Below are 47,117 nucleotides of genomic sequence, written 5' to 3' on the forward strand. Positions count from 1 at the left end.
AACTCCTTCTGGCAGAACGTCGCCCAAGGCGCCCTCCTCGTCGCCGCCGTCGTCATCCAGCAACGCCAGAGCGGCGAACGCGCCATCGGCCTCCCCGCCTGAGGCCTGCCACCCTCCAATCCCCTGATCCTCCGCCCCCTCGCGGAGCCGGACAGCGGCCGCCCCATGGCTGTGGCGTCCGCGGCTCCCCGGGAGGGCGGACCGGCGGCGCGCCGCTGAGGGTCGGCCGCGCCGCCACCGGCTGCCGGCCCCACCTGCCTCCTTACGGGCGGGCGGGGCCGGCAGCCTCCTTTTCTCAGCGCATTCCCAGGACCTGCGCCGGTGGCCCCGGGCGGCGCACCGTCTACGATGTTCACGCAGACACGAGAGAACGGACCGGTATGGACCACAGCGTGACGCCCGGCAGCACCACCCGCGGCAAGCCGCGCCCGCCGTCCCAGGCGGACGTCGCCGCGCTCGCGGGCGTCTCCTCCCAAACGGTCTCCCGCGTGGCCAACCACCGCCCCAACGTGGAGCCCGAGACGCGTGACCGGGTCCTGTCCGCCATGCGGATGCTGGGCTACCAGCGCAACAGCGCCGCCCGGGCCCTCACCCTCGGGCGCTTCCACGTCCTCGGTGTGGTCACCTTCGACATCGCCGCCCAGGGCAACGCCCGCACCCTGGCCGCCATCTCCCGCGCCGCCCAGGCGGCCGGGTACTCGGTGAACGTGGTCTGCGCCGAGGCCCAGACCGAGGACGCCGTGCAGCAGGCCGTCCGCCAGCTCACCGACCAGGCCGTGGACGGCCTGATCGTCATCGAGGCGCAGATCCTCGACCGGCGTGGCTTCGACATCTCCTCCGGCGTCCCGGTGGTCGTCGCCGACGGCGACCCCGAACGCCGCTTCCCCTCGGTGGACACCGACCAGGCCGCCGGCGCGATCGCGGCCACCCGCCACCTCCTCGACCTCGGCCACCGCACCGTCTGGCACATCGGCGGCCCGCAGGACTCCTACGCCGCGCGCCGGCGCGCCGCCGCCTGGCACAGCACGCTCAAGGAGGTCGGCGCCCCCGTCCCGCCCCTCGCCCTGGGCGACTGGACCGCCGCCTCGGGGTACGAGCTCGGCCGGGAGCTGGCCGCCCGCCCCGAGGTCACCGCCGTCTTCGCCGCCAACGACCACATGGCCCTGGGCCTGTCGCTGGCCCTGCGCGAGGCGGGCCGCCGGGTCCCGGAGGACGTCAGCGTGGTGGGATTCGACGACGTCCCGGAATCGGCGTACTTCGCGCCCCCGCTGACCACCGTCCGCCAGGACTTCGAGGAGGTCGGCCGCCAGTGCGTCGCCCTCCTCCTCGGCCGGATCGACCCGCCGGGCGGACAGCGCGCCGGGACGGAGCCCGTCTCCGTCACACCTCACCTGATCGTCCGGTCCAGCTCGACCCGCCCCCCGGCCGCCGGCCGGGCCTGAGCACCGCAGGCTCCCCGGCACCCGGTCGTCAGCTCAGCTTGATCTGCTGACTGCGGCCGCCGCCACAGGTGTTCTGCACCAGCGGGGCGCCGTCGGCGGTCGAGGCCCCCGAGATGTCCAGGCACTTCCCGCTGTGCCGCGCCAGCAGGGTGAGGTAGCCGCTGCCCGTGCTGCGCACCGACCACTCCTGGTTGGCGCCGCCGTTGCAGGTGTACTGCACCAGCGGGGCGCCGTCGGCAGTCGAGGCCTCGGTGACGTCCAGGCACTGCCCGCTGCCCCGCGCGACCACGTTCACGTAGCCGGGGCTGCTCGCCCGCAGCGACCACTGCTGGCCGGTGGCGCCGTTGCAGGTGGACTGCACGGCGGGCGCGCCGGCCGTGCCGGGGGCGCCGGGGACGTCGGCGCACTTGCCGCTGCTCCGCAGCTGGAGCGCCTTCCAGCTGTCGGGTGCCGCGCTGCGCAGGTTCCAGGACTGGTTGCTCCCGGTCGTGGGCCGGTAGACCCCCACCGGAGCCCCGTCACCCGTGGCCGAGCCCGTGACGTCGAGCAGGTCGCCCGTCGCCCTGTTGACCAGGGTGCCGTGGCCGTCGCCGCTGGTGGAGAGCATCCACAGCTGCTGCGCGGACGAGTTGGCCGCCGCGAAGCCGAGCGTGCCCGGGGTGGCGGTGGCGGTCAGGGCCTTGCCGTTCGCCGTGTTGGTCAGGCGGTAGGCGGCCGTGTTGTCGGAGCCGCCGGAGACCTTGGTGAACTTCCACTGCTGCGCCGGGTCGGCCGGGTTGGCGGGGTGCTGGACGGGGCCGCTCTGCGCGCTCGCGCCTGCGGACAGGGCCAGGCCGCTGTTGTCGTTGACGAGCTGCCGCACCTGCCCGGTGGGGGCGGCGGCGGTCACCGCGGCGTCGGTGCCGGTGGCGCCGGGGATGACGAAGGTGGTCACCGAGCCCGGGCCCACCGTGGTGGTGAGCGTCTTGGCGGCGGTGGCCAGCAGGTCGCCGTCGCGCTGCAGGTTCTTTCCGGTGTCGGTGGTGTAGCGCTCCACGGGGGTGGTGGTGCTGACGCTCTGGAAGGCCGCCAGGTCGAGGGTGACGCTCTGCGGTGCGCCGGTGGGGTTGGTGTAGACCGCCACCGTGCCCGTGCCGCCGGGGCGCAGGGCGGCGAGGGTGTTCGCGGAGTCGGTGGTGATCACCCGGGCCCCGGGCCGGATGAAGCGGCTGTAGTTGGCCATGGCCCAGTACTTCTTGTTCTTGCGGATCGGCTCGGCGCCCGGGTTCGTGGAGCTGAAGTCCACCTGGACGAGGCCCCAGTTGGCGTTCTCGTGGGCGGGCGTCATGTTGGCGTAGTCCTCGACGGCCTGCCACATCACCCAGGCGCTCGGCTCCAGCTCCCGGATGTCGTCGGTGACGTGCTGGGCGAAGTCGAGGGCGGGCGACATGTCGGTGAAGCTCTGCGGGACGGTGCCCCCGAGGTCGACCTCGGACATCCAGAGCGGCTTGCCGGCGCCCTTGGCGATGTCGCGCGCCCCGGTGCGGCCGCCGGTCTCGTACGTGTGGGTGTTGAGCTTGCCCACGGTCGAGCGCACCGCCGGTGCGTAGGAGTCCCAGTCGGAGCGGAACAGGTCGGGCCTGGTCTCGTCCATCGCCGAGACCGGGGTGCTCACGCCGGCCGCGTCCAGTGCGCCGCGCAGCGCGGTGACCAGGTGGGCCTGCGAGGCGACGTCCCAGTGGGAGCCCTCCTGCCTGCCGCCGGCGCCCCAGTAGGAGGTGCTCGGCTCGTTCATCGGGGAGAGGGCGCCGAAGGTCACGCCGGTGGCGGTCTGGGCCCGCTGCAGGGACCCGGCCAGGTAGGCGGCGAAGCGGTCGTACTGGTCGGGGCGGAGGTTGTCCTCCCAGCTGTTGGCCGCGCCGGAGACCAGCCCGCTCCTGGTCATGAAGTAGGGCGCGGAGTTGGAGAAGGCCTCGAAGGTGTCCGCGCCGCGGGTCTTCGCGGCCTTGAGCCACCATTGCTGGTTGGCGTCGGCGGCGGCGTTCCAGTGCGTGGGGTCGGCCGGGTTCCACCAGTCGGCGGGCTCGGTCCAGCCGGTGGTGCCGGAGGCCGGCGGGCCGAACGCCGCGGGGCGGTTCCAGTACCCCGGCACTGCGGCGCCCGGGCGCAGGTAGGGCGTCGTCTCGGGGCTGTCGCCGCCGCCGATGTTGTAGCGGGCGACGGTGAAGCCGAGGCCGTTCGGGCCGAAGAGGTCGTCGGCGAGCTGGGAGCGCTCGGCCTCCGGCCACCCGCCGGTGACGTTGGCGAACCAGGCGAGGGAGGTTCCCCAGCCCTGGAACGGCTGCTGCTGGTAGCCGGGGTCGAGTCGGACGGTGACGTGCGCGGCGGCTTCGTCGGCGAAGGCCGGCGGGGCGCTCAGCGTGCCGGCCGCCAGGGCCGCGGCGGCGGTGACGGCGGCACCGAGGCCGGTGCGGGCCCGGCGGGTGCGGGCTCTGCCGGCGCGGTCGGTGGGTTGCTTGCGCAGGGACACGGGTCCTCCTGGGCTGATGGTGGTCGGGCAGGACGAAGCCCCTCCGCCGGACACGGTGGTGGTGGAGGGGCTTCGTCGGGGGCTCGGGTCAGACGGTGGTGCGCTTCCACTGCTGGTTGGTGCCGCTGCCGCAGGTCCACTGCTCCAGGGCGGTGCCGTCGGCGGTGGACTGGTTGGTCACGTCCAGGCACTTGCCGCTGTGCCGGGCGATCAGGCGGACGTAGCCCGTGGCACCGGTGACCTTCTGGACCTGCCACTGCTGGGACGGCCGGCCGTCGCAGGGGTTCTGGACGGCGAGCGCGCCGTCGGCGGTCGACGCGTCGGCGATGTCGAGGCACTGTCCGCTGTGGCGGGCCATGACCTGCGCGTAGCCGGTGCCGAGGTTCTTGATCCAGAAGTTCTGGTTGGCGCCGTTGCCGCAGCCCCACTGGATGAGCTGGGCCGACTGGGCGGAGGAGTAGTCCCGCACGTCGACGCACTTGCCGCTCTGGCGGCCCGTCAGGCTCTCCCAGGTGGCCTTCATGCCGGCGACGACGCCGGTGGCGGCGTTCACGGTGATCTGCGGGGAGTAGCCCATGGTCATGGTGGTGGCGGTCGGGAACGTCAGCGGCAGCCAGACGTACTGGGAGTCGTTGACCGTCCCGCCGTTGGCGTTGCCCCAGCGGTCGCCCATGTACAGGTAGCCGGTGCCGCCGCTGCCCTGGACGGGCAGCACGAAGGCGGTCTGGCTGGAGTAGGTGACGGAGTCGCCGATGTCCTGGAGGTCGCTCCAGGAGCCGGTGACGCTGGTGGCGGTGCCGTACTTCTGCTGGTTGGGCGCCCAGCCGGTGGCGTGGGAGGAGAGCAGGAAGTAGACGCCGTCGCGCTTGAACATCGCCGGCGCCTCGCGGGACTGGCCGTTCCACAGGCTCTGCACCTGGGCGTCGATCCCGGTGTAGTCGGCGGTGAGGCGGTAGACGTGCAGGTCCCGGTTCTCGTTGGCGGCGGAGATCATGTACCCCGTGCCGTCGTCGTCCACGAAGGTGGTGATGTCACGGGACATCTCGCCCAGCGGCCGGAAGCTGCCGCGCCAGGTGTAGCTGCCATCGACGGTGGAGGAGACGGCCACCGCGGCCCGGGCCTCGCCGTAGTCCGCGCCGTTCTCCTTGTGCATCCACATGACGAACTGGCCGGTGGCGGCGTTGTACATCACCTTGGGCCGCTCGATCACGGCGTACTGCAGCTCCGGGGCGGTGGCCTGGCTCAGCACGTGGCCGCGGAACTCCCAGGTCCGGAGGTCGCTGGAGCGGTAGCTGGAGACGTAGCGGAAGGTGTTGTCGGCGTTGCGGTCCTCGCCGAACCAGTAGTAGTACTTGCCGACCTTGATGACGCCGCCGCCGTGCGCGTGCACCGGGTTCCCGGCGGTGTCGGCGAACTGGGTGCCGTTGGTGATCGTCACCGTGGCCGCCTGGGCGGTGCCGACGCCCTGGAAGAGGGGGAGGAGCAGCGCCAGCAGGGCACCGAACAGGATCGTTCTCAATCGCGGCATGACTTCATACCTCTGGGTCTCGCAGATGCGCGCGTGACGGCCGCGTCCGGTCCTGGTGGCGCGGAACTGCCAGGGCCGACGTGCTGTCAGGCACCCTGTTTCAGGGCATGCCTGACGTCGAACTCCCGCGCACGGCGAATGCGGTGGGGGCGGGCTTGTCGTGCGGGCATCTTGGGTGGGGGTGGAATTCGTCGTGCGGGGTCGAGGACGGCGGGCCGGTGGAGCGGCGCGGCGCAGGGGCAATCATTTCCGGTGAAGGAGCTTGCGCGCCGGATCGACAGGCCGGGGGCGGCCTTGTGGGCAGTCCCCGTCGTCCCGTCCGCGGCGTCCGGAGGATGACCGGGGAGTAACCGTCTGTCGGCGCCCCCAGCGCGTCCGTCGCGGGGATGTTGGCGCAAACAAGCGGTCGACGGAGAGTCTCGGAGCGCCGTCCGGCAGTGTCAAGGGTTTCGTCCAAGTTGCGCCCGGACGGGACGAATCGGCCCGCCCGGTGAACTCCGCGTTACCGAGCCATCACTTCTCCGTGACGGAATCGGCGGCACCGGCTGCGGAAGTGACAGGAGCCCCCGGGTGTGCCGGGGGCTCCTGGTGTGTGCTGTGGTCCGAACGTGTGGGTTTCCGGGGGGTTCCCCCTCGGGGTCGGCGGGCCGCGGCCCGCCGGTGGGCTCAGCGGCCGTCGAAGAGGTGGGCCAGCCGGGTGGGTGTCAGGCGGATGTCGTCGAAGTCGACGCGGCAGCCCTCGCCGACCGGCGACTGGACTTCGATGCCGACCCGGACGGGAGCCGGCCCGTCCAGGGCGAACTGCCTGATCAGGCGCCAGGTACGGCCGTCGGAGGAGACGTGGAAGGCGAACGCCGGCGCGAACCGGCTGATCCGCAGCCACAGGGCGTCGCCCTCGACCGGTCCCGCGACCGCGTCGTCCGAGCGCCCGCGGGTGACCACCGAGTAGACGCTCGGCGCTCCGTCCGGTGACTGCTCGAAGTTGAGCTTCGCCCAGTGGTCGGCGTCCGACCGGACGATGAGGGCGCCCGCGTCCCACGGGGCCCGGAACCCGACCCGGAGCCGGGCGGAGAACTGCCAGTCCCCGTCCGGCGGGTCGACCAGCGCCGTCGCGGCGTTGCGCCTGGCCTCGCCGGTGAGCGGGTCGGTGAAGACGTCGGTGCGGGCGGCGGCGGTGACGGACAGGACGTGGCCGGCCAGGGAGCAGGCGGCCGGGGCGGGCGCCCAGCGGAGGGGGGAGGCGAATGCGTCGTCGAGGCTCATGGCGTCATTGTTGACACTGGGCGAGGGGGATCCACCAAAGATCCACAGACTCAGCCAGATCCGATCGTTGAGCCGTGATCTGACGAGTCGCCCGAGGAAAGATTGTTGCATTGTGGTGACTTCAGTTTAATGCTGTGCGTTAATGGGGAGGAGATTCCTGTGGGAGGCGCATCATGAGCAAGTGCACCGGCGACGCCGGCCGCCCGGGCGGCGCGGTCGGGGCCCACCTGCCGTCGGCCGCCCACCGTCCCACCGCGCCGCGCGTCCCGACAGAACCGTCCGCGAGGGGTGCCGGCGTACACAGGACAGTCACCGGGCTCGTGGACCGCCGCGAGCTCCTCCACTACGACGTCGAGGCCGGGACCGGCCGCGACACCTCCTTCGCCGCCGTCCCCGAGGTGCGGGCCCGCCTCGTCCTGGACGCCTGGACCGACCGCACCGCCGAACTGTCCGCCCTGCCGGACGTCCAGCAGGTCCACTGCTTCGAGAACCGGGGCGTGTTCGGCGGCGAGCATGTCCTCGAAGTGGTTGCGTCCGGTGCCTTCCCGGTGGGCCTCGGCGCGGGCGATCATCCTGGCGGTGCGCGCCGCGGTGAAGGGGAGGGCGTAGACCGCCGTCACCCGCCGCCCGGTCGCCAACGGCGAACACTGGAGCGCCTTCGTCCCGTTCGCCGCCCGCCGGTCCTACGAAGTCCACCTCCATCCCAAGCACCGGGTGCCCGACCTCACCTGCCTCGACCCGCACGAGAGGGCCGAACTCCCCACCGCCTACCAGGACTTGCTGCGCCGCTTCGACCTCCTCCTCCACAGCGGAGCGGGCCGGCCGGGCGCCGCTCCCTACGGCGGCGCCTGGCACCAGGCCCCCAAGCGGGGCGGGGCGGAGCCGGCCCTGCACCTCGAACTGTTCACCGTCCGCCGGACGGCGGACCGGCTCACGTGCCGGGCCGGCGTCGAGCCGGGGGCCGACGCCTTCGTCAACGACGCGTGCCCCGAGGACGCCGCCCGCCGGCTGCGCGAACTCGCCGGGTGAGCACGGGCGCCGCAGGTCACGGCCGGATCGGGAGGTCCCGGGTCCGGCCCGGCGGCCCGCCGCCGCAGGGCGCCCCGAGCCCTCCCGAGCCCCCTGCACCCGGCCCCGGGAGGCCGGGGGCGGCCCCCGGGGGCCCGGCTGTCGGTTTCTGATCGTTCCGGCGGTAGCCTGCCCTCTGGACGTAGCGGGACATCGATGCCCGCCCAGGTCGTCAGGGGAGCTCGTGACCGATCAAGGGATGCTGGCACCACAGCGTCAGGCACTGATCCTGGAGGCCGTGCGCCGTCGTGGCGCGATGCGGGTCGCCGAGCTGGTCGAACAGCTCGGGGTGTCGGACATGACCATCCGCCGCGACCTGGACACCCTGGCCCGCCGGGGCACGGTGCAGAAGGTGCACGGCGGCGCCGTGGCGATCGGCGCCTCCAGCACCGACGAGCCGGGCTTCGAGGCGAAGTCCTCGCTGGAGGAGGCCGCCAAGGCCGCCATCGCGGACGCCGCCGCCGCACGGGTGGAACCCGGCAACGTCGTCGCGCTCTCCGCCGGCACCACGACCTTCGCGGTGGCGTCCAGGCTGCTCAAGGTGCCGCAGCTGACCATCGTCACCAACTCGCTCGCGATCGCCGACCTGGTGTGGGCGGCCGGCCGCGACGCCGGGGCGAGCACCCCCTCGCTGCTGCTGACCGGTGGATCGCCCACCCGCTCGGCCGCCCTGGTCGGCGCCCTCGCCGAGCAGACGATCCGCTCGCTCCACGTGGACCTGCTGATCCTGGGCGCGCACGGCGTCTCGGAACGGGCGGGCCTGACCACGCCCAACCTGGCCGAGGCGCAGGCCAACCGCGCCATGATCGGCTCCGCCCGCCGGACCGTGGTGGTCGCGGACCACACCAAGTGGGGGGTGATCGGCCTGAGCAGCTTCGCGGAACTCGCCGAGATCGACTGCTTCATCACCGACGACCCGCTGCCGGCGCAGGCCCGGGGCACGCTCGAAGAGGCGGTCGGCGAGCTCGTGGTGGTCTCCACCGCCGCCGGCTGACCCGCGCGAGCAGGCGCGGGCGGGGCCGAATGCCCCCGCCCGCGCGGCCGGTCTCAGGCCGCCCGCGCCCCGGACCCCGACCCCGACCGGGGGCGGGGTATCGACACGAAGCGGTCCGGCAGTTTGACCGTGCGACAGTTCGCACCCGCGAGCGCGGACGTGATCAGCCGCGCCAGTCGCTCGTCGGTGGAGAACACCCACATGCCCGGGACGAGCACGATCCGGTGCTGCCCGTCGAGGACGGACCTGGTCAGCAGCTCCAACTGCGGGCGCACGCCCGCGGACGGGGCGCCGTTGTCGAAGTAGAGGACGGGGGCGAGCAGGCCGAGGCGGTTGGCGAAGCGCCGCAGGGCCTCGCGGTGGGCGGCCATGCCCCGGGGGTCGAGGGGGAAGCAGCGCAGATAGGCCGCGGGGGCCAGACGGGCGGTCGGAGCGGTCACGGAAAGCCTCCTCTTCGCAAGCCCCCCAGAACCTCGCCGGAACACCGGCGGCCCACCCTCCGTACGGACGGCCGGGGTGGCGCCGGGCGGACTCTCCCACCCGCCGGTAGCGTCCGGACCGCGTCCTTGGGTTGCATCATCGGGTCCGCCGCCTGCCGAGTCAATGCCCAACCGCATCCTGGGCGGCTCGGGCGTGCGGTCGGCGGCAGCGCGCTCCGCGCGCCGACGCGGCCGCGGCCGTCGGGCAGGGGAGCCGGTGCCGGTCAGGTCGCGGACGGCCGCCGGTGGTGTGATCCACCCCGGGACGGAGCGGTCCTCCGGACGGATAGCCTGAGGGAGTCGCTCGCGTCCGGAGCGTCACGATGTGAGGAGTCCCGACATGGCCGACGCCAAGAACGCTGTGATCCACACCAGCCGCGGTGCCATCACCGTGGAGCTGTTCCCGAATCAGGCGCCGAAGACGGTGCGCAACTTCGTGGAGCTCGCCGAGGGCACCCGGGAGGGGGCGACCGACCCGCGTACCGGCGAGCCGATCAGCGGCCCGTACTACGACGGCACCCCCGTCCACCGGATCATCGACGGGTTCATGATCCAGGCGGGCGACCCGACCGGAACCGGTCGCGGCGGCCCCGGGTACACCTTCGGCGACGAGCGCTACCCGGACCTCGTCTTCGACAAGCCCTACCTGCTCGCCATGGCCAACTCCGGCCCCGGCACCAACGGCTCCCAGTTCTTCATCACCCTGGGGCCGGCCGCCTGGCTGAACTTCAAGCACACGATCTTCGGCAAGGTCGCGGACGCCGCCTCCGAGAAGGTCGTGGCCGAACTCGGCTCGGTGGCCACCGACGCGAACGACCGGCCGCTTGAGGCGGTCACCATCGACCGGATCGAGATCAAGCGCTGAGACCCCTCGGTGAGCACGAACCGGCCGCCGCCCCGTCACGGTGACGGGGCGGCGGCCGGTTCGCCTCGTTCCGGCCGGACCACCGGCCCCGGGGCCGGTGGTTCAGGGGGACGGGACCGGCGCCGGCGCGGGTCGGCCGTCGCCGTACACGCTCGCCATCGAGGAGGTGCCGGTGGTGAGGAAGTCCCGGATGGCCGCCAGGTAGGTGTCGCGGTCGACGGTGCCGCCGCCGTCGGGGTCGAGGGCGTCGAAGGCCGCGTCGACGTCGCCCTCCGCGTTCCCGGTCGCGGTGCGCAGCCGGCTGAACTCCTCGCGGGTGAGGCGGCCGTCGGCGTCGGCGTCGGCGAGGTCGAACAGCGAGCCGAGGGCGGGCCGGCAGGTCGCCTCGAACGCGTCGTGTCCCGCCCAGGAGCGGTACTCCTCGAAGGTGACGCGGGAATCGTGGTCGGCGTCCATCTGGCGCCAGACCTCCTCGTGGGCGGTCCGGGCCGCGACGACGAGCGGGTCCCGGGCGTCGCGCCCCATGGCCGCGGCCGCCCGGTCGACCCGGGCGACGTACTCCGCCCGCGAGATGACGCCGTCGCCGTCCGTGTCCAGCATGGAGAAGATGCGGCGCTTCGCCGGATCTGACATTGCGTGTCCTCCTGGTGGCTGTCCGTGGTTCTCGCCGGTCACGCTATCCAGTGGGACCGCCCTGGCGGCGCAGGCGCGTCGACGCCCGGCCCGGCTCCGGCTCCGGGCCCGCCCCGGGTTCACAGCCAGCCGCGCTCCTTGGCGCGCAGGGCGGCCTGGAAGCGGGTGGTGGCGCCGAGGCGGGTCATCAGGTCGGCGACGTGGGTGCGGTACTTGCGCAGGGAGATGTTCAGCTCGCGGGCCGCGTTCTCGTCCTTGCTGTGCTCGCTCAGGGTGCGCAGGACCTGGGCCTCGACGGTGGTGAGGTCGAGGTGGTCGAGGTCGGTGGCGCGGGTCCAGAGCCCTTCGAACAGGTCGACCAGCGCGGCGACGATCCCGGGTTGGCCGATCTGCAGGGTGTCCGACTCCCGCCGGGCGGGGTCGAGGCGGACGAAGGCGACCCGCCGGTCGACGATGAGCAGCCGGCGGAACGGTTCGGGCGTCACGCGGTGGACGTCGCCCAGGTCGTGCCAGTGCCGGGCGTAGGCCATCTGCTCGGGCCGGTCGAGAGCCGCCGTGCCGACGAGGGTGCGGCAGGCCATCCCGTCGGCGAGCGCCCGCCGGAACCGGAGGGCCGTTTCGTCGCGGAGCGGAACCCCGCTGCGGGGCAGCGGTTTGGCGTTCAGCGTCTCGACGCGTCCCGGCATCGTGCGGATCCGGTGGGTGACCTGCGCGGTGTCCCTGATGCGCTCGACGAGCTCGACGCGGCGACCGTGGCGGGCCTCCTCGGCGAGCTCCCACACCACGTCGAACGCGGAGTCGAGCCGGGCCAGTTCGCGGGAGGTGTGCTCCACGCGGCGGCGGACGAGCAGGTCGACGGCGGCCGCGGGGGGCAGCGGGGCCAGCGTCGCGTCGAGCAGCCCCAGGGCCCGCAACTCCCCGAGGACCGCCCGCACATCGGGCAGGCCCAGGTCCGCGCCCGCGGTGTCGGGATCGCTCGGCCGGGTACGCAACACGTAGCGGTAGACGCGCTCCTGGTCGTCCGTCAGACCCAAGCTCTGCAAACTCATGGCCGCCCCCGGGTCCGTGCAGTTTCCTGCATCAAGTCTTGCATCATCTGCCCGTTCCGCCGAGAGCGGGTGCTTGACAGGCTGAGGGATTGCCGGGGCGGAGCGACCGCCCGCGGCGCCGATCGACAGCGGATCGCACGATGGACACCGCGTCGCACGCTCGACACCGGATCGCACGTTCAACAGGGGAGACATCGTCATGGGCCACCTCCGCAGTTTTGCCCCGTGGATCGCCGTCGCGGTCCTCACCGGCACCGTCGACCTCCGCTGGGCCGCGCTCACCGGCCTCCTCCTGGCCCTCGCACTCGTGGTCACCCAGCGCCGCGCCGGCCGGGGCTGGGACGCCCTGGTGATCGAGGCCAGTGCCGTCGTCTTCCTGGCCGGCTACACCTGCGCCGCCTTCGCCGCGCCCGACTCCACCGCCGTCGCCCACTACGGCCCGCCGCTGTCCTCGCTCTGGCTGGCGGCCACCGCCTGGGGCTCGCTCGCGCTCGGCCGGCCCTTCACCCTCGGCATCGCCCGCACCCAGACCCCCGAGCACGTCTGGAAGAGTCCGCTGTTCCTCCGGGTCAACCGCGTCATCACCGCGGTGTGGGCGGCCGCGTTCACCCTCGCCGGCCTCGGTGGCGCGCTGCTGCGCCACTACCGGCCGGACGCGGGCGACGCCCGCACCCTGCTCACCGTCGCCACGTTCGTCCTGCCGCTCCTGTTCACGGTCCGCTATCCGACGCTCGCCCGTGCCCGGCACGCGGCCGCGGCGGGCCCGGCCGCCCGGTGAGCACCCCTGACGCCGGTCGCCCGGTCCGTGCGTCGTCCGCGGCGACGGGCCGGGCGGTGTCGTCGTAAGTCGGTTGCCCCGTCCGCCGGGCGGGCGGCACAGTGGGCGCATCGCGCCGCACCACCAGGAAGGAGCGCGACCGTGAACGCCTTCACCCGCTTCCCCTGTCAGCGCTCCCCGTATCAGCGCTTCCGGTACTCCCGGATCCGGGGGACGTCCTCGTAGTGCGCCCGTCGGCCGCCGGCCGGGCCGCCTCGGGGGACGGTCCCCGCCGAGGCGGCCCTTTTTCGGCGCGGCGCCTCCGCCGAGGGCGAGCTGGGCACGGGAGAGCCCAAGGGTCTGTAACACCCCTGCTTCGGCTGTGACGGTTCGACTCCGTCCTCGCCCACCCACGCCGGCTCCGCACAGCAGATGGCCTGCCGCGCTGGGGATCTGACGTCGTTTCAGTGTCAGACCCGCCGAGCATAATGAAGTATCGCCGCAGACGGGGGCCGTCCTGGCGCGGCCGGATCCGCATGCCGAGGTACCCGCGCGAGCGGGGCGGAATCCGTGCGCCGCAGGTCGTCAGGCACCTCGTCCGGCGCCAACTGGGGGAGTGGATAGATGATCTTCATCGGTATCGTCATTCTGGCCGGACTCGTCCTGTTCGGCATCATCGCCGGCTCGATGACGGACGGCGGGGACCGGAAGAGGAAGTCCCGTTACCGCGGCGGGGATTCCGGCGGCAGCGACTCCGGCGGCAGCGGCGGCGGTTGCGGCGGGGGCGGCTGTGGCGGAGGTGGTTGCGGCGGCGGCTGCGGCGGCAGCTGAGCGCCCGGCCGCCGGGAACGGAGCAGGCGTGCTCTCACGAACGTACTCCCGTCGCGTCGACCGCGTGCAGGCGGCCGTCGACGCGCTCGAACTGCCCCCCGCCGTCTACCGGACGTGCCCGTTCGAACCGCGCGAGCTGGTCGAGACCGGGCTGCGCCAGTGGCTGCGCTGCTGCGGGGCGGCGATGCTGGACCGGCAGGTCATCGGCATGCCGTCGTTCGCCGTGGACGAGGCGTGGCACGGGCTGATCCTCTGCACCGAGCGCTACGCGGCCTTCTGCCGGACCGCCTACGGGCGGTTCCTCCACCACCATCCGCAGGGCGGAGAACTCGCCGGCAGCGCGCGGCGCGCCGGATCGATGGCGGAACAGCTGCGCCGCACCGCCGTGGCCTGGTCGTTCGTGGCCCGGCCCGGGATCGTGTTACTTGGTGAAGCCGATGTTCTCGTACAGGTAGTCCGAGAGGCCCGGGGCACCGAGGTTGGCGACCGACTTCTTCACACCGAAGATGGCGGGGCGCTGGTACAGGGTGACCAGGGCGGCGACCTTCCAGGCCTCGGCGTCGGCCTTGTTGATGGCCGCGAACTCGGTCTCGGGGGTCTGGGCGGCGGCGGCGTCGGCCATCGCCTGGTCCAGCTCGGGGCTGCCGACCTGGCTGTAGTTGGCGCCACCGTCGGTCTTGAAGTTCGCGGTCGCGGAGCTGGCCGGGAACGGCGTGCCGATCAGCGAGAACGCCGTCATGTCGAAGTCGTACTTGTAGATGTACTTGTCGAAGAACTCGTTCGACGGGGCGGTGAAGATGTTCACCTTGACGCCGACCTGCTGCAGCATCTGGGTGAGCATCGAGCCCTCGTTGGTGGCGATGGTGACGCCGGCCGGGATGACGAACTTGAGGTTGAGCTCCTTGCCGTCCTTCTTGCGGACGTCGCCGTCCATCTTCCAGCCCGCCTCGTCGAGCATCTTCTTGGCGGCCTCGGGGTCGAACTTGCTCAGGCCGTCCGAGTTGTCCTTGTAGCCGTTCTGGTTCGGCACCAGGAAGTGGTTGTTCATCGCGGCGGCCGGCCAGCCCAGGCCGGTGAGGTCCGACTTGGCGATGGTCTCGCGGTCGATGGCCTTGAAGAGCGCCTGGCGGACCTTGGGGTCGGTCAGCATCGGGCTCTTGCCGTTGAACATGAAGTGGCGGAAGTTCGGGCCGCCGGCCTCGCGGACCTCGCCGCCGGCGGTGGACTGGATCTGCTTGTAGCCGGACGCGTCCGGGCCGTTGTCGTAGAAGTCGATCTCGCCGTTCTGGAACGCCTGCGGCATGGTGTTGGTGTCCATGGCCTTGTAGACGATCTTGTCGAGCAGCGGCTTCTGGCCCCACCAGGCGGGGTCGGCGACGACGGTGACGGTCTTGGCGGTCTGGTCGATCTTGTCGAGCTTGAACGGGCCCGCCGAGGTCGGGATCTTGTCGACGTACGCGGTGTTGAAGACGTCCGGGGTGGCGACGTACTTGGCCGGGAACAGCGGCGCGTTGGCGGCGTTGTTGAACAGCGCCTGCCACTCGGAGAACGGCGACTTGAAGGTCATGACCGCCTGGTAGTCGTCGGCACCCTTGACGACGCTCTCGACCTGGTCGAAGCCGGTCGTCGAGGTGGCCTTGAACTCCGGGTTGGTGCCGTTCTGGGCCTTCCAGTTGGCTTCCAGGTCCTGCCAGGTGATCGGCGTGCCGTCGTTCCACTTGGCCTTCGGGTTGAGGGTCCAGGTGACGACCTGCTTGCCGTCCTTGGTCTCGGACTTGGCGTCGAGCAGGTAGTCCTTGTTCGGGGTCTGGGTGCCACCGGCGTCCGAGTGCCAGAAGGTCGGCATGAGCGCCTTCATGACGTCGGTCGTGGAGACCTCGTTGCCGTCCGCCTCCAGCGGGCTCCACTGGCTGGAGAGCTGGTCGATCGCCCAGTTGAGCGTGCCGCCCTGCTTCAGGTCGGCACGGTCCTTCTCGTTCATGGCCCGCTGGGTCATCTTCGGGGCCTCGGACTTGGCGGGAGCGGCGTCCCCTCCGGAGGAGCTGCTGGAGCAGGCGCTGAGGCAGAGCGAGGCGGTGGCGACGGTGGCGACCAGCGCGACCGGGATCCGGGTGTGCTTCAAGGGGTTCCCCAGGGAGTGTGCGGAAGGGTGGATGGACCCAGCGGGCCGCCGGAGCGGAAGGTGCTGGAGGGTTGGCACTGCGGACTTGCGGGTGGGGCCGGACCGGGTGGTTCCGCCGGGCCCGGCCCCCTTTCGTGGGGGTCGGATCGTGGGGTCAGATCACTTCGAGGGCGGCGGCGAAGTGGCAGGCGGCGACGTGGTCGTCGGAGAGCCTGCTGTTGCCGGGGTCCTCGTCGCGGCAGCGCTGCTGCTCGGCCTCGCTCAGCGCCGGGTGCTTCGGGCAGCGGTTGCGGAACCGGCACCCGGTCGGCACGTTGGCCGGGCTGGGCAGGTCGCCGCTGAGCAGGATCCGGGTCCGCTCGCGTTCCCGGCGCGGGTCCGGGAGCGGGACGGCGGAGAGCAGCGCCTGCGTGTACGGGTGGGAGGGCGCGTCGAAGATGGACCGGGAGTCGCCCAGCTCGACGATCCGGCCCAGGTACATCACGGCGATCCGGTCGGCGATGTGCCGGACCACCGACAGGTCGTGGGCGACGAACAGGTAGCTCAGACCGAGCTTCACCTTGAGCTCGTCCAGCAGGTTGAGCACGCCCGCCTGGATCGAGACGTCGAGGGCGGAGACCGGCTCGTCCAGGATGACGAGGCGGGGCTCCAGGGCGAGCGCGCGGGCGATCGAGATGCGCTGGCGCTGGCCGCCCGAGAACTCCTGCGGGTAGCGGTCGGCGTGGTCGGGGTTGAGGCCGACCATCTCCAGCAGCTCGGGGACGCGGGCGGCGATCCGCTCCTTGTCCCAGCGGTGCGTGCGCAGCGGCTCGGCCAGGATGTCACCGATCGGCATCCGGGCGTCCAGGGCCGCCATCGGGTCCTGGAACACGATCTGCATGTCCCGGCGCAGCGCCTTGCGGTCGGCCCGGCCGAGGCCGCGGACGTCCTTGCCGAACACGGTGACGGTGCCGGCCTGGCCGCTGGGCAGGTCCAGGATCTCCAGCAGGGTGGTGGTCTTGCCGCAGCCGGACTCGCCGACCAGGCCGAGCGTCTCGCCCTCGCGGATGTCCAGCGTGATGCCGTCCACCGCCTTGACCACGCCCACCTTGCGCTTGATCACGGCGCCCTGGGTGAGCTGGAAGTGCTTGGTCAGCCCGTCGATCTCCAGCACCTTGGGGCGCTGCTCGCGCGGCACGCTCTCCAGCGTGACGGCGGCCGGGAGTTCGGGCACGGGGTAGATGGTGGCGGGGTCCAGTGCGCCGGCCAGTTCGTGGCTGCGGTGGCAGGCGGTGGGGTGGGTGTTGCCCTCCTTGACCGACAGCGCCGGCTCCACCTCGCGGCAGCGCTCGACGGCGATCGGGCAGCGGGCCGCGAACGGGCAGCCCTCGGGCAGCTCGACCATCGACGGCGGGGTGCCCTCGATCGGGGTCAGGGCCCGGCGCCCGGTGTTGTCCAGCCGGGGGATCGAGCCCAGCAGTCCGATGGTGTACGGCATCCGCGGGCGGTAGTACACCTCGTCGACACCGCCGGACTCGACGGCCCGGCCCGCGTACATCACCTGGACGCGGTCGGCGAAGCCGGCGATCACGCCGAGGTCGTGGGTGATCATCACGATCGCCGCGCCGGTGACGTCCTGGGCCTTCTTCAGGACCTCCAGGACCTGCGCCTGGATGGTCACGTCGAGGGCGGTGGTGGGCTCGTCGGCGATGATCACCTTGGGGTCGTTGGCGATCGCCATGGCGATCATCGCGCGCTGGCGCATGCCGCCGGAGAACTCGTGCGGGAAGTTGTCCACCCGGCGCTTCGGGTCCGGAATGCCCACCACGTCCAGGAGTTCGACGGCCCGGGTGCGGGCCTGCTCCTTGGTCATGTCCTGGTGGATCCGCAGCGCCTCGACGATCTGGGTGCCGACCGAGTAGACCGGGGTGAGCGCGGACAGCGGGTCCTGGAAGACCATGCCGATGTCCTTGCCGCGGATCTTCGAGAGCTCGTTGTCGGACAGGCCGAGCAGCTCACGGCCGCCGAGCCGGACCGAACCGGAGACCTCCGCGGCTTCGGGCAGCAGCCCGAGCACGGCCATCGAGGAGACGGACTTGCCGGAGCCGGACTCGCCGACGATGCCGAGCACCTCGCCCGGGCGGACGGCGTAGGAGACGCCGCGGACGGCGCGGACCTCGCCGGCCTCGCTGGGGAAGGAGACCTGAAGGTCCGTCACTTCGAGTACGGGCTGCGGCTTGTCCAGCCGGGTGTCGGTCACCGGTCGGAGTCCTTCCTTGGTACCGGGGGTGCTGGTGTCGGGCTGCGGGGGCTGGAGCGCGTCCGTCATGACGAACTCACGACGTCCCGGGTGCCGCCGGGGAGCGTGGCGCCCCGGCGGGCGGCGTTGCGCTCGGCGAGGGCCCTGCGGCGGCGCCCCTTCGACTTCGCCCCGCCGGAGGTCGGGTCGAAGGCGTCGCGCAGACCGTCGCCGACGAACGCGACCGCGATGCCGATCAGCACCAGGCAGGTGGCCGGGAAGTAGAACAGCCACTGGAAGGTCGGCGCGTTGGTGGTGTTGTCGGCGATGATCGTGCCGAGCGAGACGTCCGGTGCCTGCACGCCGAAGCCGAAGAACGACAGGCCGCTCTCGCCGATGACCGCAGCACCGACCTGGATCACCGTGTCAATGATCAGCAGCGAGGCCATGTTCGGCAGGATGTGCCGGATGATGATGACCGGGCCGGGGACGCCCATGTACTTGGCGGCCTTCACGAACTCCCGGTCCTTCAGCGTCAGCGTCATGCTGCGGACCACCCGTGCGGTGATCATCCAGCTGAACGCCGCGAGCAGGACCACGAAGATCAGCCAGCTGGAGTTGCGGAAGATCGGCGACAGCACGGCGATGATCAGGAAGCTCGGCAGGACCAGCAGCAGGTCGACGAACCAGGTCAGGCCCTTGTCGATCCAGCGGCCGTAGTAGCCGGCGAAGGCGCCGACGAAGCCCGCGACCACGGTGCTGATGCCGCCCACCAGCAGACCGATCACCAGCGACTTCTGCAGTCCGCGCATGGTCAGCGCGAAGAGGTCCTGGCCGCCCTGGTTGGTCCCCCACCAGTGGTTCCCGCCGGGCGGCGCGTTGAAGGCCATGTAGTCGTGGAAGCGGTAGTCGTACTTGCTGAACGACGGGCCGGCGTACGCGGCCACGAACAGCACGACCAGGATGCCCAGGCCGACGAGGGCGAGCCTGTTGCGGGCGAAGCGGCGGGCGGTGAGCCGGCCCCGGCCGGTCCGCTTGCGGGCGGCGGCGGGGGACTTCGGGGCGGCGGCGGCCGGGGTCTGCGGGACACCGGCCGTGGCGGCGGCCAGGGCGGAGACCGCCTCGCCGCCGGCGGCGGAGGTGTTCGAGGGGGCGGGTTGGTCGGCGCTCATGTTCTCTCTCCTCTACGGGTGTTGGGGTGCTCGGCGGGGTGGGGTGCGTCAGCGCACCCGGACCCGGGGATCGAGCGCCGCGTAGAGCAGGTCGGACAGCAGACCGGCGATCAGCACCAGGCCGGCGGTGAACAGGGCCACCGCCGACGTGGTGTTGACGTCGTTGCGGGTGATGGAGTTGATCAGCAACTCGCCCATGCCGTGCCAGCCGAAGGTCTTCTCGGTGAAGGTCGCACCGACGAACAGCAGCACGATGTTGAACACCAGCAGCGGCACCACCGGGAGGATCGCCGTGCGCAGGCCGTGCTTGACCAGGGCGGTGCGCCGGCGCAGGCCCTTGGCCCGGGCGGTGCGCAGGAAGTCGCTGCCGAGGACGTCGAGCATGGTGCTGCGCTGGTAGCGGCTGTACAGGGCGATCTGGATGAGGATCAGCGTCAGGCCGGGGAGCAGCATGTGCTCGGCCCGGTTGCCCAGGGCGGCGAAGTCCCAGCGGCCGGCGAACTCGGCGTCCGTCTCACCGGTGAAGTGGATGGTGCCGGCGCCCAGGAACTTGATCGTCAGCAGCTTCAGGAAGAGGCCGAGCACGAAGACGGGCATCGCGAGGACGAAGAACGAGGCCAGGGTCGTGAACCGGTCGAAGAACTTGTACTGCTTGATCGCGCCGATGGTGCCGAGCGCGACGCCGCCGACCGAGCCGACCAGGGTCGCCAGCAGCAGCAGCCGGGTGGAGACGCCGATCCGGCGGCCCACCTCGCTGTTGACCGGCGAGCCGTCGATCGACTTGCCCAGGTCACCGTGGATCACACCGTTCGCCCAGGTGCCGAAGCGGCTGACGATCGGGGTGTCGGGGTTCATGTTGACGTCGTCGAGCGTCTTGCTGATGGTCGCCTTGGCCAACGGGGGGTTGCGGCCCTCGTAGTTCGCCTGCGGGTGCAGGCTGAGCCCCGCGACGAAGTACGAGAGAGAAGCCGCAAGTATGACGAGTATCAAATAGTTGGCCAACTTGCGGAGCATGTAGCGGCCCAAGGCGGTTCTCTCCCTCGTGCGGACCCGCGCCCACCGACGGAACAGGACTCCGGGGTCCGTGAGGACGGAGGACCGTGCGCGGACTGCCGTGGAGCGTCTTTGATGTCGGACGGATGGTCGGAAAGGTCGGCCGCCACTGTCAGGCGGCTCGGATGCACATCTTGCTGACCGGGCGGAGGGCTGTCGACTGACGCTTTGTCAAAGGTTAGGTAAAGAAGGGTTCAGTCCTTTGGGTGACGGCCCTCTTTGACCATGGCTTCCTCGGTCCGAGTCGCAGGCCACGAGGGGTTTTGCAGGCTCAGGGGCTCCCGGAACGCATGGTTCCACCGGTCGAAGCGTTTGTCCGGTTATGTTCGTGCATGTCCCGCCAGTGGCGAGGATTCGCCAACAAACGGACGCCGTGAGCTGCCTGATCGAGCAGTCATTTCACCGCCTCCCAGCTGTCACTCCGGCCCCACGGGACGGTGTCGCGGGAGCGTCGGGACGGTTGCGGCACGGTGGTCTCCCGTCGACCTTAGTTGACGTGTGCGCGTCGGGCGCGATCATTTTCGGTCGACCGGGACGGGCGCCCTGGCGCGGCGTGCTCTGGCGCGCGGTGCATCGGTGCGCGGTGCTCCGGTACGCGGCGCTCTGGAGCGCGCTGTTCAGGTGCGGGGCCGCCGGTGGCCGCCGCGCAGGACCAGCGCGGGCGTCCCCTCGTCGTACGCCCCGCAGCCGGTGGCCGACCACGGCGACCACTGCTGCGGGATCGTGTAGTACGGCACCAGCACCGGACCGGTGCCCCGGCGCCGGGCCGGTGCCGGCAGCAGTGCGGGCAGCACGTCCGGGCTCTGCCCGGCCAGGATGGCGTTGCGGCAGGACGCGCAGGCCGGGCGCCGGTCCGCGGCGGCCTCCCGGGCGCCGACGGTCGGCCGGTGCCGGGCCTTGCGCGACGCCTTCCCGCCCTTGCCGCCCTGGGCGGGCGGGACGACCGGGCCGTGCAGCGGGTTGTAGAAGCAGCGGACCACCGGCGGCCGGCGCCGCCCGCCCGCGTGGGCGGTGTGCGCGGCGGCCAGCCGCTCGACCGCCTGGTCGACGAGGACCACGACGGCGGTCAGATCGGGCAGGTCGGTGTCGTCCGGCCGGGCGAGCGCCTCGTCGAGCAGCCGCCCGGCGGCGTCGTACGCCTCCAGCGCCCACAGGTAGTCGCGGCGCGTCACGGTCTCCTCGGGCGGCGGGCTCAGCTCGGCCGCCCGGAAGAGGTCCCCGGCCGCGGCGACCCGCTCGGCGGCGATGGCGGACAGCCGGTCGCGCAGCACCTGCCACTCGCGCAGGACGACCTCACCGGCCTCCTTCGACTCCCGGCGGCCGGGCGGCCGGGACCGCCGTTCCTCGGACCGGAGCAGGTCGAGGAACCACCAGCGGCGCAGCATCTGGAACACCCCCGTCAGGACGTACGTCGCGCGGTCAGCCGCGGCGGCGCGAACTCGGCTTCCCGCTGACCTCGCCGCGCGGCCGGGGCCCGGCACAGTCCGTGACGGCTCCACGGGCGCGGCGGCGGACGTCATGGCGGGACATGACGGCAGGGTACCGATGTCCGCCCCCACCGCACCGGCCTCGCACCCGATCTCGTGGAGGAGCCCCGGAGGCAGCGCCGTGCGGGTGGGTGTGCGCCGGAGGTTCGGGCCCCGGAACGGGGCCGGTGCGGGTGACCGAGGGGGCTCGGTCACCCGCACCGGGGGTGGGGTGTCGCCGGGGGTGGCGTGCTGCTTCACCCCGGGGTCAGGCTCAGTTGTCGCCCACGCTCCAGTTGCCGCACTGGAAGATGCTGAACGGGAAACAGATGTAGCCGCTGCCGGTCTGCTCCTCGCTGTCGAGCAGCTGCAGGGCGTTGACGTCCTCGGTCATGGTGTTCTCCTTCTGTGGAGGGGGAGTTGTCACATGTCGTTGATGCTCCAGTTGCCGCACTGGAAGATGCTGAACGGGAAGCACATGTAGCCGGTGGTGGTCTGCTCCTCGCTGTCGAGCAGCTGCAGGGCGTTGACGTCCTCGGTCATGGTGGTCACCTCCTTTCGGCCGGGTCGGGGGCGGGGAGCCAGAGGCGCGGTCCGCCGTGGTGGAGCCGTACCAGCAGGCCGAGGGGCCCGCCGAGTCCGGTGTTGTAACCGACGCCCACCCTGGTCAGGGTGTCGTCGGGGATCAGGAGCAGCCCGTCGTGGACGACGTGGCGTGCGTGGGCGCAGGCGAGGAGTTCCTCGGCGCGGCGCCGGTGGAGGGGCTCGTCGAGGGCGTCGGCGAGGTCGAGGAGGAACTCGGCGTTTCCCGCGAGGCCGTGGCAGGCGGCCGGTGAGCTCTGCCACCGCCAGCGGTACACCTCGGCCGCGGCCTGTTCGGCGGTCTCGCGGTAGCGCGGGTCCCCGGTGGCCTGCCAGAGGCGGATCAGGAAGGTGCCGATGCCGGAGGCGCCGCTGCACCAGTGGGGCGCGTGGGCGGGAGCGTCGGCGCCGCGGTCCTCGACCGGCCAGGCGGCGGCGCCGTCGCGGACCCGTGCGGTGGCGAGCAGCGTCTCGGCGGCGACCCGGGCGGCGTGGACGAAGTCCTCCCGTTCGGCGGCGAGTCCGGCGAGGAGCAGGAAGGTCGCGACGCCGGCGACGCCGTGGGCGAAGCCGAGGTGGGTGATGCCCGCGAGTTCGGAGTCGAAGTCGGCCGGGACGGGCCACACCACACCGGAGCGGCCCTGCGCGGCGGTGGTCAGCAGGTGTTCGGCGGCGGTCACCGCGCGTCGGCGGAACTCCTCGTCGCCGGTGGTCCGCCAGAAGTGGAGCTGGGTCAGGCCGGCGCCGGCCACGCCGTGGCAGACGTCGGGGTTGGGCCAGCGCAGCGGGACGGCGCGGGCCAGCTGGGCGGCGTGTGCGGCGAGGCCGTCGTCGCCGAGCAGCCGGGCCGCGTCCAGCAGTGCCCAGGCGGTGCCGGAGCGGCCGAAGTGCAGTCCGGGCAGCAGCTGTCCGCCGGTCCCGGCCCGGGCGGCGATCCACTGCGCCGCCTCGGCGACGGTGGCCCGCAGCCGCGGGTCGGCGCGGTGGGCGGCGGCTGCGGTGAGGACGGACAGGACGCCGGCGGCACCGTGCTGCACGTTCAGCGGGTCGGTCCCCTCGCCGGAGGGGCCGGCGGGCCAGAGCCGTACCGGGTCCTGCGGGGTCATGGTGTCCATCAGATGGGTCAGCCCGTCGGCGAGCAGCCGTCGCGCGGTCCGGTCGTCCAGGACGGCGCCGCTCCCCGGGGCGGCCGCGGTGGCGGCGGGCAGCGCGGCGAGCGCCGCGCGGGCCTTCGCCAGGCTCCAGCGGTCGTTCAGGTCCTCGGTCATGAGCCCGAGGACGAGCGGGCGGAGGTCGGTGAGGTCCGGGCGGTCGGCGAGCGCGGTGGCGAGCAGGGCGGCGGTCCGTTCGTCCCGGCCGCGGGCCGCCCCGCGGTCCGGGGCGAGCGCCGGGTCGGTACCGGTCAGCAGGTGGCACAGCACGGCGCCGAGGCTGTAGAGGTCGGACTCCGGCGCGGGGGCGGGGCCGCTCGGTGCGCCGTCGACGACCTCGGGCGCGCCGAAGCCAGGGGTGTGCAAGCGCAGGACGTGGTCCCCGGGGCGGGCGAGGGACTCCAGGTCGATCAGGCGGACCTCGCCGTCCGGGGTGACCATCAGGTTGTTGGGATTGAAGTCCCGCAGGACCAGGCCGAGTTCGTGGACGGCCGCGACGACGTCCAGCAGTTGCCCGGCCAGGTCGAGCACCGGGGCCCGGTCGGGGCGAAGCCGCTCGGACACCCAGGCGCGCAGGGTGCGCCCGGCGACGAGCTCCTCCACGAGGTACCGGTTGCCGCCCTGGCCGAAGACCTCCACGACCTGCGGACATCGGCCGAGCGGTGCGAGCAGGGCGTGCATGGCGGCCTCGTGGTCGAGCAGGTCGCCGGCGTCGGTGCCTTCGAGGACGGCCCCGACGTGCCGGCGGGCCTCCTTGACGACGACCTCCCGGCCGGTCCGCCGGTCGGTGGCGAGGAAGACGCCGCCCTTGTAGGCGTGCCGGATCGCCTTGTGCACGACGTAGCGGTTGTTCAGCAGCACGCTCGTCCCGGGGGCGGCCGGGGGAGTGTCGGGGAGCGGGAGCGGGAGCGGCGAGGCGGCCCAGGCGGGCGGGGTGAACCCGGCCGTGCGCCGGTCGCGGACGAAGGTCCCGTCCGGCGCCTGCAGCATGGGTTCGACCGAACCGTCGTTGGTGAGCCGGGGGGAGCCACGGAAGGCTCCGTAGCGGTAGTGGACCGGGCTGTCCGGCCGGTACCGGCGGTCGGAGAGGATGCCCGGCCCCGGCAGGTGCGCGGTGGCCCGGTGCAGTTCCTCGGCGAGCCGGCGGAAGTGGTCGTCGTCGTCCGGGTAGACGGTGATGAACTTCCCGCCGCCGCCCCGGTCGTAGCGGGCGGAGACGAGTTCCGTCAGCCGGCCGGGTGTACCGGCGCACTTGAACGGGGCCCGGGCGGCGACGAGCACTTCGGCGGCCCGGGTCAGCACCGTCGGGGCGGAGAGCGGGGTGGCGGACACGTGCAGCTTCCAGCCCTGCCGGCGGCCGAGGCCGGCGTCGTCCGGCCGGACGTGGCACCAGAAGTCCCCGGGAGTGACGGTCCAGCCCCGCGCGCCCTGACGGCGCAGCACCGCCCCGATCAGGTCGGGGTAGAACGTGGCGTACGGATCCGCCGAGCCCTGACCCGCCGTCTGCCCCTCTGCCATCGTTCTTCCTTCGTCCGTGGAGCCCTGCCGGAGCCGGTCGGCCTCCGAGCGCATCGCCGATCCTGGCGGCGCGGGGACATCCGGTTCATGGGGGACGACCACGTATCTTCCGGCCGTGAACCCCCATGGGGCCGGTCGACGGCTCGCCGAACGGTCCCGACCCCGGGCCGGGTCCGGTGGGTCCGCCGGGGCGCGTGGTGCCGTAACGGCTCCGTCGGCCGCCACGGCCGGCGGGCGGGGGCGGGTTGACGTGCCCGTTCCCGGCGCGGAGCGGGAATCGCGCGCAGGTTCGGAAACTGTCGGCCGGCGAGGCGAGGAGTGGGTTGTTTTCGTACCGGGGGGCCGGTTCCGCTCCTGCCCGGCCCGATCGGGCCGAGCCGTACCGGGGGTGGCCGAGACGCCGGCCGGGGAGCCCGGACGGGCCGGGAGATGCCCGGCCCGGCGCGGTGCGCCGTCGGGCCTGTCGACGCTCCCGGCGCCCGGTCCGCGCGATGAACCGCCCGGGCGGCCCGTCCGCGCGGGGCGGGGGCCGGGCAGATCCGGGAGAGGAGTCCCCCGACCCGCGGGGGTGGCGGAGCCGTCCTCGGCACCCACGGGGGACACCGACCCTCCGGCCACCCGCGCGTGCCGTCGGCTAGAGGCGTGCCGCGGTGCGGACGAGGTCGGCGACGGCTCGGGATCTGCTGTGCGGTGGCCAGGCGATGACCGTCGTGACCGCCGGTGCGTCCGGCACCGGCACCGTCGCGTGATCGTCGCGCAGGTGGGCGCGGAGGGACTCGGGCACGACCGCGCAGGCCCGTCCGAGCGCGATCAGCTGGAACAGCTGGGTGTGGTCGCGCACCTGCGGGCCGGGTCCGTCCCGATAGCCCCCGCCCCGTCGGGGCCAGCGGGGCAGGGGCAGGTCCGTCAGGGTGGTGACCTCGGCCATCGACAGGTGGGGGCGGCCGGCCAACGGGTGCCCCGCGGGCAGGACCACGACCTGCTGTTCGCTGTGCAGGACCTCGGTGTCCAGCCCGGCCGTCGTGTCGAAGGGCCGCTGGAGCAGGGCGACGTCGGCACGCCCGTCACGCAGCAGCCCCTCCTGCTCGCCGGGCCCGCACAGCATCACCTCGACGGCCACCGCGCCGGGCTCGGCGGCGTAGGCGGCCAGCAGCTTCGACAACAGTTCGCTGGACGCGCCGGCTTTCGTGGCCAGCACCACCCCGGGCAGGTCGGCAGCTGCGCGGCGGGTGCGGCGCTCGGCGGCCTCGACCGCGTCGAGTGCGGTCCGGGCCTCCCGCAGGAGTACCGACCCGGCCTCGGTCAAGGCGACCGCGCGGGCGGTGCGGTGCAGCAGCACCACTCCGAGCCGCCGCTCCAGCTGCTGGATCGCCCGCGACAGCGGTGGCTGCGCCATGGCGAGCCGCTGCGCCGCCCGCCCGAAGTGCAACTCCTCGGCGACGGCGACGAAGTACCGTAGCTCCCGCGTCTCCACCGCGGCATCGTATCCGGCGCTCACCACGGCCGATATCCGTGGGGTATCGCCGCCCACCCAGTCGGTCTTGGACGTCCCACCCGGGTCCGCACCACGCTTGACGACATGACAGAACAGACGATCGCGCTGGTGACCGGTGCGAACAAGGGAATCGGATTCGAGATCGCGGCGGGCCTGGGCGCCCTCGGCTGGCGGATCGGCGTGGGCGCGCGGGACCGGCAGCGCCGCGACGCCGCGGTGGAGAAGCTGCGCGCGGCCGGGGCCGACGCGTTCGGCGTTCCGCTCGACGTGGCGGACGACGCGAGCGTGGCCGCCGCGGCCGAGCTGATCGCCGACCGTGCCGGAGGGCTCGACGTCCTGGTCAACAACGCGGCGATCACCGGCGTCATGCCGCAGACGCCCACCACGGTCGATCCCGCGACCGTGCGCGCCGTCGTGGAGACCAACGTGATCGGGGTCATCCGCGTCACCAACGCGATGCTGCCCATGCTGCGCCGCTCGGCGTCGCCGCGGATCGTGAACATGTCCAGCAGCGTCGGCTCGCTCACCCTGCAGACCACGCCCGGCATCGACATGGGCCCGGTCCCCGTCGCGTACTTGGCGTCCAAGACCTTCCTCAACGCCGTCACCGTCCAGTACGCCAGAGAACTGAGCGACACCGACATCCTGATCAACTCGGGCTGTCCCGGCTTCACCGCCACCGACCTCAACGGCTTCCGAGGCGTCCGCACGCCCCAGCAGGGCGCGGCGATCGCGGTCCACCTCGCGACCCTGCCCGACGACGGACCGACCGGCGGATTCTTCGACGACGGCGGAACAGTGCCCTGGTAATAGGCGCTCCGGCCCCAGGACCTGGGTGACGCGGTGATCGGTCCGCCGGGTTCTGCCCCCGCTCCGGGGCAGAACCCGAAGGCCTGTCGGATGTGACGCGCAGCCAACTCACCGAACGGCAGTGGGGTCTGACCGAGCCCTGCCCGCAGCCCTCCTCGACGTGCGCGAGCGCCTGCCCGATGGCCGCCGACCCCCCGGCGCGACCGGCCCCGATCGTCGGCTGTCGGCGCACTCGAATCGGCCAACGTCGGGGGAGATCCGGCTGAGGTCCCGCCGCCGGCCGCACCGATTGCCGTACCGTGACCGGCAGCGAAGTGGAGGACCCTTTGAGCGCCCAGCCCGACCACCTTCCCGCCGCGCCGGCGGCTCCGGCGCCGCGTGCCGCCGCCCGACTGCTCGCCCGTATCCACGCCGAGCCGCCCGAGCGGGCAGCCAGGTGGCTGCCGGCGTTCGAACGGGACTGGGCCAAGGCGCTCGACGACTCGCGTCAGACCTACGACCTCTCCCCGCTGCACCACGTGGTCCGGACCTGGCGGGTCCGTCTGGACAGCGCACCGGTGGTCGACGCGTTCGTCGCCACCGGCCCGGACGACGAGGACGGGATCGACCTCGCCGAACTCACCGGGACGGACCGGTGAACGACCGCGTCTGGCCGGCCCGCCTGTCACCGCAGGCGGCCAAGACCTTCGTCGACCTCCCCCCACACGCCCAGCGGACGGTCCGCGACCTGCTGGACATCGCCTCCCGCACCCCCTGGGGGTGGCCGCAGTGGGACGCCACCGACCTCGAAGGCGAAGACGTCCGCTGCGCCTCCGTCGGCCAGCTCAGCCTCGTCTACCTGGTGAACCGCCCGGCCGGGCGCCTGCACGTCATCGACGTCGTCTGGCTCGGCTGACCTCCGCGGATCCGGCCGACCTTCACGGCGGGGGTCGATCCTCACGGCGACGGTCGACCTTCACGGCGGGGGTCGACCCTCACGGCGACGGCGGCCCGAACGGGCCGCGCCCGACGGTCGCTCTGGACATCGGTCGGCGACGCTCCGGTCCTCCGGACGGTGGCCGGCCATGGCTCCGTGGACGGTCGGGCGGGCCAGGCCGACGGACCAGAACGACGGCATCCGTCGAACCGAAGTGGCGGAACCCCTCGTTCCCCGTGGTGTAGAGGGAACGGCCGTGGAGCACCGTTCTCGACGTTCCGTCCCCCGAAGGAGCCCGCCGCCATGGGAAATCACCGCAAACCCAGCCGTCCGAGCCGGGCCCGTCTCGCTGTCCTCACCACGGCCGTGGCCGGCGGCGCGGTGCTCGCCGCCGGGACGGCGCACGCCGAGCCGGCGCCCACCCTCGCCTCCGTCAAGGAGCAGGTGGACAGGCTCAACGGGGAGGCCGAGCAGGCCATCGAGCGCTACAACGGGTTCCAGGAGAAGCGGCAGTCGCTCCAGGCCGACGCCAACCGCATCCAGGACAAGGTCGCCCGCGGCCAGGACTCGCTCAACGAACTGCGCACCTCGCTCGGCGCGGTGGCCGGTGAGCAGTACCGCAGCAACGGCATCGGCCCGGGCGTCCAGCTGATGCTCGACTCCGACCCGGCCGGCTACCTGGAGCGCGCGGCCGTGCAGAACCAGGTCGCCGACAGCCAGGCCGCGTTGCTGAAGCAGGCCCGTGACGCGCAGCGCAAGCTCGACCAGGACCGCGCCGAGGCCACCGCGATGCTCGCCCAACTCGACGCCGCGGGCGCGTCGCTGGGCGAGGAGAAGAAGCAGATCCAGGCCAAGCTCGCCGAGGCCGAGGCCCTGCTCAACAAGCTCAGCGCCGAGGACCGGGCCAGGATCAACGCCCAGGAGAGCGCCGAGAAGGCCAAGGCCGCCGCCCAGCAGGCCGCTGCGGCCGACCGCGCCGCGCGCGCTGCCGAGCGGCCCGCGCAGGGCTCCGCCGCGGCTCCCGCGACGCGCCCGGCCGCCGGAGCCACCCCGGCGGGAGCCGCCCCTGCCGGAGCCCCTGCCGGAACCCCCGCCGAAGCCCCCGCCGGAGCCGCCGCCGGACCCGCTCCGGCGAGCGCGGGCGGCCGGGCCGCCGACGTCGTCAGGTTCGCCACCGCCCAGCTCGGCAAGCCCTACGAGTGGAGCGCCACGGGACCGAACTCCTTCGACTGCTCAGGCCTCACCGGCGCCGCCTACCGCGCGGCCGGCGTCAAGCTCCCCCGGATATCCCAGGACCAGTGGAAGTCCGGCCCGCACGTCGCCCGGGGCGACCTCCAGCCCGGTGACCTCGTCTTCTTCTACGACGACATCCACCACGTGGGCCTCTACATCGGCGACGGCAAGATGATCCACGCTCCGCGCAAGGGGAAGAACGTCGAGGTCCTCCCGATCAGCGTGATGCCGTACATGGGCGCGGTCCGCCCGGCCTGAGCCGCGCCGGCCGGGGCGGCCGTGCCTCGGTACCGCCCCTGGCGCCACGGGTCGGCCGCCCGTGGGCAACACCGTAGCGAGGCGCTGCTCCGGCGGGTGGCCGGCGGCGTGCTCCTTGGGAGGGGGCAGCGGGGCCACGGCGAAGCCGTGTCCGCACCGACGGGCAGGACCGCCGGAGGAACGGGCCCGTCCCGCAGCAACCGACAGCCCCGTGTGGTGATCACCCGAGGAGGGCGGCGCCGGCACGGCCGTGCTTTGCGCCCGGGGGTCCGGCGACGGCGTGCCGCCGGGCCCCGTCCGGTCGAAACCCCGGCGCGCCGGGCTCGTCCACGGCCGGTCCGGCCGGGCCGGAAGCTAGGTTCGGCTCCGTGACGGGCAACGACGCGGTCCTGGCCCTGGTGGTCACCACCGCGCTGGGTTTCGACTTCACCAACGGATTCCACGACACCGGCAATGCCATGGCGACCTCGATCGTCACCGGCGCCTTACGTCCACGCGTGGCGGTCGCCCTCTCGGCGGCGCTGAACCTGGTCGGCGCGTTCCTGTCGACCGCCGTCGCGGCGACCATCGCGAGCGGTCTGGTCGACAGCGCCGACGTGACCCTGGTGGTGGTCTTCGCGGGACTGGCCGGCAGCATCCTGTGGAACCTGACCACCTGGTACCTCGGCATCCCCTCCAGTTCCTCGCACGCGCTCATCGGCGGCGTGGTCGGGGCGACGATGGCGGCGGCCGGGGTCTCGGCCGTCAAGTGGCAGGGGCTGGTCTCCAAGGTGATCGTGCCCGCCACCCTGTCGCCGTTCATCGCCGGGACGGTCGCGGTGGTCGGCACCCACCTCGTCTACCGGCTCACCCGCGACGTCTCCCACGGCCCGCGCGACCACGGCTTCCGGATCGGCCAGATCGGTTCGGCCTCGATGGTCTCGCTCGCCCACGGCACCAACGACGCGCAGAAGACCATGGGCGTCATCACCCTGGCCCTGATCGCCAACGGCACCCTCCAGGCCGGCGCCACCTCCCCGACCTGGGTGATCACCTCCTGCGCGATGGCGATCGCGCTGGGCACCTACCTCGGCGGCTGGCGGGTCATCCGGACGCTGGGCAAGGGACTCATCGAGATCGAGTCGCCGCAGGGCATGGCCGCCGAGTCGGCCTCGGCGGCGGTGATCCTCTCCTCCACCGACTTCGGCTACTCGCTGTCCACCACCCACGTGGCCACCGGGTCGATCCTGGGCGCCGGCGTCGGCCGCAAGGGCGCCGTGGTGCGCTGGAACACCGCCCGCCGCATGGCGGTGGCCTGGCTGCTCACCCTGCCGGCCTCCGCGACGGTCGGCGCCGCGACCTACTGGGCCGCCCACGGGATCGGCGGGACCCTCGGCGTCGTAGTGATCTTCATCGTGCTGGTCCTGGCCTCGATCGCCTTCTTCGCGGCCTCCCGCCGGCCGGCCGTGGCGGTGACGCCGGAGAACGTCAACGAGGCCTGGACCGGTTCGCTGGTCCCGGCCCCGGACGCCGGCGAGGTGGCCTCGTGAACTCCTGGATCAACCTCGACGCACTGTGGGGGATCGTCGTGGTGGGCCTCGTCGCCGGAGCCGGCCTGCCGGCCCTGTTCGCCCTCGGCCTGCGCGCCCTCAACCCGTCGGCCCGCCCCGCCGGGCGGTCTGCCGTGACCGGCCCCCCGGCCGCTGTCGGACCGGTCGGCTGGGCCGTGGCCGTACTCTGCTTCGCCACCGTGCTCGCCGCGATCGCCTGGGGCATCTTCGTCATCGTCAACCACAGCTGAACGGCCGCGCCGCGGGCGAGGGAGCGTCACCCCGCCGCCGGGGGCCGCGCGGTGAGGGACCAGGGGGCGGCCCACAGCGGAAGGACCTCGACGGTGGCGCGGGCGGCACACTGGCGCCCGTCGGCGGCGCGCCCCGGGGCGACGGCGGGACAACGGGGACGGGTGCCGGCCGGCTGACGGGCGGCCTCGGAGTTCACTGGGCTCATGCGTCGCAACCTACTCCGGGGCACTGACAGGCCCGGCGCGGGCGGATCCACGGTCGGACCGGCTACCCCCTTCCGGCACGGAACCGGCGGTGGTGGACCGGGCGGCGTCCACCGGTCGGGATAGGCTCCGGTGAGCGAACCGACCGCGCCGGGGGGCACCGTGAGCCGACGACCACTGCTGTTCCTGGACGTCGACGGTCCCCTGAACCCGTACGCGACGCCGTCCGGTACGTGCCCCGAGGGCTACGTCACCGTCCACCTGCCACCCGAGGCCCGCCGTTCCTCCGCAGCGGGAGGCCCCCGGTCGTACGAGCGACCGGCGACGGTGTGGCTCAATCCGGCCCACGGCGCTGCCCTGCTGTCCCTCGGGTTCGAGCTGCGCTGGGCCACCGCCTGGATGGGCGACGCGAACAGGTGGATCGGCCCCGTCCTCGGCCTCCCGGCCCTGCCGTTCGTCGACTTCGGTGAGGCCCTGATGCGGGAGCGCCCGGACGGTGTCCACTGGAAGTCCGTCCCTCTCGTCTCCCACGCCGCCGGCCGGGCCTTCGCCTGGGTCGACGACGAGCAGACCGAGGCCGATCACACCCACGTCCTGGCCACTCGGCTCGGGCGGCGGACCCTGCTGCACCACGTCAACCCCCGCACCGGCCTGGGCCCCGAGGACTTCACGGCACTGGCCGCCTTCGCCGCCACCCCCGAGGGCCCTGCCCTGGAATCCTGAGAGAGCCCGCCGGTTCGGACGAGCCCGGTCGTCGGAGTGGCCGGGACGGGCCGTGCACCCGGCGGCGCCCCGCAGCCGTCCGGGCGAACGGTGCGCCGGGGTGGGGGTGCTGCTCGACGAGGGGGTGGCCGCCGGGGCCGGTGGCCCTCGCGCCTGCGGTGTTGTCGGTGTGCCGGGTTAGGTTGACGATCATCAGCCGGACCGGATGGGGGACGTCGTGACCGACCGTACGAGCGAGACGATCAGCTGGGAGGAGACGCGCGCGCTCATCGCCGCGCGGATCCCGCAGGGGGTGATCGACCGGCTCCGGCCGGTGCCCGCCGGTGAGCTGCGCCATCTGCGGACCCCGTTGCGCAAGCTCCGCACCGAGCTGGTGCGCGAACTCTCGTCGGGCGACCGGGGCCGGTACTCCACCGCGTACGACCAGCTCGCCGCACTGCAGTTGGCCGGGATCCTCGCCGCCGCCACCCCGGCCGAGGCGTTGGAGTGGCTCACCTCCCGCCGCCTCCTCGACGTCACCTGGCCGCGGCCGGGCGGCGGCTCCAGCAGCCCCGACCACCACACCGTCCTGCTGACCCTGCTCGCGCCGCACCGGGACGCGGCGTTCCACCGCGAACTCGTGGGCCGGCTCGCCGCATGGCTGCCGGCACGGGGCGACGCCGCCCGGTGGCGGATCACCCAGGGCCTCGCCCTCCGGTCCGGCGCCGAACCCCCCACCACCGACGGCTACGTGATCGGGTGGCTCCGCGAGGGCCGGCTGATGGGCTCCCCCCACCGGGAGATCGGCGAGTGGCTCGCCGACCAGGGCCTGCGCGAACCGGTGCCGCACCACCACTCGCTGCTCTCCTGGCTGCGGGCGCAGCCCCGGCTCGCCGAGTTCACCCGTCGGGTGTTCGAAGTCCCGGACGCCGGGGCCGAGTTCACCGAGCCGCTGTCGACCGGCGGCTGGGCCGAGTCGCTCGCCGTCGTGGCGGCCGAGGGACTGCTCGACCGCGCCGAACTGATCGACCTCTGCCTGGGCCGACTGCTGCGCGGCGACCGGCCCGGCAACCTGCGCGGATTCCTGCGGCTGTACGCGGTGCTGGCCCTCGACGCCGACGAGATCCTCGCCCGGGCCGGGGACCACGTCCGGCTGGCCGCCGACGGTGCGCCGGGCGCCGCCAAGGCCGCCCAGGCGGCGCTGGTCTCCGTGGCGGGGCGGCTGCCGGCCGAGCTGTTCGTCGAACTCACGGCCGCCGTCCTGGCCCGCCCGGAGAAGGGCCTCGCCACCGTCCAGCTGGGCCGGGTCGACGCCGCGCTGCGCCGCGACCCGGCCGGGGCCGACGGCCTGCTGCCCGCCGTCGCCGTGGCTTTCACCCATCCGCTCCCCGCGGTCCAGGAGCAGGCCCTGCGCCTCGTCGCCCGCCACCTGTCGCACGCCGCACCCGCCGTCGCCGGGGCCGTGCGCGCCGCGGCCGCCGATCTCGGACCCGCCCTGCGGCCCGACGCCCACCGCCTGCTGGAGATCCCCGCCCCGCCTACGGAGCCGCAGTCGGACGCGCCGGTCGCGGCGGTCCGCGTGGCGTGCGCCGAACTGCCCGCCGCACCCGCGGGGCCGCTCGACACCGCCGAGCGGCTGAGCGCCCTGATGGCCGACCGGGTGCCCGACCCGGGTGAGTTCGAGGTGGTGCTCGCCGCCCTGGTGGCAGAGCACCACCGTGACGCCGCCGCGCTCCGGGCCGCGCTGGACCCGCTCGCCGCACGGCGCGCCGCGAACCCGGACCGGTCTCCGTTCATCCGTCAGGCCGGCGGAGCGCTGGGCGTCCTGCTCGACGCCCTGACCGGCCAGGCGCAGGCGCCCCGGGCGAGCCTGGCCGTGCTGCTCGGGATGCCCGCCTTCATGCGCACCCTCGGCGTGATCACCGCGGTGCGCGTGCACGAGGCGGCGTGTTCGGCCGTGGAGGCGCCGGTGCCGCTGCTGCTCGCCACGCCCACGGCCGGGGACGGCACGATCGACCCGGCCGTGCTGCTCGACCGGCTCGCCGCGTACCGGACCTCCGGCGCCCGCCCCTCACCCGCCGACCTGGCCCAGGCGTTGCTCCGGGTGGCCCCGCCCGCGCTGCCGGCCGTCCGGGCCGCGGCCGCCGAGCTAGGCTGCGAGCTGCCGCCGGACGTCGCGCCGCCCGCACCCCGCCGGTTCCACACCCAGACCGCGAACATGCCCGAGCGGCTCGACGGCGTCGGCCGGGCCCCTGCTCCGGTCGTGCGCATCGCACCGTGTGCCCCCGAGGCCGCGCCGGCCCCCGAAGGCGTCACCGGCCTCCTCCACACCGTCCCCGACCCCACCGAGTACGCCCGGTTCGTGGACCTGCCGTCCACGCCGGCCATCGAGCTCGTCCAGTTCGCCTGGGTGGCGCCGTGGCACCCGGAGACCGTCGCGGCGCACGGCGTCCCGGGCGCGGTGTTCCGGGTGGACGCGCCCGGTCCCCGGGAGCCGAACCCCCTGCTGCCCCGGCTCGCGGAGGTGCCGGGCGAGTTCGGACCGGTGTGCCACCTCCTGCTCGCCTACGGGCTGACCGCGTCCCGGGCGGCGAACCGCACCGCCGCGCTGGACTTCCTGCTGGCGGCGGGCGCCCAGGGCCGGCTGCGGCCGGATCTGCTGGGCGGATGGATCGCGGCACTCTGGAGGCTGTCCGTGGCCAAGCCGAACCGCATCCTGCCCGTCCTGGCCGAGGCCGCCCGCACCGGTGCGGGCCGGACGACCTGGGCCGTGCTCACGGCCGTGCTCACCGAGTTCGCCACCGAACCCGGCCGGCGAGGACTGGCCGACGCGCTGGTACTCGCCGCCGAATGCGCGGTGGCCGAGGGCATCCGTGACGCGCTCCCGGCCCTCGACGCCCTGAGCGCCGCGGGGGCGCCGGCTCGCGTCCGGGCGGAATCGGCCCGACTGGCCGCAATCCTGACGGGGTGACGGCCGCGCGGGCTGTCGACGGCCCGGCCCGGGCGCCGGCGCGCGCCGTCGTCCACCGCACTGCACCGCACCGCGCCGCGCCGCTTCGCGGTCCGCGCCGCGCGGGTCCACCAGTGCGACCGTCATCACCGGCTGGAAGTACGCCGGCTCCGCCGGTTCGCCCACCGGGGCGCCGTCGGCCGCGATCCAGGCGAATTGACGGCCCGTCCGGTCATCACCTCGCAGCGCGGCGTACGCCGGTTCGTCCCGGGTCGGCCCGGCGTACGCCGCCGGGCGGCCGAGGGCGACCGACCCGGCAGCTGGAGGCCGGTCTGGACCTCTGAGCACCCGGGCCGCCCTTCGGCCTCCGGTGCCGCGGGCGGTGGCGGGAGGCCCCGCCGTCACCGGATCGGGTGAAGATCGCCCGATCGCCGGACAGTACGGCCCGGGCCCCGGCACGCTCATGACGGCCTCGCGGAGATCGCGGGCCGGTGGCGAGCGGAGGGGCGGCAGTGGTGGTGGAGCAGGTCTTCGGAGGTCTCGCGCCGCCCGGGGGAGCGGCCGTGCCCCGGCCGGCCGCAGGGGAGCGCTCGGCCCCGGTGCCACGTCATGTCGCCTGTGTGATGGACGGGAACGGCCGCTGGGCGGCGCGGCGCGATCTGCCCCGCACCTCCGGTCACCGCGCGGCCGAGGCGACGGTGATCGACGTCATCGAGGCGGCCCGGGCGTCCGGCGTCCGGTGGCTCAGCCTGTACGCGTTCTCCACCGAGAACTGGAGCCGCCCCGGCGAGGAGGTCGACTACCTCCTGCACCTGGTGCGCCGGGTCGTGCGCAAGCACGCTCCGCTGTTGCACGCGCGCGGGATCCGCTGCCGCTTCCTCGGCGGCGCGGACCCTCGGATCCCGGCCGCACTGGCCCGCGACTTCGCGGACCTGACGACGCTCACCAGCCGCAACCGGGGCATGACCCTGACCGTGGCGTTCGACCACGGCGGGCGCCGGGACATCGTCGAGGCCGCGCGCTCGCTGATCCGCAGCGGTGCGGCGGCCGAGACCCTCGACGAGGAGGGCTTCGCGGCCCACCTGCCGTTCCCCGACACCCCCGACGTGGACCTGGTCATCCGGACCTCCGGGGAGCAGCGCATCTCGAACTTCATGCTCTGGCAGGTCGCCTACGCCGAGTGGATCTTCCCGCCGGTGCTCTGGCCCGACTTCCGGGCGACGCACTTCCTGGAGTGCCTGAACACCTATCAGCGACGCCACCGCCGCTTCGGCGGGGTGGCGGCCGACACGAATGGAGAGGCCGGATCGTGACCCGGACGACCGACGACCACCCGGACGGCGAGCACACCGCCCCCGGAAGCGGAGCCACCCCCACAGCCGGGGCCACTCCGACAGCCGGAGCCACCCCCACACCCGAGTCCACCGCCGGAGCCACTCCCGGAGCCGGAGCCACCGCGCGGCCCGGACCGCTGTTCGGCCCGGGCACGCGGTTCCACCGCCTCTTCGACGACCCGTGCTGGGCCGTGGCCATGATCCGGGCGACGGTCCTGGAAGCCGCCTACCCGCAGATCGGTGCGGCCCTGGTCGACAGCTCCACCTTCCTCACCCACCCCTGGCGCCGGATGACCAACACCCTGCGCAGCCTGCAGCGCGTGACCGGTGCGGACGTGGCGGCCCGGGACCGGGAGGTGGCCCGGCTCAACCGGATGCACGCGCGGATGAGTGGCACCGACGCGGCGAACCGGCCCTACGACGCGATGGACCCGGCGGCCCGCGCGTGGGTGGTCGCCACGATGTTCGAGAGCGCCGTCACCATGTTCCGCTGGAGCGGGCGGCCGCTCGACCAGGCCGCGATGGAGGAGCTGTACGCGCAGTTCCTGGCCTTCCAGGTGCTGCTGGGCGACTCCTCCGGCCAACTCCCCGCCTCACTGCGGGACTTCTGGCCGTACTACGACCGGGTGGTCGAGGAGGAGCTGGAGAACACCGAGGCGCTGCGCACCATCCTGTACCACCTCTTCGACCACCTTCCGGCGCCTCCCCTGCTGGAGGGCGTGCCGACGCTGTGGGCGGCCGGCCGGGCCCTCGCCGGGCCGGCGATCGGGGTGGTCACGGTGGCCTCCCTGCCGGAGACGTTCCGCAGGCGGGCAGGACTGACCGAGGTCCCCGGCGCCCAGGCCCTGAGCCAGGCCGCCTACCTGGCCCTCGGTTCGGCGCGCCTGCTGCCGGAGGGCTGGGTCACCGCCGACAACCTCCTCGACCTGATCTCGCTGTCACCCGACAGCGACGACCCCCGGGCCAGGGCGCTGGCCGCCGTGGGCGACGGGATGAAGCGGTTCGGTGCCCTGCTGCGACTGGTCACCCCGCTCCCGGACGAGCCCGAGCGGCCCGGCGCCGGGAGGCCGTCGGGGCGGTCGGCGCGGGCGGGTGCCGGGCGGCGCGGCGCGGAGGAGTTCTTCGACACCGTGCTGGACCAGACCGGGAACGGCTACCTGGACTGGCCCGACCTGGCGGCCATGGCACGGGAGCTGTCCGGCCGCCTCGACCTGGACGAGCCGGAGGAGACCAGGCTCTACGACGCCTATGCCGCCTGGTGGCGTGAGCTCCAGTCGACGCTCGACACGGACGGCGACGGCCGGGTCAGCCGGCAGGAGTACGCGGAGGCGGTTCCCTCCCTCGCCGGCCCCGCCCTGATCCGGGTCGCCGAGGTGCTGTTCGACGTGACCGATGCCGACGGCAACCAGAGCATCGACGCGGACGAGTACCGCGCGCTCTTCCGCACCGGCTTCCACCGCGAACTGCACGACTCGAACGGGACGTACACGCGGGCCGCGTTCGTCAAGGACTTCCTCGCCTTCATGGCGGGCCGTCAGCGCTCCACGGCCTACGACCCGCTGCTCGCCCAGGCGTGATCCGGCCGGGGCGGTGAGGGGGAGGGGGCACACCGGCGGGTACGGCGGCGGCGCTCGGGGCGACCCGGTCACGCCGCCGTCACGGGAAATTCACAGCACGGGGTCTACTCGCATAGAGGGCGCCGGGGCCATCCTGGCCCGGTCCGAGGTTCAGCGCCCTCACCGGGAGACGCAGATGAAGCCCCGCACCGCAGCCACCGTCATCGCCCTGGCCCTGGCCGGGCTCGCCGTCACGGCGCCCACGGCCGGCGCCAGTGGCACCAAGGTCTCGCAGTCGACCGCCGCCGGTCAGTTCAGGAACGCCGGCATCACGTGGAGTTCCAGTGGCGGCTGTACCACCCGGTCCAACTCCACCTGCACGTCGTTCGAGCAGATCAACTCCGGCACGGTGAGCACGATCATCACCCTGAAGCAGTCCAGCGGCTGCGCCATCAACATCACGGGCGGCACCGAGGTGGGCCACGCCTCCGGAACGTACAGCCACTACAACGGCTACAAGGTCGACATCTCCCGCAACTCCTGCATCGACGCCTACGTCCAGAACTCCTTCACCTACATCGGCTACCGGGGTGACGGCTACCCGCAGTGGAAGGCCGCGTCGGGCAACCTCTACTGCAACGAGGGCAACCACTGGGACATCCTGGTCTACTGACCCCGGCCTGCGGTGGGGGCGGGCCCGGCCTGCCCCCACCGACCGGCCGGACCGCGGTGCTGTGGGAGCCCGGCGAACGCGCGTCGCCGCGGTCGGGGCGACCGGCGGCGACGGAACTCCGCTGCGGCGCAGCCCACTTCCTCCGGCCGAGCCTCCTCTCCCCGGCCCGCTCCCTGCTCCTCACCCCTGCTCCTCACCCGTGCCCCGCGCCGGGAACCGGCCCGGCATCGGCCCGGCGGCGAACCCTGGCCCGGTCGCCGGCCGTTCAAGGGAGGAGGAGTACGGAACAGTCGAACCAGCCCGCGGGAGTGACAGATGCCGAAGTACCGAGGCACCCACCGGATCACGGTGACCGGCGTGCAGGCCGACCGGCCGCAACGGGCCGTGGCGACCGTCCGGGGCGGCGGCACCGTCGTGGTGCCGGGCGTCGTCGGTGCCAGCGAGCTGATCGATGCCGCGGACTGGGAGCTCTCCGTCGAGCACGAGCACGACGGCGTCTGGGGGCCCAGCATCCGCGCCGTCGTGGGCCGCTGGGAGGAGCGTGGCGGTACCCACAGCCAGGTGGTCCGGTGCACCGACCGCGACCGGAGCGGCTACCCCGGCGGCCGCAGCCTGGTCCTGCGGATCGACCGGGAGGACCCGCGCCCCCCGGCGGCCCCCGCGTCCGCCCCCGCGCCCCGGTGGGCCGGTACCGAGTCGGCCGGCCGTCAGGAGGCCCCGGGCCGGGGCGCCGCCCGGATCAGCACCTCCGGCTCCGACCTCCCGTCGACCCGCACCGCCGACACGGCCACCACCTCCGGCGGCTTCCACACCACCTCCGGCGGCTGGTAGTCCACGGCCTCGTCGGCCGTCAGGGGGCGGGGTCCACGACGTGGGCACCGCCCCGGCGGCCGCTCGCGCACCCGCCCGGCCCGTGCCCGGTACCGCCCCCGTGACAGCGAGGCCGCAGACCGGGCGCGCGGGTCGGAGAGCGTCGGCGACCCACGGCGGCTCAGCGCAGGTCGTGGCGGGTGCCGTCGCCTACGGCGCGGAGCTTGTCCGGGTTGGCCACGTTGTGGATCGTCGAGATGCGCCCTTCGGGGTCGAACTCGAAGGTCAGCGTGGCGACCACGCGGTCCGGGCCGCGGAAGACCAGGCCCGGGCCGCCGTTGATCGAGGTGAGCTCCGCCCGCATCTGCCCGGGCTCGATGCCCTGGTAGGTCACGCTGCCGAGCGCGGCGAACCAGCGGGCCACCGTCTCCAGGCCGACGACCGGCTTGAGGGCCTGGCGGACCTTGCCGCCGCCGTCGGTCCACAGCGTCACGTCCGGGGAGAGCAGCTCCATGAGGGTGTTGATGTCGCCGCCCGACGTCGCCGCGAAGAACCGCTCGGTGACGTCGCGTCGGCGGGCGGGGTCCGCCGTGAAGCGGGGCCGGCGGGCCTGGACGTGCTCGCGGGCGCGGTGCCCGGCCTGGCGCACGGCCGGCTCCGAGCGCTCGACCGCCTCGGCGATCTCCGCGTAGCTGAAGGCGAAGACCTCCTTCAGGACGAACACCGCTCGCTCCAGTGGACTCAGCGTCTCCAGGACGACCAGCAGGGCCATCGAGACCGAGTCGGCCGCGGCGATGTCCTCGGCGGTGTCCGGGAGGGTGAGGATCGGCTCGGGGAGCCACGGGCCGACGTAGGTCTCGCGCTGGTGGCGGGTCGACCGGAGCCGCTCCATCGCCAGGTTGGAGACGATCCGGGCCAGGTAGGCCTTGGGGTCGGCGACCTGGGACCGGTCGGCCGCCGACCACTTGAGCCAGGCGTCCTGGACCACGTCCTCGGCATCGGCGGCGGTGCCGAGGAGGCGGTAGGCGACGGAGAAGAGCAGGGTGCGGTACTGCTGGAAGACGAGCTGGTCGGCGTCGTCCTGTCGCGGCTGGGTCACTTGGCGCTCCGGATCCTGGTGTAGCGGCCGCCGTGCGGCCAGAACGCGCCCGAGGCGGGCATCTTCTTCATGCGGGCGAAGGTCGGCCACGGCGCGGCGCTGACCGTTTCCTTGTACTTCGCGGCCCGCTTGCCGGTCAGCACGAGACGGCGCGGGGTGTCGTCGGGGTGGGTGAACTGGACGACGGCGTCGTGCCGGCCCAGGCTGACGGGTGTGTGGTAGTAGCCGAAGCGGAAGGGCTTGGGCTCCTTGCCGGCCAGGACCCGCAGGATCGAGAGGGCCGCGTGCACGCCGGTGGGCATGCCGCTCTGGCAGGTCCCGTGCATCACGCCGTAGCCCTGGCGGACCGCCGCCGCGTCGCCCACGGCGTAGACGTCCGGGTGGGAGACCGAGCGCAGGGCCGGGTCGGTGACCACACGGCCGCGCTCGTCGACGGTCAGGCCGGCGGCCGCGGCCAGCGGGGAGACGCGGGTGCCGCTGGTCCACAGCACCGCGTCCGCGGGCAGGACGGTGCCGTCCGCGAGTTCGACGCCGTCCGGCAGGACCTTGGCCACCTCGACGCCGGCGCGCACCCGCACACCGAGCCGGGCGAGCGCCGCGTCCAGGTGGGCCTTGGCCTTCGGGTGCATGGTCCCGCCCGGCTCCTGACGGCCCAACAGCTCCACCCGGAGTTCCGGGTACCGCTCGGCGATCTCCGCCGCGACCTCCACGCCGGTGAGGCCGCTGCCGCCGACCACGACGGTCCCGCCGCCGAGCCGGGCCAGCCGGTCGGCGAGGAGCGCGGCGTCCTGCGGGCTGTTGAGGGTGTGGGCGTGGTCGTCCACGCCGGGGACGGCGTCGGTGTCGGCGACACTGCCCAGGCCGTAGACCAGGGTGTCGTAGCGCAGGACCCGGTCGTCGTCGATCCGGACGGTCTTGGCCCCGGCGTCCACGGCGGTGACCCAGCCGCGGACGAAGGTCGCACCGGTGCCGTCCAGCAGCTCCGGGATGCTCATCGCGGCCGTCTGCTGACCGGTGGCGGTCATGTGCAGCCGGAGCCGCTCGGTGAAGTGCTCGTCGGGGTTGACCAGCGTCACCCGCAGATCCGCGCGCCTGCGGGTGCGGGCCGCGAGCTGGATCGCCGCGGAGAGTCCGGCGTAGCCGGCTCCCAGGACCAGGACCTCGTGCTGCCGTGTTGCCGTCGTGTTCGTCATCGTCATCGTCGCCTTCGTGTCGGTCGTTCCCGCCGTGCGGACAACCACCAGACGCGAGCTGCCCTCCCGTTCGTGACACGGGGCCGAAGTGACCCGCGTCACATCGCCGAGAGGGGTGTGCGGGCGCGCGGCCCAAGCCCCCCGAGTGCCGCGACGCAGAGCATTCAACCATGATCGACTCGGCGTCGCGGGGGAACCGGGGGACGGCGGGACCCGCAGGTCGGCGTCGGCTCCGGTCCCTCCGCACGCAGCTCGGCCGTGCCCACCGTCGGTCCGGCTCCGGCCTTCGGAGGAGCTCCGGAGGCGTCCACCAACTTCCCTGTGTTCTTTCGAAGTTGGTCGCCCGAGTGGGATCGGCCCGGTAGGAATGGGGGCGCTCGGCCCACCCGGGTCGGGCGGAGGGGCGCGGGGCACGGAGCCGGCCGCGCCCGGGTGCGGCGGGGGTGTCACCCCTCGACCGCCGTCACTCCGACTCCCGGCTCACCGATCAAAGAGGCACGATGCGTTCGTTCGCCAAGACCCTGCCTGCCCTGCTCGCCGTCGCGGCCCTGACCGCCACCGCCACCGCCACCGCCGCCGTGCCGCCCGCCGCGACGGCGTCACCCGACGGGGCCGGTCCGGTGGCCGCCGACAGACCGCGGGGTCTGGAGGTCGCCGTTCCGGCCTACGTCCTGCCCGGCGACCCCATGCTCGCCGGTCTGCCGACCACCCACCCGGCGCCGTCGATCGTCATCCTCAACCCCTACAACGGCTACGCCCCGTTCGACGCCACCTGGCAGGCGCGCGCCGACAGCCTGCGCGCCGCCACCACCGCGCACGGCGGCCACACCCGGGTCCTGGGCTACGTCGACACGGCCCACGGCACGCTGCCGCAGGCCGTGGTCCGGGCCACCGTGGACAACTACCTCAGGACCGCCGACCGCCGGCTGCACGTCGACGGCATCTTCTTCGACCAGTCGCAGCGGGACTGCGGAGCCGGAAACGCCGACCGGGACTACTACGCGGAGCTGCGCGCCTACGTCCAGGAGACCGTCTACGCGGTGGCGCCGCAGGCCCGGGACCTGGTGGTGGACAACCCCGGCACTGCGGTCGCGGACTGCTACCTGGAGCCCGGCCACCGTACGGCCGACGTCTTCGTGACCTTCGAGGGCAGCGGTGCCGACTACGCCGACGGCTGGCTGGGCGGCAATGTCTTCAACTACGCCGCCGGCTACTACTCCGGCGCGACCCTCGATCCCAGCGGCACGGCGTTCTGGCACCTGGTGTACGACACCCCGGACGCGACCGCCATGCGCGCCACCCTGGACACGGCCTTCACCCGCGGCGCCGGCTACGTCTACGCCACCGACGACGAGCTGGACATCCCGTGGGACGCCGCCCCGGGTTGGGGTTTCGCCACCGAGACCGCCTACGCGGCCACCAAGGGCTGACGGGGGGTCTGCCCGTCGCCGGAGTTCGGGTACCCGGGCCCCGACGGCGGCGGGCGTCACCCCGGTGGGGTGTCCTCGCCGACGCCTCGCGAAGGGCCGGAGCTGAACCGGAGTGCGGCTCCGTTTCGTTCTTCCTGGTGTCCTCGGGCGCTCCGCCGACCCGTGCCGGGGCGCCCGGACCGTCGGTGCGCACCCGAACGCCCCGTCGGCGTGCGGTGCTCCGGGGTCCGCCGTCGCGGCGGGTTGCTCTTCTGGACATTATATGTCGGTAGCCTATATATGTAGCTGCATGACACAACGCTCCACGCAGCCGCAGACCCTGCCGCGGCCCGCCGTCCCCGACGAGGGCGGGGCCGGTGCCACGGAGACCGCCGGGCCCGCCCGTCCCGCCGACGGCCTGTCAGGCCTGTTGGGCCTGGTGGCGCTGCGGTTCGAGGTGGCCCGCGGTCGGCGCTGGTTCTGGCCGGTGGTCCTGCTGGCCGGATACGCGGTCGAGGTCCTCTTCCGCCTGGTGCTCGTCCGGCACCTGAGCTACCCCTCGGTGCACCCGGACGAGGACTCCTACCTGGTCCTCGCCCGCGTGCTGGCGGGCCGGCCGACCACCGAGATGCCGGTCGGTGTGGTGATCCCGGGCGGCTACCCGCTGCTGATCTCCCCGGCGTTCCGGATCGCCGACGACCCGGTCACCGCCTATCACCTGATCATGGGGATCAACGCGCTGCTGAACGCGCTGGTCTTCCCGCTGGCCTACCTGGCGCTGCGCCGGCTGGGTCTGCGCCGGCTGCTGGCGTACGTCTTCGCCGGGGCCACCGCGCTGCTGCCGCCGGTGATCTTCTACTCCGAGTTCGTCATGTCGGACACCGTGCTGCCGGTGCTGATCCTGGCCTGGCTGCTCTGCATGCACGGCTGGCTGAGCGAGGGCCCGGTCAAGCACCGCTCCTGGTACGCGGCCGGCACCGGCGCGGCCGCCGCGTACTCGATGGCCGCGCACGACCGCGGCGGCGTGGTGGTGGCGCTCACCGGGGTGGTCCTCGTCGGCGTCCTGGCGCTGCGCTGGGCCCCGTGGCGCACCACGCTGGTCGGCCTCGGTTCCCTGGGCGTCGGCGTGGTGGGGGTCAAGGCGCTGTCCTGGTGGCTCGACCGCCAGTTCACCGTCGAGCCGAGCGACGTCGGCGGCTACCTCTGGAAGGGCCTCACCGACCCCGACAAGACCGGGATGACGCTGACCCGGGTGGCCGGGCAGCTCTGGTACTTCATCGTCTCCACCTGGGGCATCGGCGGCCTGGCGGTCGTGGTCTGCCTGTTCGCGCTCTTCAGCGGCCGTTTCCCGCGGCCGGACCGGATCGTCGGTGGCGTGCTGGCGGCCCTGCTGGTCGGCACCGCGCTCGCCTCCGCCGCCGCCCTGCCGGACGACGGGCGGGTCGACGACTGGGTCTACGCCCGCTACCTCTCGTTCCTGGTCCCGGCGGCCTTCGTCGTCGGCGCCGCCGTGCTCTCCCGGCTCGGCCGCCGCCGGCTCGCCGTCACGGCGGCCGTCACGGTCGGCCTCACGGTGCTCCTCGGCAAGCTGGTCGTCTGGTCCGCGGGCTCGGCGCTGACCACCAAGCTGTTCATCGGCTGGGCCCTGCCGGACGTCACCTTCCTGGCCACCGACTGGATGCGGCTGAACGTCATGCGCTCGTCCGTCGCCGCCTTCGTCGTCCTGGGCGCGGTGGTCCTGTTCCTGGCCGCGGGCGGGCGCCGGGTGCTCTGGGCGATCGGACTCTCGCTCGCGCTGTTCGCCGGCTTCGCCACCGCCACCATCACCGAACAGGTCAGCTACCCGCACGCGAACTACCGCAAGCCGCTGGCGACCGGCTTCACCAAGGCCTCCGGGATCAAGCCCACGGACAACGTGGTCCTCGCCTGGGACCTCGACGGGGGTCTGCGCAACGCCCAGGCCTTCGAGGTCTACCGGGGCCGGGTCTGGTACCGCGACCCGCGCTGGCAGCCCGTCCCCGCGGAGGCGACCGTCCTGGTCACCCCGGCGGCCCCGGAGGGCAAGGCCACCGACGGCTACTGGCCGGAGCACCCCGCCGAGTGGTACGTCGCGAAGGAGAACCGGGCGCAGGGCTGGGCGCTCTGGCGCAAGTCCTGACCGTGGGCGCCCGTCGGCCGTCGGCTGGCGCCCATGCCCGCCGGCCCGCCGAGCCGACCGCGTGACCGGGTCGGCCCGGCGGGCCGGCGGGGTCCGCCGAGCCGACCGCGTGACCGGGTCGGCCCGGCGGGCCGGCGGGGTCCGCCGAGCGGACGGCGCGGTCCGGCCGGGCGGACGCCCCGTGTGGCCCCGGTCACCTGTGCCGCACCTCACAGGTGTTCCCGCAGGCGGCCCTCATACCCGCTCTGACCTGCTGGTTCGCCCGTGGGCAGGCCGCCGCCCCAGGTGCCTGGACGGGGTGGGCCGGGGGTCCGCGGCTTGCGAAGGACGCGTCCGTTCGCACAAGCTCCACCCTCGACGGGCTCTCCTCCGCTCCTGCCGCGGACGGGGCCCGCGGCTCTCCAGGGGGGCAGGAAAGGTACTGCCACAGCATGAGAACCCTGCGAAACAACGCCCGACACCGCCGGGGCGCGCCGACGGCGTGGAAGCGGCTGACCGTCGCCGGACTCGCGGCCGCGGCCGTGACCGCCGGCACCGCGACCTGGGCGGTGCAGTCCGAGGCGGCCACCAGCCCGGTCACCGTCGACTCGCTCGGCATCACGCCGACCTCGCCCGCGCCGGACTCGCCCGTGACCGCCACCGCCAAGGTGCACGCGAACAAGCGGCTCAAACTGCAGAGCCTGACCATCGCGGTGCGCTCGGCGAGCGGCGCCAACTACGACTTCCCCGGGGCCGTCGCCACCACGCTGGGCACCCGGCAGACCACCGTCACGCCGAAGAGCCGGACCTTCCCCAGCGGCTCGTACACCTATTTCGTCGCCTACCAGGCCTCGGACGGCTGGCACAACCTGACGCCGGTCCACAGCTTCACGTCGAGCGGCGGCACCGTGACGCCGACGCCCACCCCGACGCCGACGCCCACCCCGACGCCGACGCCCACCCCGACGCCGACGCCCACCCCGACGCCGACCCCCACCCCGACCCCCACGCCGACCCCCACGCCGACCCCCACCGGCTCCACCGGCGGTCCGCTGGGCATCGCGGGCAGCTGGCGCCCGGTGTTCGCGGACGAGTTCAACGGCAGCACCGTCGACAGCGCCAAGTGGACGCCCAACTGGTTCGGCTGCCAGACCTGCACCACGCAGCCGGTCAACCCCGACATCGAGCTGGCGGCCTACGCCCCGTCGCAGTCCACCGTCAGCGGCGGCTCGCTGCACCTGAACATCGCCCAGCAGCCGACCGTGGTGAACGGCAAGACCTACCCGTACCGCTCCGGCATGCTCTCCTCCAACGGCAAGGCGGAGTTCACCTACGGCGCCTTCGAGGCACGGATCTACCTGCCCGCCGACGGCTCGCAGATCGCCAACTGGCCGGCGTTCTGGACGGACGGTCACAACTGGCCGGCCGACGGCGAGATGGACGTCATGGAGGGCCTGGGCGGCCAGGCCTGCTACCACTACCACTCGCCGTCCGGCGGCCCCGGCGGCTGCGCCACGGGCAACTACAGCGGCTGGCACACCTACGGCGCCGAGTGGAAGCCGGGTTCGGTGACCTACTTCTACGACGGCAAGCAGGTCGGACAGATCACCACCGGCATCAGCTCGTCGCCGCAGTACCTGATCCTGAACAACGCCGTCTGGTCCGGCGGCGGTCCGTCGGCGACCCCGGCCGACATGCAGGTCGACTACGTGCGGGTCTGGCAGCACTGACCTGCCGTCCAGCAGCACAGTACGGGGGTGGGGGGGGGGGGGGGGGGGGGGGGGGGGAGGGGGGGGTGGGGGGGGGGGGGTGGGGGGGGGGGGGGGGGGGGGGGGGGGGGGGGGGGAAAGGGGGGGGG

38 protein-coding genes, 1 tRNA gene and 2 pseudogenes are annotated in these 47,117 nt (G+C 73.5%); 23 read left to right on the forward strand and 18 right to left on the reverse strand.

Annotation, left to right across the window (positions count from 1 at the left end; genetic code table 11):
• The first annotated feature begins 380 nt into the window (after window positions 1-380).
• Window positions 381-1,442 carry a LacI family DNA-binding transcriptional regulator gene (locus ACZ4UX_RS23020; RefSeq protein WP_465708023.1) on the forward strand — a complete coding sequence of 354 codons (1,062 nt, stop codon included), beginning with the start codon at window positions 381-383 and terminating at the stop codon, window positions 1,440-1,442.
• A 28-nt stretch (window positions 1,443-1,470) separates the two neighbouring features.
• Here ACZ4UX_RS23020 and ACZ4UX_RS23025 read toward each other — a convergent pair whose 3' ends face one another.
• The 3 genes from ACZ4UX_RS23025 to ACZ4UX_RS23035 form a co-directional block, all read right to left on the reverse strand.
• Window positions 1,471-3,951 carry an RICIN domain-containing protein gene (locus ACZ4UX_RS23025; RefSeq protein WP_465708024.1) on the reverse strand — a complete coding sequence of 827 codons (2,481 nt, stop codon included), beginning with the start codon at window positions 3,949-3,951 and terminating at the stop codon, window positions 1,471-1,473.
• Between the two features lie 88 nt (window positions 3,952-4,039).
• The gene (locus ACZ4UX_RS23030; RefSeq protein ID WP_465708025.1) at window positions 4,040-5,479 is read right to left on the reverse strand and encodes an RICIN domain-containing protein; all 1,440 of its coding nucleotides are present in this window, start codon (window positions 5,477-5,479) and stop codon (window positions 4,040-4,042) included.
• A gap of 666 nt (window positions 5,480-6,145) precedes the next feature.
• On the reverse strand, window positions 6,146-6,742 hold the full coding sequence (locus ACZ4UX_RS23035) for a DUF1349 domain-containing protein (RefSeq protein ID WP_465708026.1): 597 nt from the start codon (window positions 6,740-6,742) through the stop codon (window positions 6,146-6,148).
• Between the two features lie 173 nt (window positions 6,743-6,915).
• Here ACZ4UX_RS23035 and ACZ4UX_RS23040 point away from each other — a divergent pair.
• The 3 genes and pseudogenes from ACZ4UX_RS23040 to ACZ4UX_RS23050 all read left to right on the forward strand — a co-directional run.
• Window positions 6,916-7,191: pseudogene (locus ACZ4UX_RS23040) on the forward strand (hypothetical protein); the annotation flags it as partial.
• Between the two features lie 193 nt (window positions 7,192-7,384).
• A pseudogene (locus ACZ4UX_RS23045) lies at window positions 7,385-7,771 on the forward strand (galactose-1-phosphate uridylyltransferase); the annotation flags it as partial.
• Window positions 7,772-7,994: 223 nt separating this feature from the next.
• Complete coding sequence (locus tag ACZ4UX_RS23050) at window positions 7,995-8,804, forward strand: DeoR/GlpR family DNA-binding transcription regulator (protein ID WP_465708027.1); 810 nt, start codon at window positions 7,995-7,997, stop codon at window positions 8,802-8,804.
• Window positions 8,805-8,857: 53 nt separating this feature from the next.
• On the opposite strand, the gene ACZ4UX_RS23055 is transcribed toward ACZ4UX_RS23050, so the two are convergent.
• On the reverse strand, window positions 8,858-9,244 hold the full coding sequence (locus ACZ4UX_RS23055) for a hypothetical protein (protein WP_465708028.1): 387 nt from the start codon (window positions 9,242-9,244) through the stop codon (window positions 8,858-8,860).
• Window positions 9,245-9,623: 379 nt separating this feature from the next.
• Between ACZ4UX_RS23055 and ACZ4UX_RS23060 the strand changes: the two genes are divergently transcribed.
• On the forward strand, window positions 9,624-10,148 hold the full coding sequence (locus ACZ4UX_RS23060; RefSeq protein WP_465708029.1) for a peptidylprolyl isomerase: 525 nt from the start codon (window positions 9,624-9,626) through the stop codon (window positions 10,146-10,148).
• A 102-nt stretch (window positions 10,149-10,250) separates the two neighbouring features.
• Here the strand turns inward: ACZ4UX_RS23060 and ACZ4UX_RS23065 are convergent, their stop codons facing one another.
• Window positions 10,251-10,781 (reverse strand): EF-hand domain-containing protein, encoded by a 531-nt coding sequence (locus tag ACZ4UX_RS23065; RefSeq protein ID WP_465708030.1) that lies wholly within the window; start codon window positions 10,779-10,781, stop codon window positions 10,251-10,253.
• A gap of 119 nt (window positions 10,782-10,900) precedes the next feature.
• Window positions 10,901-11,830, reverse strand: a complete 930-nt coding sequence (locus ACZ4UX_RS23070; protein ID WP_465708031.1) for a LuxR C-terminal-related transcriptional regulator — start codon at window positions 11,828-11,830, stop codon at window positions 10,901-10,903.
• Between the two features lie 199 nt (window positions 11,831-12,029).
• Between ACZ4UX_RS23070 and ACZ4UX_RS23075 the strand changes: the two genes are divergently transcribed.
• From ACZ4UX_RS23075 to ACZ4UX_RS23085, 3 genes are all read left to right on the forward strand, one after another.
• Complete coding sequence (locus ACZ4UX_RS23075) at window positions 12,030-12,608, forward strand: hypothetical protein (RefSeq protein WP_329491616.1); 579 nt, start codon at window positions 12,030-12,032, stop codon at window positions 12,606-12,608.
• A 308-nt stretch (window positions 12,609-12,916) separates the two neighbouring features.
• Window positions 12,917-12,996, forward strand: a tRNA-Tyr gene (locus tag ACZ4UX_RS23080).
• Between the two features lie 215 nt (window positions 12,997-13,211).
• Window positions 13,212-13,418, forward strand: coding sequence for a hypothetical protein (locus ACZ4UX_RS23085; protein ID WP_465708032.1), 207 nt, complete (start codon window positions 13,212-13,214; stop codon window positions 13,416-13,418).
• Window positions 13,419-13,523: 105 nt separating this feature from the next.
• Here ACZ4UX_RS23085 and ACZ4UX_RS23090 read toward each other — a convergent pair whose 3' ends face one another.
• From ACZ4UX_RS23090 to ACZ4UX_RS23135, 10 genes are all read right to left on the reverse strand, one after another.
• Window positions 13,524-13,676 carry a hypothetical protein gene (locus ACZ4UX_RS23090; protein ID WP_465708033.1) on the reverse strand — a complete coding sequence of 51 codons (153 nt, stop codon included), beginning with the start codon at window positions 13,674-13,676 and terminating at the stop codon, window positions 13,524-13,526.
• A 163-nt stretch (window positions 13,677-13,839) separates the two neighbouring features.
• Window positions 13,840-15,540: an ABC transporter family substrate-binding protein gene (locus ACZ4UX_RS23095; RefSeq protein ID WP_465708034.1), complete on the reverse strand. Its 1,701-nt coding sequence runs from the start codon at window positions 15,538-15,540 to the stop codon at window positions 13,840-13,842.
• A 154-nt stretch (window positions 15,541-15,694) separates the two neighbouring features.
• The gene (locus ACZ4UX_RS23100; RefSeq protein WP_352297084.1) at window positions 15,695-17,848 is read right to left on the reverse strand and encodes an ABC transporter ATP-binding protein; all 2,154 of its coding nucleotides are present in this window, start codon (window positions 17,846-17,848) and stop codon (window positions 15,695-15,697) included.
• A complete protein-coding gene (locus ACZ4UX_RS23105) occupies window positions 17,845-18,930 on the reverse strand; it encodes an ABC transporter permease (protein WP_465708035.1) in 1,086 nt (361 codons plus the stop codon). The genes ACZ4UX_RS23100 and ACZ4UX_RS23105 overlap by 4 nt, the downstream gene beginning before the upstream one ends.
• Window positions 18,931-18,978: 48 nt before the next feature.
• Window positions 18,979-19,932, reverse strand: coding sequence for an ABC transporter permease (locus ACZ4UX_RS23110; protein ID WP_352297078.1), 954 nt, complete (start codon window positions 19,930-19,932; stop codon window positions 18,979-18,981).
• A gap of 668 nt (window positions 19,933-20,600) precedes the next feature.
• Entirely contained in the window at window positions 20,601-21,377 is a 777-nt protein-coding gene (locus tag ACZ4UX_RS23115; protein WP_465708036.1) for a hypothetical protein, read from the reverse strand.
• Between the two features lie 346 nt (window positions 21,378-21,723).
• On the reverse strand, window positions 21,724-21,843 hold the full coding sequence (locus tag ACZ4UX_RS23120; protein ID WP_465708037.1) for an ALQxL family class IV lanthipeptide: 120 nt from the start codon (window positions 21,841-21,843) through the stop codon (window positions 21,724-21,726).
• 29 nt (window positions 21,844-21,872) lie between these two features.
• On the reverse strand, window positions 21,873-21,992 hold the full coding sequence (locus tag ACZ4UX_RS23125) for an ALQxL family class IV lanthipeptide (protein WP_329491624.1): 120 nt from the start codon (window positions 21,990-21,992) through the stop codon (window positions 21,873-21,875).
• A 5-nt stretch (window positions 21,993-21,997) separates the two neighbouring features.
• Window positions 21,998-24,700, reverse strand: coding sequence for a class IV lanthionine synthetase LanL (gene lanL, locus ACZ4UX_RS23130; RefSeq protein WP_465708038.1), 2,703 nt, complete (start codon window positions 24,698-24,700; stop codon window positions 21,998-22,000).
• A 634-nt stretch (window positions 24,701-25,334) separates the two neighbouring features.
• Entirely contained in the window at window positions 25,335-26,174 is an 840-nt protein-coding gene (locus ACZ4UX_RS23135; RefSeq protein ID WP_465708039.1) for a LysR family transcriptional regulator, read from the reverse strand.
• Between the two features lie 105 nt (window positions 26,175-26,279).
• Here ACZ4UX_RS23135 and ACZ4UX_RS23140 point away from each other — a divergent pair, with 105 nt between their 5' ends.
• From ACZ4UX_RS23140 to ACZ4UX_RS23195, 12 genes are all read left to right on the forward strand, one after another.
• On the forward strand, window positions 26,280-27,005 hold the full coding sequence (locus tag ACZ4UX_RS23140) for an SDR family NAD(P)-dependent oxidoreductase (protein WP_465708040.1): 726 nt from the start codon (window positions 26,280-26,282) through the stop codon (window positions 27,003-27,005).
• A gap of 326 nt (window positions 27,006-27,331) precedes the next feature.
• Window positions 27,332-27,643, forward strand: a complete 312-nt coding sequence (locus ACZ4UX_RS23145; RefSeq protein ID WP_352297059.1) for a DUF6247 family protein — start codon at window positions 27,332-27,334, stop codon at window positions 27,641-27,643.
• The gene (locus ACZ4UX_RS23150; protein WP_465708041.1) at window positions 27,640-27,900 is read left to right on the forward strand and encodes a hypothetical protein; all 261 of its coding nucleotides are present in this window, start codon (window positions 27,640-27,642) and stop codon (window positions 27,898-27,900) included. Before ACZ4UX_RS23145 ends, ACZ4UX_RS23150 begins: the two co-directional genes overlap by 4 nt.
• Window positions 27,901-28,224: 324 nt before the next feature.
• Complete coding sequence (locus ACZ4UX_RS23155; RefSeq protein ID WP_465708042.1) at window positions 28,225-29,412, forward strand: C40 family peptidase; 1,188 nt, start codon at window positions 28,225-28,227, stop codon at window positions 29,410-29,412.
• A 368-nt stretch (window positions 29,413-29,780) separates the two neighbouring features.
• On the forward strand, window positions 29,781-30,941 hold the full coding sequence (locus ACZ4UX_RS23160; RefSeq protein ID WP_465708043.1) for an inorganic phosphate transporter: 1,161 nt from the start codon (window positions 29,781-29,783) through the stop codon (window positions 30,939-30,941).
• Window positions 30,938-31,192, forward strand: a complete 255-nt coding sequence (locus tag ACZ4UX_RS23165; protein ID WP_352297048.1) for a hypothetical protein — start codon at window positions 30,938-30,940, stop codon at window positions 31,190-31,192. Before ACZ4UX_RS23160 ends, ACZ4UX_RS23165 begins: the two co-directional genes overlap by 4 nt.
• Before the next feature lie 366 nt (window positions 31,193-31,558).
• On the forward strand, window positions 31,559-32,119 hold the full coding sequence (locus tag ACZ4UX_RS23170) for a hypothetical protein (RefSeq protein ID WP_465708044.1): 561 nt from the start codon (window positions 31,559-31,561) through the stop codon (window positions 32,117-32,119).
• A gap of 217 nt (window positions 32,120-32,336) precedes the next feature.
• Window positions 32,337-35,069, forward strand: coding sequence for a hypothetical protein (locus tag ACZ4UX_RS23175; protein WP_465708045.1), 2,733 nt, complete (start codon window positions 32,337-32,339; stop codon window positions 35,067-35,069).
• Between the two features lie 578 nt (window positions 35,070-35,647).
• Complete coding sequence (uppS, locus tag ACZ4UX_RS23180) at window positions 35,648-36,361, forward strand: polyprenyl diphosphate synthase (protein WP_380388558.1); 714 nt, start codon at window positions 35,648-35,650, stop codon at window positions 36,359-36,361.
• 158 nt (window positions 36,362-36,519) lie between these two features.
• Window positions 36,520-37,959, forward strand: coding sequence for an oxygenase MpaB family protein (locus ACZ4UX_RS23185; protein WP_465708162.1), 1,440 nt, complete (start codon window positions 36,520-36,522; stop codon window positions 37,957-37,959).
• 175 nt (window positions 37,960-38,134) lie between these two features.
• Complete coding sequence (locus ACZ4UX_RS23190) at window positions 38,135-38,611, forward strand: hypothetical protein (protein ID WP_329491633.1); 477 nt, start codon at window positions 38,135-38,137, stop codon at window positions 38,609-38,611.
• A 315-nt stretch (window positions 38,612-38,926) separates the two neighbouring features.
• On the forward strand, window positions 38,927-39,442 hold the full coding sequence (locus tag ACZ4UX_RS23195) for a hypothetical protein (RefSeq protein ID WP_465708046.1): 516 nt from the start codon (window positions 38,927-38,929) through the stop codon (window positions 39,440-39,442).
• A 160-nt stretch (window positions 39,443-39,602) separates the two neighbouring features.
• On the opposite strand, the gene ACZ4UX_RS23200 is transcribed toward ACZ4UX_RS23195, so the two are convergent.
• Both ACZ4UX_RS23200 and ACZ4UX_RS23205 read right to left on the reverse strand, forming a co-directional pair.
• Entirely contained in the window at window positions 39,603-40,520 is a 918-nt protein-coding gene (locus tag ACZ4UX_RS23200; protein ID WP_329491635.1) for an RNA polymerase sigma-70 factor, read from the reverse strand.
• Entirely contained in the window at window positions 40,517-41,713 is a 1,197-nt protein-coding gene (locus ACZ4UX_RS23205) for an NAD(P)/FAD-dependent oxidoreductase (protein ID WP_465708047.1), read from the reverse strand. Before ACZ4UX_RS23205 ends, ACZ4UX_RS23200 begins: the two co-directional genes overlap by 4 nt.
• Before the next feature lie 500 nt (window positions 41,714-42,213).
• Between ACZ4UX_RS23205 and ACZ4UX_RS23210 the strand changes: the two genes are divergently transcribed.
• The 3 genes from ACZ4UX_RS23210 to ACZ4UX_RS23220 all read left to right on the forward strand — a co-directional run bounded on the left by ACZ4UX_RS23210 (window position 42,214) and on the right by ACZ4UX_RS23220 (window position 46,989).
• Window positions 42,214-43,143, forward strand: coding sequence for a spherulation-specific family 4 protein (locus ACZ4UX_RS23210; protein WP_465708048.1), 930 nt, complete (start codon window positions 42,214-42,216; stop codon window positions 43,141-43,143).
• A 289-nt stretch (window positions 43,144-43,432) separates the two neighbouring features.
• The gene (locus ACZ4UX_RS23215) at window positions 43,433-45,280 is read left to right on the forward strand and encodes a phospholipid carrier-dependent glycosyltransferase (RefSeq protein ID WP_465708049.1); all 1,848 of its coding nucleotides are present in this window, start codon (window positions 43,433-43,435) and stop codon (window positions 45,278-45,280) included.
• 431 nt (window positions 45,281-45,711) lie between these two features.
• The gene (locus ACZ4UX_RS23220; RefSeq protein WP_465708050.1) at window positions 45,712-46,989 is read left to right on the forward strand and encodes a glycoside hydrolase family 16 protein; all 1,278 of its coding nucleotides are present in this window, start codon (window positions 45,712-45,714) and stop codon (window positions 46,987-46,989) included.
• Window positions 46,990-47,117 lie beyond the last annotated feature (128 nt).

This window comes from Kitasatospora sp. NPDC028961 (assembly GCF_055564815.1).

Bases quoted from the DNA above. Each gene is read 5' to 3' on its own strand.
- ACZ4UX_RS23035 (WP_465708026.1), bottom strand. From the start codon at position 6,742: ATGAGCCTCGACGACGCATTCGCCTCCCCCCTCCGCTGGGCGCCCGCC.
- ACZ4UX_RS23205 (WP_465708047.1), bottom strand. From the start codon at position 41,713: ATGACGAACACGACGGCAACACGGCAGCACGAGGTCCTGGTCCTGGGA.
- ACZ4UX_RS23195 (WP_465708046.1), top strand. From the start codon at position 38,927: ATGCCGAAGTACCGAGGCACCCACCGGATCACGGTGACCGGCGTGCAG.
- ACZ4UX_RS23075 (WP_329491616.1), top strand. From the start codon at position 12,030: ATGGGCCACCTCCGCAGTTTTGCCCCGTGGATCGCCGTCGCGGTCCTC.
- ACZ4UX_RS23065 (WP_465708030.1), bottom strand. From the start codon at position 10,781: ATGTCAGATCCGGCGAAGCGCCGCATCTTCTCCATGCTGGACACGGAC.
- ACZ4UX_RS23155 (WP_465708042.1), top strand. From the start codon at position 28,225: ATGGGAAATCACCGCAAACCCAGCCGTCCGAGCCGGGCCCGTCTCGCT.
- ACZ4UX_RS23120 (WP_465708037.1), bottom strand. From the start codon at position 21,843: ATGACCGAGGACGTCAACGCCCTGCAGCTGCTCGACAGCGAGGAGCAG.
- ACZ4UX_RS23085 (WP_465708032.1), top strand. From the start codon at position 13,212: ATGATCTTCATCGGTATCGTCATTCTGGCCGGACTCGTCCTGTTCGGC.
- ACZ4UX_RS23070 (WP_465708031.1), bottom strand. From the start codon at position 11,830: ATGAGTTTGCAGAGCTTGGGTCTGACGGACGACCAGGAGCGCGTCTAC.
- ACZ4UX_RS23030 (WP_465708025.1), bottom strand. From the start codon at position 5,479: ATGCCGCGATTGAGAACGATCCTGTTCGGTGCCCTGCTGGCGCTGCTC.
- ACZ4UX_RS23125 (WP_329491624.1), bottom strand. From the start codon at position 21,992: ATGACCGAGGACGTCAACGCCCTGCAGCTGCTCGACAGCGAGGAGCAG.
- ACZ4UX_RS23140 (WP_465708040.1), top strand. From the start codon at position 26,280: ATGACAGAACAGACGATCGCGCTGGTGACCGGTGCGAACAAGGGAATC.
- ACZ4UX_RS23100 (WP_352297084.1), bottom strand. From the start codon at position 17,848: ATGACGGACGCGCTCCAGCCCCCGCAGCCCGACACCAGCACCCCCGGT.
- ACZ4UX_RS23215 (WP_465708049.1), top strand. From the start codon at position 43,433: ATGACACAACGCTCCACGCAGCCGCAGACCCTGCCGCGGCCCGCCGTC.
- ACZ4UX_RS23020 (WP_465708023.1), top strand. From the start codon at position 381: ATGGACCACAGCGTGACGCCCGGCAGCACCACCCGCGGCAAGCCGCGC.
- ACZ4UX_RS23060 (WP_465708029.1), top strand. From the start codon at position 9,624: ATGGCCGACGCCAAGAACGCTGTGATCCACACCAGCCGCGGTGCCATC.
- ACZ4UX_RS23220 (WP_465708050.1), top strand. From the start codon at position 45,712: ATGAGAACCCTGCGAAACAACGCCCGACACCGCCGGGGCGCGCCGACG.
- ACZ4UX_RS23210 (WP_465708048.1), top strand. From the start codon at position 42,214: ATGCGTTCGTTCGCCAAGACCCTGCCTGCCCTGCTCGCCGTCGCGGCC.
- ACZ4UX_RS23105 (WP_465708035.1), bottom strand. From the start codon at position 18,930: ATGAGCGCCGACCAACCCGCCCCCTCGAACACCTCCGCCGCCGGCGGC.
- ACZ4UX_RS23190 (WP_329491633.1), top strand. From the start codon at position 38,135: ATGAAGCCCCGCACCGCAGCCACCGTCATCGCCCTGGCCCTGGCCGGG.
- lanL (WP_465708038.1), bottom strand. From the start codon at position 24,700: ATGGCAGAGGGGCAGACGGCGGGTCAGGGCTCGGCGGATCCGTACGCC.